This window comes from Flavobacterium lacustre, assembly GCF_027474525.2.
Taxonomy (GTDB): domain Bacteria; phylum Bacteroidota; class Bacteroidia; order Flavobacteriales; family Flavobacteriaceae; genus Flavobacterium; species Flavobacterium lacustre.
Window position 1 is genome coordinate 3,401,718 of sequence record NZ_CP114882.2, and the last position, 50,426, is coordinate 3,452,143.

Genomic DNA, 50,426 nt, shown 5'->3' on the forward strand with positions numbered 1-50,426 from the left:
AAATTAATTTATCAAACTGTTTCACTCTGTCATTCATCCTGCCTACTGCAACAATAAATGGAGCTTCTTCGGGGATAAACTGCTCGCTTAATGCTTTTATTTTCTCTATTTCAAACGGATTATAAATCGTGCTAATCGGTATCGAAAGTTGCTGTTTCAGTCGCTTTTCGATGGCTTTACTAACGGTAACCAATTGATGTCTGCCATAAATAAGCGTTGCAATTGCTTTGTTTTTTGGAATATAAAAATCAGTAATACCGCTATGAATCGTATAAATTGCTGGTCTGTCATACACACCGTGGGCAATCAATAATTCGTTTTGTGTATTTACCCGGTATCTGAAATCAATAATACAATCAAATTTATGTTTTCTGAAATAGTTTCTCAGTACATACAGCCTTTTCAACTTATCATAAATCGAATTCGCTTTTAATTTGCCCAAGTTCAACAATACGCCGGAATACGGATAAGTAATGTCATCGATAAAAATAATATTATGAACCGAAAACCCTTTGCTTTCAAAAAAAACAGATAAAACAGCCTGCACCTTTTCGGCACCGCCGCCCGCCAAGCAGTCACCCACTAAAGCTATCTTACGCGTTCTTTTTGTTTCAGTCATTTAATTAATTTACTATTTTAGCTTCAAATATAAACACTTCTCTGCATAAATGAATTACAATCCATTAGTTTCAATCATTTGTCTGTGTTACAACCACGAAAAATTTGTACCACTAGCCTTGCAATCCGTCATTGATCAAACCTATCCCAATATTGAGCTGATTATTGTTGATGATTGCAGTAATGATGGCTCAAGTACTGCCATTAAAGAGTGGTTGCGCCAGCATCCTGAAATTGTGTTTATCGAAAATACCACTAATAAAGGCAACACCAAATCGTTTAATGCTGCTTTTGCTGTATCAAAAGGAGATTATATTATCGATTTGGCCGCCGATGATATCCTAAATACAAATGCAGTCGAATTGCAACTCGAAGCCTTTAGAACCAGTATTTATGACAATTTAGGTATTGTTTACGGAAACGTAGAATTGATTTTTGAAGACGATACACATTTTAAATATTTTTTTGAGGTGGACCAAAACAACAAAAGAATAAAAGCGCAACCCACCGGAGATATTTATTTGGGGTTATTGAGTTTGCAAAACAATGTTTGCTCCGTATCGGCCATGGTCAAAAGAACCGTTCATGAGGCATTAAACGGGTATGATGAAAATTTGTGTTATGAAGATTTTGATTTTTGGATTAGAGCCTCCCGCGAGTTTACATTTGATTTTATAGATGAAGTCCTGATGAAAAAGCGGGAATTGCGAAACTCCTTAAGCGCACAACGTTTTAAAAGATTCAACTCAAAAACCCGAAAATACAATCGGTCCACGTACCAGATTGTGACCAAGACATTACAATTAATCACCACCAAAGCCGAAAATAAAGCAATATTGAAAATGGTTCATTTTGAAATGGAAATTGCCATCAGAACCCTGGATCCTATCTTATTATTAAAGTATATTGTCATTGAAGCCAAAATTCAGAAAGAACTCCTATTTTTTAGATTTTCATAAGAATTTTAATGTCCCGTACTAATCCTTTTCCTTTAAAACCAAGCGAAAGATATTTTCCTGAAAGAATTTTAAATGTAGTTTAAATCATATATATTTACTTTCTAAATATTAAAACAGAGTTCGTTTAGCGGTTTTAAATGGACTTATTTTGGTCAGATTTCACTAATGTAACCCCCAAATAAATGAAATATGAGAAATTACAACTACTATCTTTTTTTAATCAGTTTGTTACTAACTTCTACTATTACCAATGCCCAAACCATTAAAGATCCAGATGAATTTTTGATTCCAAAAGGAATAGACAGTTTACCCAAAATATTTCTTTTGGGCACTTTTCATTTTGAGTATCCTAACCTTGACGCCAATAAAGTTGATAAATCAAAACAGATTGATATTTTGTCCGAACAAAAGCAAAAAGAGCTACAAAAGCTATTGGATTATGTTGCTTTGTTTAAACCTACAAAAATTTGTATCGAAGCGCCTGAAAGATGGAAGGCAATGGATAAGTACCGAAAATATAAAAAAGGAGAAAAAGAATTAGGGAGAGACGAAATACAGCAAATTGCCTTTAGACTATTAGACCGATTTAAACTAGACACTCTTTATGCTGTTGATGCAAGTACCATTGCGGATGACTTAACAGAAACGAAAGATTCTCTCGTTATCAGGCCCTACATTGACGAAATATTTAAAGATTACACCTTCAAAGCCAATCCTAATTATAAAAAATGGGTGGAGTACGAAACAGAGATGAACACTAAAATTGCACTGTTTGACTATTTTAAGTACTTTAATTCACAAAAGCGATTTTTAAGGGATTACGGATACTATTTATTAGGGGATTTCAAAAACGGAAAATACAACGGAGCAGACGCATTAGCGACCTATTGGTATGATCGAAATTTGAGAATCTTCAGAAACATTCAACGGTTGACCACTTCACCAAAAGATAGAATTTTAGTCTTATTTGGTGCGGGACACATATCTGTTTTAGACCAGCTCTTAAAATGCTCCCCAGAATATGATTATATAAAATTTGATGCGCTAAAAAATAAAAAAATCAACTAACAAAATGGCTTCGTTAGCTTCTGAAATAAACGAAATCAAAACCACAATTATTAAAAATACAGCTTCTTTTATGGAACATAAAACCAAATCAATCCGTCCGTTTATTGGATCTAAAAACTTTACTATTTCCCGAAATTTCTACCATGACTTAGGTTTTGAAGAAGTGATTTTAGGACCTAATTTTTCTTATTTTAAAACCGATGCCATTGGGTTTTATTTGCAAGACGCTTATGTCAAAGACTGGATTGATAATACAATGCTTTTTTTAGAAGTCGAAGACGTTAATCGGTATTGGGAGGAACTGATTGCTCTGGGATTATCCGATAAATATGAAACTATAAAATTAGTTCCCGTTCGAGAAATGGACTGGGGAAAAGAATGTTTCATTCATGATCCTTCAGGGATTTTGTGGCACATTGGAGAGTTTTACAAATAGCGATTTGTACTTTTCCTTTGGATAAAAAATAAAAAAATCTTCAAAATAACGTCTTGAATTGCAAACACAATTAAAAGTTATCTTGAAGATTTTTTTTTTACCCGGATTAGGATTCCGTTCTTTTTATAAGAAATTCACCAATCCAAAACCTACTATAATGGCCGTCCAAACGGCTATAAGTCCCGGAATCATAAAACTATGGTTCAAAATCCAGGAACCGGCTTTTGTAGTTCCGGAGCGGTCAAAATTAATCGCTGCCAAATCACTTGGATAAAAACAAAAGAAGAAATACGCATAAGAAGCCGGAGTCCCATCACCATAAGGGAGATGTAGAGGACTTTTTTGAAATTAATATTCATTGTTTTCATTTTTAAAATCGGATTTGATATTGCAGCAGGATTTGGTTGTAATCGTATTGAGTACTATTAGCAACATTGGTATTGTAATCAACGAACAGCCCCACTAAAGAAAGTTTTCCGGCATAGTCTTCGCCCAAAATATAACTGGCCATTGGTGTATACATTCTTAGCGGATTTCCATCTTTAACTAAATTTTCAAGGTATTCGTAACGGAAAGAAAACTCTAAACCGGTTCTTTTTTGGGTATCAATTATTTTTCTAATCATTGGAATTACATAAACCCCTTGCATTTCGTAATTGTTAAGATCCTTGCTAATCAATTTTGAAGCCGAATAAGCCGTCAAATTTGAACCGCGTTTGTATTCTGTATCTATGGCGAAATACCAATTAGGACTTAATTTTTTTTCAAATTGTATGTCTGCACCATAGGCCGAAGAGGACTGCCCATCAAAACGGGAAAACCCGGCATTGGTACCTAAATTCAAATGTTTAGTAAGTTTGTATTCCAGTCTAAACATGTGATTTTTGGCGTTATTATTATCACCCAGTTGGTTTTTTCCGTTTCCGTTTACAAAACTGTAATAGTATTTTAATGGTATTTTTTTATCGGATAACGAACCAAAAACCGCCGCTCCTATCTGAAAACTTTGCCAACCGTTATTTCCAAAAAGTGTGTATTGATTAGACCAGTTAAATGATTTCAGAATATCGGCTGGATACAAATCTTCTAAACCAAAATATGGGCGAAATTGTCCCACTTGAACGGTAAAATAAGAATTGAATTTGTATTTTAAATTAGCCAATTCTAAAACACGGGTTTGAGGATTATTTTTAAAATCAGCCAGATTCACCAGAATTTGCGCAGTCATTTTACTAATATCAAATTTAGCTTGTAAACGGGCATATCTTAAATAAAAACCATTGCTGGAACCACTTGCGTCAGTTGTATGATTCCCGTTGATGTCCACATTTGAAGACAGGGTGTTCGCATAATCTCCAACCAATAACATGGCGTAGGATACTTTTTTGTTCAGAAAATCGACTTTCTTGTCTTCTTGTCTAGGTGCTTCTTTTTGAGGGACGAGGGGAATTGGATTCTCTGCTTTTTTTAGGGAATCTACAACCGCACTCTGGCTGTAGCAAAGAGAAGTAAAGAGTGCCATAGGAATAAGCAGGCTCTTCTTGATTACATAAAACATACTATTAGTGTTTGATTAAAACGATTAATAGCAATGAAAACATTTTTTAAATTGTATAGCTAAAGAAAGACAGGGGCATATGAATTAAAAAAATGACAGCCATTTCTATAAAGGTTTCATTATTAATTATAGCGCGAAATTAGAGCATCAATCCACTTTATAACATGATATAAATCATGAAGAGAAAATTTGTGTACTAACCATATTTGTATTAGCAAAAGAGCACTCATTTTCAAGTGAATGCGGGAACTTGCGGGATTTAAACTTTGAAAATAATTTTATCCTATATTTGACATTATTAAGCAGGATATCATCACACTTATTTTTAGGATATCAAACACAACCTTAACCAACAGCATGCTAACATTTAACAAAAACTACTTTGGCTTTGCCGTACTTATTTTTTGCATTGAAGTTTTGATTGCACTGTTTGTCAAAGATCAGTTTGTCAGACCTTATCTTGGTGATGTTTTGGTTGTAATGCTCATGTATTGCTTTTTTAAATCCTTTATCAAATTGCCTGTCCTGACTGTTGCAATACTGGTATTGGTAATTGCTTTTGGTGTAGAATTTCTTCAATTTTTGAATGTTGTACAAATGCTGCATTTAGAACAATCCAAAATAGTCCGAACCGTTTTAGGAACTTCTTTCTCCTGGATTGATTTACTCACCTATTGTATCGGAATTGCCATTGTGCTACTTGTCGAAAAGTATGGCCTAAAAAAGAATAAAACTAAAGTGTATTGAGTCAAAATTTAAAATAAACTCTTCCTGAAATAAATACTCAAAACCAGTAAATAAACAAAATAAGTCAGTGCATGTGCCATAACTACACCTTGTATTCCTATGGTTTTAATTAAAAAAATACTCGAAAAATAAGTTATTGAAAGTGAAAACAACTCGGTGATAATAAAAGCTGTCGTCAGCTTTTTGGCAAAAAATTGATAGCCTAAAATCCAAGAAGCCATTTTTAACAAATCCCCTACTAACTGCCAAAAAAATAAAGTCGTAACCGGAAGAAATGCAGGTGTAAAAAGGATTTTAACAATTAGAAAACGAGAACAATACACGATCAATAAACCAATGACAACAAAAGGAAAAATGGTTTTGTAATAACTCCAAAACACTTTTTTGGTGTCTTGATTCGTATTTGCAACAGCGAGTTTGGGCAAAAAATAAAGGGTCAAAATAGAAGATATAAACAGCAAATAATACGATGATATTCGGGTTATGGCCTCCCAATATCCTGCTTCCTGAATACCAATACCGGCAATTAGATTTTTTCGGATAGAAAGAAAAACAAGCGACCCGGCAATCCCGGAAACTAATGCCATCAAAAAATAATGGGATAAGTTCTTTATAATCGAAAAATCAAAAAAGTGAAATCGGATAAAATGCAGTATTGGAAACGCAGTATTGATGTAATAAAAAGAGACCAAAAACAACAATGCCGGAGTGCAAATAATTGCCAGCAACGCTCCTATTGTCTGATACTGATATATAAACAAAACCGAGACCAAAAGACCTATACAATTCCCAATTATCGTGATGTAGATTACATTTTTAAAGCGTCCTAATCCATTTAAAATGGAAACTAAAATAATGGAAACCGAATACCATGGCAAAGCAAAAGCAAAAGCTTTAAAAACAAAATTATAAGCATATGAGGCTCCAAAAATAACTTCATTCCAATAATCGGACAAGAAAAACAAAAAGCAGCTCAACACTATTGAAATTATTGAAACGGAAATAAAAACAGTAGAAACATATTTTTTTAATTCAGTTTCTTTTTCTTTGACTTCAGCAATATATTTCACAATTCCGTTTTGAAAACCTAAAGTGGCTATTGTTTCAAAAGAACCTACAAAATTTCTGAAATTCCCAACCAATGCCAAGCCACTTGGGCCTATAAAAATGGCAATGACTTTGGACGTAATTAATCCTATACCCAGCTTTAAAACGACACTCAAACTATTGAGAGACGTAATTTTGAACAAGTGGGTTTGCATTATTTTTTTTAGGAAATTCAAATTAATATTGATTTAAAATTTCAATAATAAAACGAACCTCATCCGTTGTCAATACCGGACTTATAGGTAAACTCAAGACTTCATTATGTATTTTTTCGGTAATTGGATAAGACAAATGATTCCAATGTGAAAAGGCTTTTTGCTGATGTGGCGGAACCGGATAATGCAGCACCGTTTGAATGTTATTTTCTTGCAAATAATCCTGTAAATGAGTCCTGTTTTGAGTTCGAATCACAAAAACATGAAAAACATGATTAGCAGAAAAATCCCAATTGGGCAAAGTAATTTTGTCATTATGTATTTCGGATATATAACGCTTGGCAATGGCTCTTCGCTTTTCATTTTCGATATCTAAATAGGGTAATTTTACATTCAAAAAAGCTGCTTGCAACTCATCTAATCTAGAATTCACACCGATATAATCACTAAAATATTTGGTTTCCGAACCGTAATTGCGCATGGATTGAATGATTTTGGCTAATTCAGCATCATTTGTAGTTACTGCGCCCCCATCTCCCAGCGCCCCAAGATTTTTCCCGGGATAAAAACTAAAAGCCGCAGCATCCGATAGATTTCCGGCTTTTCCGCTCTGTAAATCATCCCCGGAAACAGCGCCATGAGCCTGCGCCGCATCTTCAATCACCAAAAGATTGTTTTGATTTGCAAGAGTTCTTATTGCCTCCATTTCTGCCAATTGTCCGTAGAGATGAACGGCCAGAATCGCACTGGTTTTTGGTGTTATTTTTTCTGGAATTAAATCGGGGTTGATGTTGTACGTTTCCAACTTTGGCTCGACCAAAACCGGCACTAAATCTGCTTGTAAAATAGCGAGAATACTGGCAATATAAGTATTGGCAGGAACAATCACTTCATCGCCTTTTTGCAGTTTTCCGAGTTCGATATATCCTTTAAAAATCAAAGTTATAGCATCCAGCCCATTTCCAGTTCCGATGCAATATTTAGTGCCGCAATAAGTGGCAAAATCAGCTTCAAATTTTTGGACTTCACTTCCCAGAATATACCAGCCATTGCCTAAAACTACTTTCAATTGTTGTTGAAAAGCAGCTTCATACGGTTCATTTATTTTCTTTATATCAAGGAATTTTATCATATCAAAACAGTCTCAAATGCCTTATAATTAATCGTTTTTACTTCATAAAAATCATGAACTACAGTACTGGCGCCAAAACTTTCTTTCCAATAGGACAATCCTTCATTCAATTTTTTGCCTTGGGCTTCATTTGAAATTCCAAAGTCAAAAAAGGGTTTCTTAGCGAAAATTTCTTTGATCAAAAAAGAATACAGAAAATCTAAACTTCCCAGATTTTCTGCTCCTTCAAATTTAGAAATGTATTGGCAATGTGCTACATTTTCACTTTCGAAAATGGTAGTCCCCGCTACAATTTTATCGTTAAAATACACATTAAATTGTCTGATATTTTCTGGAAAAAGAGTTTTTAATTTTGTGATTTCTATCAAAGAATGAACGGGTTTTGCGTTGTGTTTCAAGTCTAAATTCGGAATTAATATTTCATTCCAAAACGGTTCAAAATCAGTCTCTTCTTTAATGATTAAACCATTATTAATTCCTTTTTGAATGCCTCTTTTTCGGATTTTAGAAATAGGATTTTCCTTTGACAAATCGATAACCGACAAACTGTCTCTTCGCACTAATTGGGCTTCCGCCAAAAACAAAGCGTATTCCATTTCCTGCGCCGGTTTGGTATGATAAATAAATGGAATTGTTTTTAGATGCAGCTTTTCTATCGCATTCCTTTTCAAAAAAAACAAAACCGATTGAAATACAGCCAAAACATCACTCAATTTAGTCTGCTCTTTATAAACAAGTCCGCCATACGTCAAACCCTGATGCGAAAAAATAGTATCTTCTGCTCTATTTGCCGGTAAAATGGCAACTAATTTTTCATTTTCAAAAACCATCAAAGAATAATCCTCAAATCGCTCTTTATGGTACTCCATAAAATCCCGATGAAACAAGAACGTAGCATTTTTGGCTCGACCAATAAAGGCATTCCATTGCTTATAATTGCTTTTGTGGTATTGTTTGACCGAGAGATTTTTCACTATAAAAATTTAGACTTCGTGAAAGTAAGCATTTTTTATTTATGTTCTAAAGTTGGCAAATACCATTTGAACTTCACCGCCATCAAGCGACCCGAAATAATAACCAATGAAGTAATTAAGTATAAAATGTCGTTTTCTAAATTCATTTCCTTTAAAAAGAAAAAAACAATTCCGCCAAAAATACAAACCGTGGCATAAATCTCTTTTCTGAAAATAACCGGGATTTCGGTACACAATATGTCTCGGATAACACCGCCAAAACAGGCTGTCATTGTTCCCAAAGCGATACAAATAACAGGATGTAAACCAATATTTATACCTTTTTCTAACCCTATCAAAGTGAAAACACCTAAACCAATAGTGTCAAATAAAAACAAAGAAGTACGAAGACGATCAAACTTTTTGCGGAAAACAATCGCTAATATAAATCCGATAATAATGACATATACATATTTCAAATCCAGCATCCATCCCACAGGTGTGCGCCCAATCATAATATCGCGTAAAGTTCCGCCTCCCACTGCAGTGACAAATGCAATGATAAATATGCCAAAAGCATCGAGCTTTTTATGCATGGCCGTTAATGCTCCCGACATCGCAAAAGCCATCGTTCCGATAATATCTAATAGATGAAACATATTTTTCTTTTTTCAGTATTGTAATAAAGAATGTAATTGATTTTTTTACCGCAAGAGAAGTTATTTTTTATTTTAATCTCGCAAAAACAATACTCGCAAAATGGACTATCATTATTTTTTGAAATCTAACTTTTACATATTCTGCGTATAAAAATTATAATCTTTTAGAATTGTATTGACAAAATCAGAGTCATTTCCGGATTGATTTTGTATTCCTGTAACCGATTCAATTTTTCGACGTAATTTCAAGAGGGTTTCTGAATCTCCTTTGGCTTTAGCCAGTACAAAAGTATCTTTGATAATTCGCATATCGTTATCGGATAATTTGATGACCAACGGATAAACGGGCACGTATTCATCGCCAATTTCCTCCAAAATTGTGTTGTTTATCGTAATCGAATTTTTTAAAGTAATCACAGCGGTTCCTGCTGTCATATCACCTAAGCGTTGGTTTTTGGCACTTGAAATTATGGCAACCAAAGCTACAATACCATTTAGGATACTGATATCAATTATTCTAAAAAACCAACGTATCAGATAATCACCAAAACTGGCTTGATATCCATCTATTTTTACAACTTTTATTTTGCGCAGCTTTTTTCCAATGGTTTGTCCTTCAAAAATACTTTCTAACGTAATCGAATAAATCATAACCGGGAAATAAAACACCAGAATTGTCGCCATTACTGACCATTGGTCCATCGTGTCGAAACTTTTGTTCATACCTAACCAATAGAAAAAAACACCGTAAACCACTAAACAATATGCGATTTTGATTACCCAATCAATTAAATAAGCCACAATACGTTCCCCTACCGAAGCGGCTGTAAAATTTATATTGACATTTTGGGTTGTATGAATAGATAATTCTGACATATTTTATACATTAGCCATTAATGAGAGAGATTGCGTTTATAAAACAAAATAAAGAAAAATGGCTTGAATTTGAACAGGCTATTTTTGGTAAAGCTAAAAAAAATCCTGATGAAATGGCTCATTTGTACATTCAATTAGTGAATGACTTGTCCTATGCCCAAACCTATTATCCTAAAAGCAAAACGGTTATCTATCTAAATTATTTAGCCTCACAGATTTACCAAAAAATATACAAAACCAAAAGAACCGAAAAAAACAGAATCCTTTATTTCTTCACTACCGAAGTGCCATTGCTGGTCTATGATTACAAACGGTATTTAATCTACGCGTTTGTTTTGTTTTTTGCCACTGTTGCCATGGGAGTAGTTTCGGCTAGATACGATGAAAATTTTGTGCGGTTAATTCTGGGCGATAGTTATGTCAATATGACTTTAGAAAACATCAAAAAAGGAAATCCGGTGGCGGTTTACAAATCAGGCAGCAATTGGGGTAGCTTTATCGGTATTACTTTAAACAATTTATATGTGGGCGCACGATGCTATTTATATGGCATTTTTGGCGGGATTGGCACTTTTTACATCTTCTTGCAAAACTCGTTAATGCTGGGTTCTTTTCAATATTTTTTCTACCAACAAGGAGTTTTCTGGAAAAGTGTTCGTGGCATTTGGATTCATGGTTCTATGGAAATTTTTGCTATAGTTATAGAATCAACTGCCGGATTTATTCTTGGCGCTTCAATTCTTTTTCCCAAAACCTATTCGAGAATAAATTCCTTTAAAATTGGATTCAAGAACAGTTTCAAAATCTTTTTGAGCACTATTCCGTTTACAATTGCAGCGGGTTTTCTCGAAGGATTTATCACCCGATACTCTATAGAAATGGAAAACTGGTTCAGCAGTTTTATCATCTTATTGACACTTGCCCTGATTTCCTTTTACTATTTGATTTATCCATTTATTGTTCACAAAAAAACACTTCCTGCCTAATGTTTATACTATTCAAAAAACGGGGATTTAGCGAATACATCTCCGATACGATTACTTTTTTCAAAACTTTTGGAAAACATTATTTCAAGAATTACTTCATCATTAATGGTGGTTTTTTATTGATTTTAATGGTTTTGGTCTATTTCATTTTCAAAGTATATTGGGAAGTTGTTTTCTCTGCCATAGGCAATCCGAATTCAAATTATCTCGAAAATTATTTCTCTAATAATGCCGTATTATTTATTGGTTCCTTACTCCTGTTTGTCATTCTCGCAGTGATTTTATCGCTATTGAATTTTGCTTTTCCTGTTCTTTACATTCAACTAATCGAAAAAAATAACGGAAGCGATTTTACCACAGCCGACCTGATTATGAGCCTGAAAGAAAATTTTAGTCGGTTATTGAAATTTTTTCTGGGACTCGTTTTCATCATCTTACCCTTAATGATGGTTGTATTTGTACTGCTGATTTTGATGGTTTTTATCCTTATTGGTATTCCTTTATTTTTTATAGTTGGCCCGGCTTTTTTAGCCTGGATTATGTTAAGTTTTCATGATTATTTAATCCAAAAAACTGGCTTTTTCGAATCCCTTAAAAATGGTTTTGGGTTGGTTAAACAACAGTTTTGGACTATTATAGGAACAACTTTTATAATGGCGGCTTTGGTTCAAATAATACAAGGAATTATAACTTTAGTTCCATATTTCATAGGAATATTTTTGGTTTATACCAATGGAAATCCATCCACAACAACGGCTTCTCAAACCGAATATTTGTCGACAATGGGAGTTTTAATGACTGTAGTCATGGCGCTATCCATTGTACTGAGTTATTTTTTCAACAATTTTATCCTCATCAATCAAGGAATTATCTATTACAGTTTGAGAGAAGAAAATGAAAACAACACTCCCAAAAGTCAAATTGATTTAATCGGTACCAAAAGTGAATAGACTGCTTCTTATATTGTTCTTTTTATTTTGTTCCAATGTTGGAGCAATGGATACTTTGGCTGTAGCCAAAAAAGAAAAAGCACCCTTCACCCAAGACCATATTCAACTGGATTCCAGCAGGATGGAAATCCGAACTTTTGCTAAAAATTTCAAGAAAAAATACACAGATGACGCTTTCAAATATGAATTTAAAACACCCGAAAAAAATGCCTGGGATCGTTTCAAAGAATGGTTAGCGGCGTTTTTTAAAAATTTATTCCATTTTAGCAGTAATGCAACTGCGCTGGGTTTTGTTGGTGCTTTATTGAAAATACTTGCGGTTCTGATTCTTATTTTTGTCGTTTACCTGATTACAAATGCCTTGCTGAATAAAGAAGGACAATGGATTTTCGGCAGAAATTCTGATAAAAAAAGAATTGACCACAGCGAAATCGAGAAAAATCTCCATCGTATTGATTTCGAAAAACTAATCCAGGGCACTTTGGAAACCGGAGAAATGCGATTGAGTATTCGGTACTATTACCTTTGGTTACTCAAAAGTATGGCCGAAAAAAACTGGATTGTCTGGGATATCGAAAAAACCAATTCCGATTATCTTTATGAATTAAAAAATCAGTCTCAAAAAGACGAATTTGCCTATTTATCGTACTTGTACAACTACATTTGGTATGGAGAATTTGATCTGGACGAAGGCACTTTTGCAAAAGCGAAAACGGCATTCGAGAAAACCATAAAATCGATCGGTAATGAATAGAACGCTAAAAATATACATCGCCTTTTTGGTGCTGCTTCTTGCGGGTATTATTGCCATTGACAGCAACCGTCCAAAACCTGTTGACTGGACTACAACCTACGCTATAAAAGACAAAATCCCTTATGGAATGTATGTTTTTAATGCGGAAATTGGCTCTTTATTGAAAAACCAAAAAATCGAACAAATTAAAGTTACGCTTTATGAATTTTTAGAATCAAAATACAATTACGATACTTTGGTTGCTGATTATAAAATAAAAGGAACCATCCTGAATATCTCTGAAAATTCAACCCTTGACACCGAATCCCTAAAGGAAATCTGTTATTTCGTAAGTCGTGGAAATGCCGCTTTTATCAGTTCGAAAACTATTCCGAAAGTATTATTAGACACTTTAAAACTAAAAATAAAATCCGAATACAATCCTTCGGACACGACGTTTAATTGGTTAGCCAATACCAAATGGAAACCCGAAAAATATAAAATTACAGAAGGCCTCGGAAACACTTATTTTTCTAAAACAGATACTTTAAAAACCACCGTTTTAGGCTTTCAAAGTGGAGATAGCAGTCGCGTAAATTTTATAAAAGTAAAATACAATAACGGCGAATTCTTCTTGCATTTACAACCTGCCGCTTTTACCAATTTTCATTTATTGAAAGCAAATCACCATGAATATGCCGAGAAAGTATTGTCTTATATTCCAAAAGGAACTGTTTTTTGGTACATCAAAGACCAGAACGGTGAAGTGATTTCAGATTCACCGATGCGTTATATTTTGAGTCAACCGGCGCTGAAATGGGCTTGGTATATTTTCCTGACGGGAATGTTTCTTTTTATTATTTTTAATGCCAAACGCAAACAACGTATCGTTCCCATTATAAAACCGTTGACCAATACAACCATAGATTTCACGAAAACCATTGGAAATTTATACTATCAGGAAGGCGATCACGATACAATAATTGATAAAAAAATCATTTATTTCCTGGAGAAAATCAGAAATGACTATTTGATTGACACCACTCAACTTAATGATGATTTTATAAAAAAAATACATCATAAATCCGGCAAAGATTTAGTGGTAATAAAAAGAGCCGTTCTGTTGATTACAAATCATCGAAGAAGTCCGTACAACAGCATTGAAGAAGATTTAATACAAATTAATAATGCGATTGAAGAAGTTGTCAGTTAACTTACAGCAAAAAAAATAGAGAAAGACTAATAAAAAAGAACACTACATAACATGGAAGATATAAATACTCCGGCAACACCAAACGAAAACGTAAATTTTGAATCCAGAATCAATCTTGCGCCACTTTTAGAAAGCATTACCATTATAAAACAAGAACTGGGTTCAGTGATTGTCGGGCAGAGCAAAATGATCGATCAATTATTAGTTGCAATCCTTTCAAACGGACATGTTTTACTCGAAGGCGTTCCTGGAGTTGCAAAAACTATTACGGCAAAATTACTGGCAAAAACCTTAAATATTGGGTTCAGCAGAATTCAATTTACACCGGATTTGATGCCTTCAGATATTTTAGGAACTTCGATTTTTGATTTAAAAAAGTCTGAATTTGAATTCAAAAAAGGACCTGTTTTTTCGAATCTGATTTTGATTGACGAAATTAATCGGGCACCAGCAAAAACCCAAGCGGCACTTTTTGAAGTGATGGAAGAACGCCAAATTACTATTGACGGAAGCGCTTATATTCTGGAAACTCCTTTTTTAGTAATTGCCACACAAAACCCAATTGAGCAAGAAGGAACCTACCGTTTGCCCGAAGCACAATTAGATCGTTTTTTGTTCAAAATCGCTATTGATTATCCTAAACTAGACGAAGAAATTACCATTATTCAAAGAGAACATGTATTGCAAAGTCAAGGAAAACTGGAAAACATTAAAACGGTTCTTTCTGCAATCGAAATCAAAAACTATCAGGCATTGGTGAAACAAATTTTGGTCGAACAAAATCTGTTAGAATACATTGCAAAAATAGTCGTAAACACCCGAGAAAATGCCTTTTTATATTTGGGCGCTTCGCCTCGAGCTTCGATTGCCATTTTGAATGCGGCCAAAGGTTTTGCTGCCATTCGCGGACGCGATTTTGTAACTCCCGAAGATATAAAAGATGCTGCAATTCCTGTTTTGCAACATCGCGTTATTGTTACGCCAGAACGTGAAATGGAAGGAATTACCAGCACCGAAATCATCAAACAAATATTAGAAACAGTAGAAATTCCAAGATAAAAAACGGTATTGGCAATCAAGTTGTCACTACATGAATTGTTCCTGCAATCATGAAATTAATAAAAAAAATATACATCAACAATTTCTTTTTCTATGCGCTTTTGGGCATTACAGGACTATTTGTATGTGCCTTTATTTTTCCGGCTTTATACAATGCCGTTTGGTATATTGTTTTGATTTTAAGCACTTTTTTGCTACTGGATATCCTGATTTTATTTTTTGCCAAAAACGGTATTGAAGCCAACAGAACCACACCCGAAAAACTGTCCAACGGAGATGAAAATTCCATACACATTCGCATCAAAAACTATTATACGTTTCCGGTTTCGGTGAAAATAATCGATGAAATTCCGTTTCAATTTCAGGTGCGAAATTTTGAAATCAAGCGCCAATTGAAAGCATCCTCACAAGACGAAATCAGTTATGAATTGAGACCAACGGAACGCGGAGAATATTCGTTTGGAAATTTAAATATCTATGTTTCTTCTCCGTTACGAATGATTTCCAGACGATTTACTTTCGATAAAGATCAAATGGTTCCTACTTATCCGTCGTATATTCAGTTGCGAAAATATGATTTAATTGCTTTTTCGAATACCTTATTTCAATACGGAATCAAGAAAATTCGTCGCATTGGTCACACTATGGAATTTGAACAAATCAAAGAATATGTTCCGGGTGACGACATTAGAACCTTAAACTGGAAAGCCACTGCGAAGAAAAATTCGTTGATGGTTAATCAATTTCAGGACGAAAAATCACAATCCGTTTATATGGTTATCGATAAAGGCCGTGTGATGAAAATGCCTTTTAATGGATTGAGTTTATTGGATTATGCCATTAATGCCACTTTGGTTTTATCGAATGTGATTTTGAAAAAACAAGACAAAGCTGGAATGTTTGCTTTTTCGAAAAAGGTAGAAAATCGCGTTTTTGCAGAAAAAAGAGCCTCTCAAATGCAAAAAATTCTGGAAAACTTATACAACATCAAAACTGATTTTTTCGAAAGTGATTACAGTCGTTTGTATGTAGACATTAAGAAAAACATCAACCAAAGGAGTTTAATTATTCTCTATACCAATTTTGAAACCACGGAAGGTTTACACCGCCAATTGCCTTATTTAAAAGGCATTGCCAAAAACCATTTATTGGTAGTTGTGTTCTTTAATAATACTGAATTGAATGAAATTATAATCAAAAAAACGGAAACCGTTCAAGAAGTGTATGACAAAGTAATCGCCGAAAAGTTTGCTTTCGAAAAACGGTTAATCGTCAATGAACTGAAAAAATATGGTATTTATTCCGTTCTTACCCAACCCGAAAATTTGACTTTGGATACCATAAATAAATATTTAGAGATTAAAGCACGAGGGATTCTATAGATTTCAGGTTCTAGATTTAGCGAGCAAATTGGAGATTTTAGATTAAAAACTCAGTATCTTTACGCCTTAGAACTTTAGCACTTTTTCCATTGAAACAAATCACTTCCGTACAAAATCCATTTATTAAATCATTGGTGTTATTGCAGGAAAAAGCAAAAGCACGCAAACAATCCGGCACTTTTCTGATTGAAGGACAACGTGAAATTTCAATTGCCATCAAAGGAGGTTACGAAATGGAAACCCTTTTGTTTTTACCTGAAATTTGCTCCGAAACCGAAGCCAGAAAAATAGCTAAAAATGCTGATTTGATTGAAATCAACAAAGATGTTTATCAAAAACTGGCGTATCGGGATACTACCGAAGGAATTTTGGCTGTAGCCAAAACTAAATCACTTCAATTATCGGATTTACAATTATCAGAAAACCCATTGATTTTAGTTGCCGAAGCTCCGGAAAAACCCGGAAACATAGGCGCTTTACTCCGAACTGCAGACGCTGCCCATCTGGACGCTGTAATTATTGCCAATCCAAAAAGTGATTTATACAACCCCAATATTGTGCGTTCGAGCGTAGGTTGTTTGTTTACCAATCAAATTGCTACGGGAACGACTTCGGAAATTATTGCTTTTTTGAAAGAAAGAAAAATCAATTTTTATTGTGCCACTTTACAAAACTCCACTTCGTATCATACGCAAGATTATTCGACTCCAACTGCTTTGGTTGTAGGAACAGAAGCCACTGGTTTAACAGAAGAATGGCGCAAAGAAGCCACACAAAACATCATTATTCCGATGCAGGGTGAAATTGACTCTATGAACGTTTCGGTTGCAGCAGCGATTCTGATTTTTGAGGCAAAAAGACAAAGAGGATTTTAAGATTACAGATTTAGAAAATGAAACTATAAATAATTATGAAAAATAAATTATTCGTTACAATCGCGTTACTTTCAACCGCATTTTCATTTGCACAAATGGATGCTGCTACTATTGATGCCTTAGTGGAACGTACTTTAAAAACTTTTGACGTACCGGGAATTGCGGTGGCAGTTGTAAAAGACGGCAAAGTCATTCATGCCAAAGGATATGGAGTAAAATCGATATTGACAAATGAAAAAGTAGATGGAAACACTCTTTTTGGAATTGCATCCAACAGTAAGGCTTTCACGGCTGCGGCATTGGCGATGTTGGTTGACGAAGGGAAAGTAAAATGGGATGATAAAGTCATTCAATACCTTCCCAATTTTAAAATGTATAATGACTATGTAACGAATGAATTTACGATTCGGGATTTATTGACCCACCGCAGTGGATTAGGACTTGGCGCTGGCGATTTAATGATTTGGCCTGACGGAAGCGATTTTACAGCGCAGGATATTGTACAAAACCTACAGTATTTGAAACCCGTTTCGGCTTTTAGAACGAAATACGATTATGATAATTTATTGTATATCGTTGCCGGAGAAGTCATTCGTGTGGCCAGTGGCAAAAGCTGGTGCGATTTTATTGAAGAGCGCATCATGAAACCCTTAGAAATGAACAATAGTATTGCCTCTTTTTTACGATTAAAAGACACCACAAATACGATTGCTCCCCACGTTCCTGTTGACGGAAAACTAAAAGTAATCAAACGCTACCAAAATCATCTTTTTGATGGCGCCGCAGGAATTTATTCCAGTGTAAATGACTTGAGCAAATGGGCGATTATGCAAATGAACAAAGGAAAATATGGCTCCGAAAACAAATCCTTATTCTCTGAAAAAGAGCACAATGAAATGTGGCAGATGCAAACTATTATTCCTGCAAATACAAAAGCACCTTATTTTACACATTTTAGCGGTTACGGATTGGGTTGGTTTTTGAGCGATGTAAAAGGATACAAACAAGTGGGTCATACTGGAGGTTTAGAAGGAATTGTAACTCAAGTTACCTTAATTCCTGAACTGCAATTGGGGATTATTGTATTGACAAATCAACAAGCCGGAGCAGCATTCAGCGCAATTACCAATACGATAAAAGACAGTTATTTAGGCGTTGCATCCGAGGATTACGTGACCGTTTACAGTAATCGAATAAAAGCAAGTGAAGCAACAGCAGATCAGGTTACCGATGATGTTTGGGCAGCTGTCGCAAAAAATAAAAAAGAAAAATTCAAGATAGATTTTAATACATTCTCGGGAAGTTATACTGACAATTGGTTTGGCGATATTATTCTTTCGGAGAAAAAAGGGAAATTGTACTTTGCTTCTAAACGTTCGCCTCAACTTTCGGGAGAAGTTTTCTTTTACAAAGAGAATAATTTTGTCGTAAAATGGAATAATGCTTATTTTCATGCCGATGCTCATTTGTTTTTTGAATGTGACGCAACCGGAAAAGCTATTGGTTTAAAAATGCAACCCATTTCAGAATTGACAGACTTCAGTTATGATTTTCAGGATTTAGACTTCAAAAGAACAGAAAAATAACAGCTTCTGTTTATTTGACGTTTTTTATACTACTTCCAGCAAAATCGAAGTGTCCGAAATAAAATCTAACCCATTTTTACTTGTATATTCCCTAACTTATAGTTATTTTTAGGAATTGAACCCTGCTGATATGATAGAAATAGATTTAGAAAAAGAAAATAAAGCAATTGCTCAAGAGTACAAAGAGTTACTTCGTATTAGCTACCAAACCTTAACTGAAGAGGATAAAAAACTGATTCGCAAGGCTTTTGACGTTTCGGTTGATGCGCACAAAGACCAAAGAAGAAAATCTGGTGAGGCTTATATTTTCCATCCCATAGCTGTAGCAAAAATTGTAGCTTCCGAAATTGGTTTGGGAGCCACCTCGATTGCTGCTGCATTATTGCACGATGTAGTAGAAGATACTCCGATGACTGTCCAGGATATTGAACGCATGTTTAATCCAAAAGTGGCACAATTAGTCGAAGGATTGACCAAAATATCTATGGTTCAAAAGGATTTAAATGCCTCGATACAAGCCGAGAATTTTCGTAAAATGATTTTGACGCTTAATGATGATGTTCGGGTAATCCTTATAAAACTGGCGGATCGTTTGCACAATATGCAAACCATGGATTCGATGCAGGAGGACAAGCAAACTAAAATTGCCTCAGAAACCTTATATATTTATGCACCATTAGCGCATCGATTGGGATTATACAATATCAAAACAAAACTGGAAGATTTAGGGTTGAAATATACTGAACCAACCATTTATAATGATATTGTAAGCAAAATCAAAGAGACTAAGGAAGAACAAGATGCCTATATCAAAGATATTTCTGATGTACTCAAAACAGCATTAGATGATGAAGGAATTGAATACATTATAAAAGGTCGTCCAAAATCGATCTATTCTATTCGCAGAAAAATGTTGGCACAAAATGTAAGCTTTGACGAAGTGTATGATAAATTCGCTTTGCGTATTGTATACAAATCAAATCCGCATGACGAAAAATTTCTGGCCTGGAAAATATATTCTATTGTAACTGACCACTACAGACCGAGCCCAAGTCGTTTACGCGACTGGATTTCATCACCAAAATCTACCGGTTACGAAGCCTTACACATCACAGTTATGGGGCCAAAAGGCCGTTGGGTTGAAGTGCAAGTACGAAGTGAACGTATGGATGAAATTGCCGAAAAAGGATACGCTGCGCATTACAAATATAAAAATGGTGCTACCGAAGAAAGTGGTTTAGATGTATGGCTGAATTTATTAAAAGAAGCGCTAGAAAATTCTGAAACCAATGCGGTCGATTTTGTGGAAGATTTCAAAATGAATTTATATTCAAAAGAAATCTTTGTATTTACACCAAAAGGAGAAATAAAATCATTACCCAAAGGAGCTACTTCGCTCGATTTTGCCTTTAGCATTCACTCCGAAATAGGAATTCGTACCCGAGGAACCCGTGTAAACGGAAAATTAGTTCCTTTGAATCATGAACTAAAAAGTGGAGATCAAATAGAAGTAATCACATCACAAAATCAGAAACCCACAGTGAACTGGCTTGATTATGTAACGACTTCGAGAGCAAAAACAAAAATAAAAAACGTTCTGAACGAAAACACCAAGAAAATTGGTGAAGAAGGAAAAGAATTGTTGACCCGAAAATTGAAACACTTAAAAATAACCATGAACGAATCGGTTATAAATGAGTTAGTCAACTTTTTCAAACTAAAAACCAGTTTAGATTTATTTTACAGAGTGGGAATTGGTGCGATAGAAAACCAACAATTAAAAGACTATGCCGCACAAAAAAGCAATACGTTTATTAATTTTTTCAAAAACAAAATAAAACGTTCTGCGAGCACCACTGCCGATGATGACATTCACAAACCAATTATAAGCAGTAATTATGACATGCTTGTTTTTGGAAAGGAACATGACAAACTGGATTACAAATTATCACCCTGTTGCAACCCAATTCCCGGAGATGATGTTTTTGGTTTTGTAACCATCAACGAAGGTATTAAGGTTCATAAAAAAGATTGTCCGAACGCTATAGGAATGCAATCAAACTATGCGTACCGAATTATGACTGCCAAATGGATTGACTCTTCACAAGAAGAATTTAAAGCCATAATCAACATTACAGGAATGGATGTTTTGGGACTCACAAATCAGTTGACCAAAGTGATTTCAAACAATATGAATGTAAATATTCAAAGTATTTCTTTGAGCACTGATGCCGGAATTTTTCATGGTCAAGTGGTTGTAATTGTACAAAATAACACGATTTTGAAAAAAATGATTAACAACATCAAAAAAATAGACGGTATCGATAAAGTAACACGCGTTTATAAAACCTAAAAAATGTTTAAAGTTTAAAATTTAAGCCTGTTCAAGTTAAAAAGTTTAAACCTTAAACTTTAAACTTTAAACTAAAAAATTTATCTTTGCCAGATATGACACTCATCTCTACAGACAATAACAAAAACCAAGAAATTGTAAAAAATGTTTTTACAATGTATCTTGAAAAAAAAGGTCATCGTAAAACTCCGGAACGCTACGCTATTCTTCAGGAAATTTATGATAGTGAAGAACATTTTGATATAGAAAATCTTTACATCAAAATGAAAAACAAAAACTACCGTGTCAGTAGGGCCACATTATATAATACCATTGAATTATTATTAGATTGCGCTTTAGTTCGAAAGCACCAATTTGGACAAAATCAAGCACATTATGAAAAATCGTATTTCGACAAGCAACACGATCACATCATAATGACCGATACCGGTGAAGTAATTGAGTTTTGCGATCCCAGAATTCAAAGCATCAAAAAAACAATCGAAGAAATATTCGATATTGAAATTACAAACCACTCATTATATCTGTACGGAAACAAAAGAAAATCAGATATATAATATAATAAAATCAATACTGACAGCTAACGCTTGTCTCATCAATAAACAACTAACTACAAATAATAAACAGAATGACCGTAGATTTATTACTAGGATTACAATGGGGAGATGAAGGAAAAGGAAAAATCGTTGATGTACTTACCTCTAAATACGATATTATTGCTCGTTTTCAAGGTGGACCAAATGCTGGACACACTTTAGAATTTGACGGAATAAAACACGTTTTAAGAACGATTCCTTCCGGGATATTTCACAAAACTGCTATTAACATTATTGGTAATGGTGTTGTAATAGATCCTGTTGTTTTTCAAAAAGAAATTGAAGGTCTGGAGAAATTTAATATTGATATCAAAAATAAATTAATCATTTCCAGAAAAGCGCATTTAATTTTACCAACCCACCGTTTACTTGATGCAGCTTCTGAAGCATCAAAAGGGAAAGCTAAAATTGGTTCTACCCTAAAAGGAATTGGCCCAACTTACATGGATAAAACCGGAAGAAACGGAATTCGTGTTGGAGATATTGAATTAGAAGATTTTAAAGATCGTTACAGAGCTTTGGCAGATAAACATGAAGCGATGATAGCCTTTTATAATGTTGCCATTGAATACAATCTTGAAGAATTAGAAAATGAATTTTTCGCAGCAATTGAAGAACTAAAAAAATTAGATTTCATTGATAGTGAAGAATATTTACACCAAGCTCAAAAAGCTCAAAAATCAATTTTATGTGAAGGAGCACAAGGTTCTTTATTAGATGTTGATTTTGGAACTTATCCTTTTGTAACTTCTTCAAATACTACTGCTGCAGGTGCCTGTACAGGATTAGGAATTGCTCCTAACAAAATCAAAGAAGTGTTTGGTATTTTCAAAGCATATGTAACTCGTGTAGGAAGTGGTCCGTTCCCAACAGAACTTTTTGATGAAGATGGTGCTACAATGGCAAGAGTTGGAAACGAATTCGGTTCTGTAACAGGAAGACAAAGACGTTGTGGATGGTTAGATTTAGTCGCTTTAAAATATGCCGTTCAGGTAAATGGAGTTACGCAGTTAATGATGATGAAAGGAGATGTTCTTTCAGGATTTGAAACTTTGAAAGTATGTACAGAATACATGTATAAAGGAGAGAAAATTTCTCATTTCCCATACAATATCGAACCAGAAAATGTAACACCAATTTATCAAGATTTCAAAGGATGGCAAGCTGATTTAACCGGCATGACTACCTATGATGAGTTACCAATTGAATTGAAAGAATATATCGAATTTATCGAAGCCGAAGTTGAAGTGCCTATCAAAATTGTCTCTGTAGGTCCAGACAGAAAGCAAACTATTTTAAAATAAAAATTCTAAACGCTCTGATAATTCAGAGCGTTTTTTTTATATCTATTATGAAAAAAATCATTCTATTTATATTCCTATTAGCTTTCCAAATTTTTATATCGTGCTCAAAATCTGAAAACGTTAATAATCCAATTTCCCAAGTTGGTTATACAATTTCGGGAACTAATATTTTAAATACTGGAAAACCAATTCAATTAATTGGAGCTAATGCTTTTCATTCATTTGGAGCAAGTAGCGCTAACAATGATGATATGAAATCATGGAATTTAGATATTACTAGAGAATTTATTGGGAATATAAAAGAAAATCCTATAACCGGCGACCCAATTCAGGACTCAAATGGTAGTTGGTTACATTCATTACAAAAAATAGTTGATGGTAATAGATTAAATAATCGGATTACAATCCTCTGTGCTTTTGGTTGGAATGGTACTTCGGAAACTTTATTTACAGGAAAAATGCCAGCAAAAACTACTTGGTTTACTGACTATAAAACTAGATTGCAAAGTTGGGCAAATCAATTTAAAAATCAATCGGATGTTTGGATAGAAGTTTGGAATGAGCCCTATAGATATGATCGAACGGATGAATACACCGATGCAATTTGGATGAATGACATGAACGAAATGACTGCAATAATTCGAAATACTGGAAATAAAAATATTATTCTAATTCCTTGTGCAGAGCAAGGGCAAGATGAAAGTGTATTGATAAATAAAGGAAGTTCCTTTTTATCCAACAAAACCAACATTTTGTTTGACATTCATGCTTACGAAAAATGGCTTTTAGATAGTAATACTTCCATCTCTAGCCGATTAGATAATTTACAAACTCATAATTTACCAGTAATTTTTGGAGAAACTGCTCCAATAAATTCAGGTGCTCTTATGAATCCAGAATATTTGTTAAACGAGCTCTATAATCGCGGCAAATCCATTTGCGCGTGGACTTGGAAATATGATGAAAATGACAAAGATGCATTGTTAACTTTGGCTGGATTACCAAACAACACCAACAATAATAATTGGGGAACAACATTTAGAAACCTTAGTTCAAAAGCGCGAAATCCATAATTCAATTCGATGAAAAATCCAAAAATAAAAATACAAAAAACCGAATTACTTTCTGATAACTGGTACGTTTTAAACAAAGTAACTTTTGATTATCAAAAAAAAGATACTTCTTTGATTACCCAAAAAAGAGAAGTGTATGATAGAGGAAATGGAGCCGCCATTTTGCTTTACAATTCCACACAAAAAACCGTGATTTTAACCCGACAGTTTCGTTTACCAACCTACCTTAATGGAAATAAAACCGGAATGATGATTGAAGTTTGTGCCGGTTTATTAGATCAAGACCATCCGGAACAATGCATTATCCGAGAAACCGAAGAAGAAACTGGATACCGACTTTCATCCGTTCGAAAAGTGTTTGAATCTTATATGTCACCTGGTGCTGTAACGGAGATTTTATATTTCTTTGTAGGAGAATATAATGCCAGCATGAAAGTTAGTGAAGGTGGCGGAGTTGAACACGAACAAGAAAACATAGATGTTTTAGAATATACTTTTGAAGAAGCCTATGCTATGATCGCATCGGGACAAATAAAAGACGCTAAAACAATTATGCTATTGCAATATGCCAAAATTAACGCATTGGTTTAATTTAAAGCAACTTATTCTTTGATTGTTTTCTTTTTCAAATTAGGTAAAAAGAAAGCAATAATCCCAATCAAAGGCAAATAAGCACAAAGATAATAGACATAAGTAATACTGGTATGATCGGCTAGATTACCCAACAAAGCTGATCCTAATCCACCCATTCCAAAAGCAAATCCATAAAAAAGTCCGGAAACCATACCCAGTTTTTTAGGCAATAATTCTTGAGCATACACTAATATTGCAGGGAAAGCCGATGAAATAATTACTCCAATTACAACTGATAAAATCCCTGTCCAAAATAAATCTACAAAGGGCAATAATAAAGTAAAAGGTGCTGCTCCCAATACTGAAAACCAAATCACATATTTTCGTCCAAATTTATCGCCCAAAGGCCCCCCAATTAATGTTCCCACAGCACAAGCCGCCAAAAACAACACCAAATGAAATTGTGCTTCCTGAACCGATAAATGGAATTTTTCTATTAGATAAAAAGTAAAATAACTGGACATACTGGCCATGTAAAAAAACTTTGAAAATATCAAAACCAATAATATAGCTACTGAAATAACTATTTTGGTTTGGCTCAGATTAGGCAAATCAATAACTGCTTTCTTGGTCGCTCTTAAACTTAAATGATTTTGGTACCAAAGCGCAATTCTGCTTAAAACCAACAAGCCAATTATGGCCACCAACACAAACCAAATAATGTAATATTGCGTGTTAGGAACTACAATCAAAGCAACTAATAACGGCCCAATAGCAGTTCCGGCATTTCCTCCTAATTGAAAAATAGATTGCGCCAAACCACGCTTTCCTCCGGATGCCAAAAAGGAAATTCTGGAAGCTTCGGGATGAAAAATAGAAGAACCTATTCCGACCAAAACTACCGAAACAATAATCATGGAAAAATTGGATGCGTATGACAACAGTACAATCCCCGATAAAGTAAAAAGCATTCCGAAGATTTGAGAAAAAGGCTTTGGTTTTTTATCTGTGTACAACCCCACAACCGGTTGCAAAATAGAAGCTGCCAATTGATAAGCCAAAGTGATTAATCCGATTTGGGTAAAGGTTAGATTAAAATTTTCCTTTAAAATTGGGTACGAAGCAGGAATTACTGCTTGCAATAAATCATTCAATAAATGGGCAAATGCAATTGAAAATAATATTGGATAAACTGTTTTTTGAACTATAATTGTTGACTCTGAAGAAGTGGCAGCACTGGAAGAACTCATGTTTAAAATCTAATTAAAAAATTGAGCTTACTTAAAAATGACTTTTAAATAAACTGTACTATAAAATACCAAAATAATAAGGTGACAAATGAGATTGGTATTCCAAAACCAATCATCATACTGCTCAATCTGGGTTTTAACCCATGGGAAGAAGCTAGTATACAAGCTGTAATCATTGGTGCCATAGCGGATTCCATTATGGCAACCTGAATGCTTTTTGTATGCTGCTGCAAAAGTACGACATATAACAAGTAGAACATGGCGGGAGTTATCACTAATTTATACAAAAGCCCCAATCCTAAAAATTTCCAATGCTGACTTTTTCTGTCAAAACGTAATTGCAAACCAACAGAAAGCATTGCCAAAGGAGTCATGGTACTTCCTATTTTTTGTAAAACAAACTCAACATATTCATGAAAATCAAAACCCAGAATATTCATCACACAAGCCAAAATAAAAGTAATAAAAGGTGGGAATAAAAGTATCTTTTTCGCAATATGAAATCCGTTTGGACTTCCGGAAGAAAATAACGTCGCGACCAAAATCCCTAAAGTAGAAAGAACAACAAAAGAACCTGGCTGATCCACTAAGATTGCCGTTTTCATCCCTTCTTCTCCATATAACGCTTGAATTATGGGAAATCCTAAAAAAGAAGTATTTCCTAAACCTGCAGTTATAATCAGACATCCTATAAGCTTTTTCGACCATCCAAACTTTTTTCCTAAAAGGCTAAACAGCAAGTACGAAACGATAAAACCAATCCAAGCCACACTAATGGGAAAGAGCAAATCGTTGCTCCATTTTATTTTCGGAATGTAATATAAAGCTAATGCAGGAAGGCAGATATAAATAACAATCCTATTTAAAATCTTGTACGTGTTTTTAGGGAATCGTTTTACATTTTGCAATACAATTCCGAGTAGTAAAAAAACAAAGATTAAAACGAAGTTAAACATAAGGCTTCAAAGATATTGACTAATTTATTGATTTCACAACATATAAATACAAAAAGCCCTTTTATTTAAATAATTCCCCAATTAACACCTATTACTTTCATTAAAAAATCAATTTAACTAATTCTTCTTCAAAAAATAAATTAATTCACATTTAAGCGTTAATTTTACTAAAATGATTTTAGGCTTTGGAAAACAAAAATAAAAAACAGTCATCCCTTTTCGAGAAAGCTGGTATAGCACCTCCAAAAATTATCAGTTCAAATGTTGTAAATCAAATTCAACAATTCCGAAAAATTCAACCGTCATCACAGGAATTGATTGATGGAATTTTAGCCGGAAATATTGCTACTTTAAGTCGGGCAATAACTTTAGTGGAAAGTACAAATACAAGTCATTTGGCGAAAGCCAACGAAGTAATAAATTCTTGTTTACCACATGCTAATAAATCAGTTCGAATAGGAATTACAGGTGTTCCCGGTGTTGGAAAAAGTACTTTTATTGAAGCTTTCGGCAAATATTTGACTGGCTTAGGAAAGAAAGTTGCCGTTCTGGCCGTAGATCCAAGCAGTACGATTTCTCACGGAAGTATTTTGGGTGATAAAACGAGAATGGAAGAATTGGTTAAAGACAAAAATGCCTATATCCGACCTTCGGCTTCGGGCGAAACATTGGGCGGTGTGGCCCGAAAAACACGAGAAACTATCACACTCTGCGAGGCTTGTGGTTTTGATACCATCATCATAGAAACTGTTGGTGTTGGCCAAAGCGAAACTGCTGTACACAGTATGGTCGATTTTTTTTTACTGCTAAAAATAGCGGGTGCCGGGGATGAATTACAAGGCATCAAACGCGGTATTATGGAAATGGCCGATGCGATAGTCATCAACAAAGCCGATGGCGATAATATTAAAAAAGCCAATCTAGCAAAAGTAGAGTTCAACAGGGCATTGCATTTATTTCCTGCCAAAAAATCAGGTTGGACACCAACAACGGCAACTTGCAGTGCAATTACACATGAAGGAATTCCGGAGGTTTGGGATACTATTCAGCTGTTTTTGGAACGGACTAAATCCAATCAGTATTTTTTTGAAAAAAGAAAAGAGCAAAACCAATATTGGATGTTAGAAACCATCAATGAACAATTAAAATCGGATTTTTATAACCAAATTGAAATTCAAAAGGCATTAGATACAACCAAAAAAGCGGTGCAAAATGATGAAATATCACCCTTTGCAGCCGCTCAACAATTATTAAATCTTTATCGGGATTCTAAAAAACAAATCTAAAATACTACTGGATTACTCTTCGTAGCGACCAATTTCACGATCATAAAACTCATTCGCAAGCACTATTAATCCTTCCATTTCAGCATTCAATTCCGCTTCGTCAAGATCTTCGGCTTCTTCCATGAATTCTACTTCATCGTCTTTTAGATTGATAATAAATCTTGGATAATCAAGGTGAATAATGAAAATATCATCTGGAAAATCAGTATTGTCGCCTAGTAAAAATTTTGGTAGTTCCATAATTAGTGTTTAATCTGTTATTTAAAATTGGGTTATTCGATTCACCGAATAACGGTATAAATCTATTTATCAGAAAGAATAACGGGTGCATTTCCTTTACCATTCATAAAAATAATTTTGGTATTTGGAGATGCTGCTAATTCTTTTTGCGCTTTTATTTGTTCGTACTGCAATTGTTTATCTGATAATCCGGTAGAAATAATTCTTTGATAATCAGCAATACCTTGTGCTTCCACTCTTTTACGTTCTGCTTCCTGTTTTTCTTTTTGCAAAATAAAAGTCATTTTTTGAGCATCTTGTTCGGCATTAATTTTACTTTCAATTGATGCTTTTACCGAAGTTGGAAGATTGATATTTCGAATTAATAATTGCTCCAAAACTAAGCCTCTGGATTTAAAATCAGTTTCAATAGTTTTAAAAATACGTTGCTGAAATTCATTTCTTTTGGTCGAATATAAAGCGACTGCATCATAATAAACAGCGTTATCACGAATACGGGTTCGGGTTATGGGACGCACAATCTTATCAGAATAGTCAACACCAATTTGCTTGAAAATAATTGGAGCATCTTGGGGAGAAACACGATACAGAACCGTTAAATCAATCACGACTTCAAGCCCGTCATTCGATAAAACGCGTATGGCATCATCGCCGCCTTGAGCACCTTCGTCATGAATCGCAGACATCGTATAATTTTGCGTCTGAACATCAAAAACAGTTATATCCAAAAGTGGGTTTATCATATGCAATCCACTTTCCAGAATTTCGGGTTCCACATTTCCGTAAAGGGATTTAACACCTACTTTACCTGCATCAATTTGCTTTACCATGGCCGAAAAAAGTCCCAAAACAATGATCAAAACACCAATAATTTTAAGAATACCGGAGAATTTAGAAAACTGATTTACATTGTTTTTCAAAGAGAAACTTACAATCAATAAAATTATTCCAAGAATAATAAATACAATCATTTTTTTTTATTTAGTTGGTTAGTTATTATGCCCGTTAGACGACAAAACGATACCGAAGTTACACATTCTAACCGATTTCAGAAGCATTATTTTCTTTAGCTAATTTACCCGTTAATCGCGCAAAGCGAATATACAAAAATAAAGCCGCAGCTGATAATCCCGCGAGAAGTCCTATCCAGATTCCTACTGCCTGTAATGATGTATATTTTCCTAAATAATAAGAAATAGGAAAACCGATTACCCAATACGCCACAAAAGTAATGTACATGGGAATTTTCACGTCTTGTAATCCCCGTAATGCGCCTAAAACTACAACTTGAATTCCATCCGAAATTTGGAAAACAGCAGCGACCAAAAGCAGTTTCGCCGTTATTATGATAATTTCCTGATTGTCTAATACTTGTGTTGAATCACTCATATTCAAAAACAAATGAGGCAAATAATTATGAAAAACTACGAAAATGATTCCGAAAAAAGTTTCTAAAATAATTGCCAATAAAAATATTGACCGAGCAACAACAATTAAGTTTTTATAGTCATTCATGCCTTTGCTGTGACTCACCCGAATCATCGCCGTAACACTTAGTCCCATTGCAACCATAAAAGTCGATGATGCCAGCGTAAGCGCAATCTGATTGGCTGCCTGGCTGTTTTTTCCCAAAGAACCCGAAAGCCAAATTGCAGCGGTAAACAAAGTGACTTCAAACAACATTTGCATCGCCGATGGTAAACCCAAATTGATAATTTTTTTCAGAATTGATTTTCGAATTTCCTTGAAACTGAAATTTTTAAAATACCGTTTGAAAGCTTCATTTTTTCGCAACAGCAAATCCATAAAAACCACCATCATAATCCTGGAAATAACTGTTCCTAATGCAGCACCAAGAATACCCAGTTTTGGAAAAACCCAAACACCGTATATCAATACATAATTAAAAAAGATATGAACCACATTTGCCATAAAAATAGCATACATCGAATATTTAGTTTTGGCTAATCCATCTGCAAATTGTTTATATCCCTGATACATAATCACCGGAATCAAAGAGAAAGCAACCCAGTCAATATATGGTGCGGCCATGTCAGCAACGGCTTTGGGCTGATGCATCATATACATAATTTGTTTTGATAAAACCGTAAGAATAAACAAGACAACCCCCAGAACAGTGCACAAAAGCAAGCCATGATGAAAGGTAGAACGAATTTTTTTATCATCTTTTTCCGCATCCGCTTCAGCAACCAAAGGTGTAATTGCTGTCGAAAATCCAATTCCTAAAGACAATGCGATAAAAATAAAACTATTACCTAACGAAACCGCTGCCAACTCAGTAGAGCCAAGGTTTCCCACCATAAAATTATCAACAATTCCTATCAAAGTATGACCCAGCATTCCTAGAATTACAGGATAAGCTAATTTTATATTGTATGAAAACTCTTTGGTATATTGAACTAAATTCACTTTATTATTTTTTAGTTGGCAAAGGTAATTAGAAGGAATTGATTCTGTCTATAGATTTCGAATAATAAGTCCCATTTATCAATAAAGAGTCGTAATTATATAACAAAACCAACTAATTCTATAACAACTCCTCACTTTTGCGGTCCTACTTTTGTAGTGTTAAACAATTAAAATTATATAACCCCAAAAATTAAGATTATGAAAAGTACAGCAACAATTAAAATACTATTGGTATTAGCGATATCCCTATTTTACACTAATAGTAGTTCAGCACAAGAAAAAAACACTACCGAATACGATCAGGGATTTCGTTTAGGCGTTGGTTTAAACGCAGGATACGCGCTTAATGATCCGTATAAATTAACTTTAGGAGCCGATGCCAGATTACAATATGATTTGACCAAAAGATATTCCTTAACGTTAACAACCGGATTTTCGAACTTATTTGTGAGTCAATCGGATGGAGCAGATTTAGGATTCATTCCCGCTAAAGTAGGTCTTAAAGCTTTCGTATGGAATGACGAATTTTATGTAATGGGTGAAGCAGGAGCCGCTTTTGCTGTCACCAATAACTACAACCAAACGTCTCTACTTTTAGCGCCAAGTATTGGTTATGCTACAAAATACATCGATGTTTCGTTGCGATATGAGCACTATTCTGACTTCCAAAAATTGAATAATAATAGAACAACAGGAAAAGGTGTAGGACAATTAGGCGTTCGTTTAGCTTATGGTTTCCAACTGTAAAACAAAATCATATTCCTAAAAATGCGCTGTAATTCAGCGCATTTTTTTTGTGAAATAAAATCTGGTTTTCCGCTTATGAATCTCACAAATTACCGCATTTATATCAAAGGAATGCTGTATTTTTGAAGAGCTAAATCCAGCTGTACGTTACAATCTTTTTCAATAAATTATTTTTTTCAACGTCCCGTCAGGAGCTTCCTTTGGTCGCTCTGCCAGAACAAGAAAAAATATAATTTCTTTTCAAAAGGATTTTCACTTCCATCTGGGCTAAGACATTCATTTTCAAAACAGCATTTCAATGGAAAAATTCACACTCGAATTACTATTTCACATCATCGGAATTGGTTCCGCATCCGGTTTAATTTACAAAGACAACACTTTATTTATAATTGGCGACAACAGCGGATTTCTCTATGAATACGCATTTGACGCCAAAGATTTAAAGCGTCATCCAATACTTCAAAACCCATTGGAAAACACACCCAAAAAAAACAAAGCCGATTTTGAAGCGATTACCTATTTCGATAATCGATTTTATATTTTCGGTTCCGGTTCTACTGAAAACCGAAATAAAATGATTGAAGTCAATTCCGAAAATAAAGAAAATACCACAACAACCGATTTGACCGATTTGTATTCCGTAATGCAAAGTTTTGGCGAAATAAAACCCGAAGATTTCAATATTGAAGGAGCAATTTACAATGGCGAAACTTGGTTTTTATTCAATCGAGGCAACGGAAAATCAAATAAAAATGTCGTTTTCACCATTACAGGAAAAAATCTGACCAATGAATTTAATATCCTTTCGAACGCCTACAAACTTCCCAAAATCAAAGGAGTTCGTTGCAGTTTCACCGATGCCATTTTGGTAGAAAACAAAATTTATTTTTTGGCCACAGCCGAAGATACCGAATCAACATATGCTGACGGCGAAGTTTTGGGAAGTCTAATTGGCAGCATTGACATCGAAACTATGAAAATAGATTTCACCAAAAAAATTAGCAGCACCCACAAATTCGAAGGCTTAACCGTATTCAAAAACACCAATCAAACCATCGAATTACTGCTCTGCGAAGACAAAGATTCTGATGTTTTAGAAACTGCTATTTATAAATTAACTTTAGATAAAAACTTTAAAAATTAAAAAAATGATCGACTTAAAAAATAAAAATGCCCTCATCACCGGAGCAGGAAAAGGAATAGGAAAGGCGGTTGCCATTGCTTTGGCAAAAGAAGGTGTAAATGTAATTTTGGTAGCACGAACACAGGAAGAAATAGACAGTGTAGCTGCAAAAGCGCGTTCTTTGAGAGTAAAAGCACTTGCCATCACCGCTGATGTTGCGGATATCAATTCCGTAAACGCTGCTGTTGCAAAAGCATTGGCTGAATTTGGAACTATTGATATTTTAATCAATAATGCCGGAATTGCTGCTTTTGGAAAATTTTTAGAATTAGAGCCAACGGATTGGGAACGCATCATACAAGTAAATTTAATGGGCGTTTATTATGTAACCCGCGCCGTTTTACCCAATATGATGGAACGACAAACGGGTGATATCATCAATATTTCTTCAACTGCGGGATTAAACGGAAATGCTTTAACGAGTGCCTACAGCGCTTCAAAATTCGCGCTTTTAGGTTTGACTGATTCTTTGATGCAAGAAATGCGCAAACACAACATTCGAGTTACTGCTTTAACACCAAGTACTGTAGCTACTGACATGGCCAAAGAATTAAAATTAACTGACGGGAATCCTGAAAAAGTAATGCAATCTGAAGATATTGCGGAACTAATCATCGCACAACTCAAATTAAACCGACGCGTTTTTATCAAAAACAGTAGTATTTGGTCAACTAATCCATAGAACTGTCAAAAGTCTTAAAGTCGAATGACCGTCAGATAATAAAAAACCATTAAGAGATTAAGTTTCATTAAGTTTTACCTTAATTTTCTTAATCTCTTAATGGTTTTTCAAGTGTTTATCAATTGATTTAAGCTAGAGCCGAAATAAAATCCATTCGTACACTCCCGTCTTCATCAATTTTTGTCAAATTGATTTCACGCAACGTATTCACTAACTCCGGATTCCAAGGTGTTTTTACTTTCACATAATTTTCGGTAAAACCGTGAATGTATCCTTCTTTATTTTCACTTTCAAACAAAACAGTTCTGTTGGAACCCAATTGACTTTCATAAAAAGCACGACGCTTTTTAACGGATAAACCACGTAACATTTTGCTCCTTTTGGCCCGTACATTGGCAGGAACAACTCCTTCCATATCGGCAGCTTCTGTATTATCCCTTTCGGAATAGGTAAAAACATGCAAATAAGAAATATTCATTTCGTTCAAAAAATGATACGTTTCCAGGAAATGTTCATCGGTTTCACCAGGAAAACCAACAATCACATCCACACCAATACACGCATGTGGCATTACTTCACGAATTTTATTTACTCTTTCGGTATATACTTCACGTTGGTAACGTCGTTTCATTAATTTCAAAATGTCATTGCTTCCGGATTGCAACGGAATATGAAAATGCGGTACAAAAGTTCGACTTTTAGATACAAATTCTATCGTTTCATTTTTCAATAAATTGGGTTCTATAGAGGATATTCGCAATCTTTCGATGCCTTCAACTGTATCTAAAGCCTGAACCAATTCTAAGAAAGTATGCTCGTGTTTTTTATTTCCAAATTCCCCTTTTCCGTAATCTCCGATATTTACACCCGTCAGAACAATTTCTTTGATGTTTTGTTTAGAGATATCGTAGGCATTTTTCAATACATTTTCTAACTCATCACTTCTAGAAATTCCTCGAGCTAATGGAATGGTACAATATGTACATTTATAATCACAACCGTCTTGCACTTTCAGGAATGCGCGGGTTCGGTCGCCAATAGAGTAACTGCCTACATAAAAATCGGCTTCGGCAATTTCGCAGGAATGTACTTCACCGAAATCATTCTTGGACAAATCATTGATATAATCTGCCAATTTAAATTTTTCGGTTGCGCCAAGCACTAAATCCACTCCATCTACATTCGCCAGTTCTTCGGGTTTCAATTGGGCGTAACAGCCCACCGCCGCAACAAAAGCTTTGTCATTCAACTTCATTGCTTTACGCACCACTTGTTTGAATTGTTTATCGGCATTTTCAGTTACCGAACACGTATTAATCACATACATATCGGCTACTTCCTCAAAATCCACTCGATCAAAACCTTCGTCTTGTAAATTTCGGGCAATGGTCGATGTTTCCGAAAAGTTCAGTTTACAGCCCAAGGTATAAAAGGCCACTTTTTTTCTGTTTTCCATAAGATAACTCAATTAATGAAATCGTTGTCAATAAATTGAGTGCGCAAATTTACGAACTAAATCTATAAATTTTTCGATAACACCTATTTTATTAAAAAAACAAAATCCGATACTTCCTCTTTTTACAAGACAAAATATCGGATACTAAATTATTATTTTTGATTTAAAATCTAATTCAAAATAAATCGTCTCACCACCTCGGCTACACCATGATTGTTATTGGATGCAACGATAACATCGGCTTTGTCTCTCAATTCTGGATCTACATTATCTACCCAAACCCCTAATCCTGCGTATTCAATCATCGTCAAATCATTTCCTGCATTTCCTACAGCAATGATTTCACTTTGAAGAATATTCAATTTTTCGGCCAAAAATTTGATGCTGGCTCCTTTGTCAATACCGTTTTGAGCTACTTCCAGAAAGAATGGTTTTGACATGCATACACTAAGATGTGGCATGGCTAATTTCAAATCTTTTTCAACTTCTTTGAGGTAACTTGGTTCTTCTAATAAAATACATTTTATCGCTGCAGATTTAACGGCATCTTTAAAATTAAGTACTTTATTATGTTCTAAACCGGTAATTGTTCGCTCCACTTCAATGTACTCAGAATCGGTTTCACTCACAATTTTACCATCAACATAGGTAATAATATGGGTCTTACTTTTCAAACTGTAATCATACAATTCGTGAATTTGTTGCTGACTTAAAGTCTGCTCAAAAATGATTTTATCTTCTTTTAAATCCGTAATTACAGCTCCGTTATACGATATCATAAAGGAATTATCCAATTGTAATTCTTTTGCATAAGCAGTCATTGCAGGTGTTGGTCGACCCGAAGCCAAAACGACATAAACGCCTAACTCTTGCGCCTTAAATAACATTGTTGCATTCTCGTTTGAAATAGTATGATCGTCAGTTAACAACGTATCATCCATATCTAAAACTAACATTTTGTATTTCATATCACTCTGATTTTGAATCTAAATACTCAATCTAAATTCTTCAATTACGGGATTTGCTTTAGCGAAATCAACCTCTTGAATAAACAATTCAACAGCCAAATCTGAATTCCCAAAACCGGCTAATCTAGCTGATTGTATATTGTTTTTTATTACTGTATTTACTCCCGCCGCTTCAATTTTTTCCTGTAAAGCAGTAGCTAATATTTCGCTTCCCGAAAACACTTTCATCAATCCCATCTGTATAATTTTATATTAATTTTCTTCTTGTTCGTTCTCTTCCAGCTCTTCAAAATCATCATCTTCTTCCCTTTCCGAATTTTCCTCTTCTTCTAGATCTTCTTCATCTTGGTCTTCTTCATCAAAATCGAAAACATAAGGTTCAAGCAACATTTTATCGGCTAAAATCTCAATTCTTTCCGTAAACTGTTCCGAGAAAATAATACGTTGTGTTTTCGCAATGCTGTTTGAAATTCGCATGATTTTAGTTTCATGACGCAATTTCAAAATTGGGTCGGCATCATCAAGAATAAACATTTTCAAACGGTTTACGTTGTAACCGGCTGTGGTAAACATTTCGCTTAATTTATTTGGAGTACCAATCAAAACATCAATTCCGGTAGAAATATAGTTTTTATCGTATTCCATATCACCTTTATCATGCACACCATAAACACGCAAATCGGTATATTTTCCGAACTTTTCAAAAAGTTCTTCCATTGCCAAAACTTTGGCTTTGTCTTCAACGATAATCAAAGCACGAGGGGATTCTTCCCCTTCACGAACTAATTGCTGAATTACATTGATGACAATTGTTGTTGATTTTCCGGTTCCGTTTTGACCAATAATGATACAATCTGCCCCACTTTTTAGGGTCGAAAAAGTTTCTTGTTGCATCGCATTGGCTTCGGTTAAACCATTTTCAATCAAAGCCTCTTGTAACTTTTCGTTTATTTTTTTTAGTTTCATCTATTTTAGATTGAAAGAGTTAACTATTTTAAAATTGAAAGAGTTCCTTCCTATTTTTAAATTATTCCTCTTTAAATTATTTAATTATTTTGATGCGAATAATTTCACGTCATTTTCAGAAATTTCGGTTCCGCCAAGGATAATCAAACGTTCCACCACATTTCGAAGTTCCCGAATATTTCCTGTCCAATCGTATTCCTGCAATAATTTTATGGCTTCAGGAGAAAAATGTTTCATAGCATTTCCTTGTTCAGAAGCAATTTTTTCGGCAAAATGTTGAATTAAACTCGGAATATCATCCCTTCTGTCATTCAAAGCAGGAACTTTAATCAGGATTACGGCTAAACGATGGTATAAATCTTCCCGGAAACGACCTTCGGCAATTTCAGTTTTCAAATCTTTATTAGTTGCGGCAACAACTCGAACATCAACTTTAATGTCTTTATCCGCGCCTACTCTGGTAATCATGCTTTCTTGTAAAGCCCGTAATACTTTGGCTTGAGCCGAAAGACTCATATCACCTATTTCATCCAAAAAAATGGTTCCTTTATCTGCAGCTTCAAACTTACCGGCGCGATCTTTTACTGCCGATGTAAAAGCTCCTTTTACGTGACCAAACAACTCACTTTCTATCAATTCAGAAGGAATAGCAGCACAATTCACTTCAATTAACGGAAAATTAGCTCTTTCGCTTTTTTCATGCAATTGATGGGCCACCAGTTCTTTTCCGGTTCCGTTTGGGCCTGTAATCAAAACTCTGGCTTCGGTTTGGGCCACCTTGTCAATCATCAATTTGATGTGATTGATAGCATCGCTGTCGCCAATCATTTCGTAATTTTTGCTGACTTTTTTCTTCAGGATTTTATTCTCAACTACGAGTTGTTTTTTGTCTAATGCATTTCGAACGGTATTCAACAGTCGGTTCAAATCGGGTGGTTTTGAAATATAATCAAATGCACCCAAACGCATTGTATTTATTGCTGTTTCCATATCTCCGTGACCGGAAATCATGACCATCGGAATCTCTGGTTTTATTTTTTTTACGGCTTCTAATACTTCAACACCGTCCATTTTGGGCATTTTGATGTCGCACAATACTAAATCGTAGTCGTTATTCTTGATTTTTTCAAGTCCAATTATGCCGTCTTCAGCATCTTCAACTTGATACGTATCGCTTTCTTCCGTAAGTATTTTGGTTAACACTCTTCGGATAGCAGCTTCGTCTTCTATGATTAATATTTTACTCATTTGTATTTTGGGGTTAATCGTTTAATATTTTAACCATTTATATAATTCTTTCCAAGTTGGTTTTTTACCATACATCAAGATTCCAACCCGGTATATTTTTGAAGCAAACCAAACAACCAAAAAGAAGGTTGCAAATAAAATAATTACCGAAATAACAATTTGCCACCAAGGTACGCCAAAAGGAATTCGCATCAACATAACAATAGGCGATGTCAACGGAATCATAGAAAAAACAGTTGCAATTGTACCATGAGGATCATTAATCACGGTAAAAAAACCGATATAAACGCCCAGAATTAATGGCATAATTATAGGCAATAAAAATTGTTGCGAATCTGTTTCGTTATCAACTGCAGCTCCAATTGCAGCATAAAATGAACTGTATAAAAAATATCCTCCAATGAAATAGATAACAAAACTGATTAACAGAGTTGCTATGGGTAAATTCCATAATTCCTTAATATACATTTGGGCAGTCGATGCAAATTCTTGTTGAGCTGCATGCATCATTTCTGGTGGGACTTTTGCCGTTGGTCCTACATTTACACCAAAGAACAACGAAGCCGAAAACATTAGAACTAAGCCGATGACAGTCCAAATAAAGAATTGTAGAATCCCCGCTAATGAAGTCCCTATTATTTTCCCCATCATCAACTGAAATGGTTTTACCGAGGAAATAATAATTTCAACAATACGATTGGTTTTTTCTTCTATTACACTTCGCATCACCATGTTTCCGTAAATGATAATAAACATCATAATAAGATATCCAAAAGCTCCACCAATACCTATTTTTATTTCGTTAAGACCTCTCAAACTTTCTTCTCCGGATGCTTTAGATAAATTAATCGACACATTTGCTTCGGCATTTTTGATTACCGTTATATCTAATTTGGCCGCTTGATAATTAATTGCCGTTAATTTTTTTGCAATTACATCCTGAACATCTTCAACAAAAGAAATACTTGGACTGTCATTAGAAATAAATTGTATTTTATTTTCTAAGTCTTTCGGGCTATCTAATTTTGGAATGTATAACAGGCCCTCATAGCTTTCATTTGTAATACTGTCTTTCAAAAATTTTATATCTATCAGGGATAAATCGAGGTATTTATATTCACCATTTTTTGTATTTTTCGACGTAAATTCTTTTACAAAAATCCCTGTTTCATCATGAATTCCTATTCGTTTCGTTTCCGCTTTCATAGCACTCAAATAGCCTACAAAAGCAGCTATACCAACAAAAAGCAACGGACTCAAAAAAGTCATTACGATGAAGGATTTGTTGCGTACTTTGGCAATAAATTCTCTTTTTATAATTAATGATATAATGCTCATTTATTCTGATTTTAGTTTTTTAGACTTCTTACATTTCAGGTTTCAAATAATCCGAAATCTAAAAAGAAGAACAGTCTATTTTGTTACTGTTTGGATAAAAATATCATTTACACTTGGAATTTTTTCTACAAAATGAGTGACTTGACCTCGTTGTGTAAGAATATTCAATAACCCATTTGGTGTCGAATTCCCTAATTGAATTTCGAGTTTCAATTCGTTATTCAAAGATTTAAAATTGGCTTGACCCACCGTATATTTTTGTGTAAGATCAAACATCAAGCCTTCTACATGATCCGACAAAATACCCACCTCAAAACTGTTAGTTTTAAACTGTCGCTTTACATCATCTAATTTCCCTTCAATCAACTTATTCGATTGATGAATTAACGCGATATGATCACACAATTCTTCGACACTTTCCATTCGGTGCGTGGAGAAAATGATTGTTGAACCCTGCTCTTTCAGCGCTAAAATCTCATCTTTAATAAGATTTGCATTTACAGGATCAAAACCCGAAAAAGGTTCATCAAAAATCAATAATTTAGGTTTATGCAGCACACAAACCACAAACTGAATTTTCTGAGCCATTCCTTTTGAAAGTTCCTCAATTTTCTTGTTCCACCATCCTTGTATTTCTAATCTGTCGAACCAATAATCCAATTGTATTTTGGCTTCTGTTTTAGAAAGTCCTTTCATTTGTGCCAAATACAAACATTGCTCCCCTACTTTCATCGATTTGTATAATCCGCGTTCTTCCGGAAGATAGCCAATGTATTGTACGTGTTTGGGTTGCAATTTTTCTCCATCCAAAATAATTTCTCCACTATCCGGTAATGTAATTTGGTTTATAATTCGAATAAGAGATGTTTTTCCGGCACCGTTAGGCCCTAAAAGCCCATAAATACTCCCTTTAGGAACGGTTAAAGAAACTTCGTTAAGCGCAACGAAATCACCATATTGCTTCACTACTTTATTGACTTCGAGAATGGTACTCATACTGAATTTTTAATTGGTGTAAAAGTAAATAATTAGGTCCAAAACAGGTATAATTGTTTACATAAAAACCCCATCCTTGATTTGACAAGAATGGGGATTATATTGAATGAGACGCGATAAATCATGTCCCTGTTGTTTTTTATTAAGAGAACATATCTTTTACTTTTTCGAAAAAGGACTTGTCTGACTTCTCTGGATTTGGAATGAAATTTTCATCCGTCAGGTTTTTTTCAAAAAACTGTTTTTGTTCTTTATTTAATGTTTTTGGAGTCCAAACATTTACATGAACCAGTAAATCTCCGTTTCCGTATCCATTAATACTTGGAATACCTTTTCCTTTCAAGCGAAGAATTTTACCGGATTGAATGCCTTCTTCCAATTTGATTCTCACTTTTCCGTTGATAGCTTCAATATCTTTTGAAATTCCTAAAACCGCTTCCGAAAAACTCACATATAAATCGTAATGTAAATTCTCTCCTTCACGTTTCAAAAACTCATGTTCAATCTCTTCAATAGCAACAATTAAATCTCCAGGAATACTATTTCCCGGGGCATCATTTCCTTTATTGGAAACCTTCAATTGCATGCCGTCAACCACTCCTGCAGGTATTTTTATTGAAACCGTTTCGTCCTCAAGAATCATTCCTTGTGAATCTGCATCGGCTGGTTTTTTATCCAAAATCTGACCTGAACCATTACAAGTAGGACAGGTTGAAGCAGATTGCATTCTTCCCAAAATAGTATTTGTCACACGCATCACTTGTCCTTGACCGTTACAGGTAGAACAGGTTTTATAGATTACACCAGGAGCTTGAACTTTACGTTTTACTTTGACTTTTTTCTCCACGCCATTGGCAATTTCTTCCAATGTCAATTTTACTTTTATACGAAGATTACTTCCTTTTGCACGACGGGCTCTTCCTCCGCCTCCGCCACTAAAACCTCCGAAACCGCTTCCGAAAATATCACCAAACTGACTAAAAATATCATCCATATTCATACCGCCATGACCACCGCCAAAACCTCCAGAACCATCAAAAGCTTGATGTCCGTATTGATCGTATTTGGCTTTTTTCTGAGGATCACTTAATACTTCATAGGCTTCAGCAGCCAATTTGAATTTTTCTTCTGCCTCTTTGTCGCCTGGATTTTTGTCAGGATGAAATTGTATAGCGCTTTTTCGGTATGCTTTTTTTATTTCAGCAGCATCTGCACTTCTTGAAATGCCTAATATTTCGTAAAAATCTTTCTTCATTTTTATTTTTTTATGCAATACAGACACAATTTATTGTGTCTTTGTCCCATTAATAAGATACGATTTACGTGTCTCTATTGACCTATAACAACTTTAGGAAAACGGATAATTTTATCGCCTAATTTATATCCTTTTTCAAGAACATCAACGATTTTCCCTTTCATTTTATCTGAAGGTGCAGGAATTTGAGTAATTGCCTCAGCAAAATCAGCATCAAAACTGTCTCCGGCTTTAACCTCAACTTGCTCTAATCCTTTTGAAACTAAAGTAGATTTTAGTTTTTCGTGGATAAGTTCTACCCCTTTCAAAAGCAATTCATCTTCACTTTTGCTGATTTCAATCATGGCTCTGTCAAAATCATCTAAAACAGGAAGCATAGCAAGCAACACTTCTTGATTAGCGGTTTTAAACAACTCTATACGTTCTTTTGTAGTTCTTCTTTTGTAATTTTCAAACTCAGCAAATAGTCTTAGAAATTTATCTTTTTCTTTTGCTAAATCTTGTGTTAGTTGCTCTTCAACACTTAATTCCTCAATAATGATTTGTTCGCCATTTGCATTTTTTTCCAATGTTGCATCATCTATTTCTTGATCGATTTCTGTATTTTCAGTAGTCATAGTACTCTTGGTTTTAAAAAAATTCTTAAAGTTCATTTTTTATTCTTTTTTTGGATTGCAAAAGTACTGCCAAATCTCGTAAAATGTCAAATTGTCACCTTTTGAAACCATACTTTTTTAATTTAACAGCTTTAAATACTTTAGAAAAATCGATTGGCATCAAAAAAAATTTAATATAATTTTAAGACTATTTCGATTTAGTTTGGATAAGTTTGTACTCGTACTTTACTCAAGTATGCTATTTATATAACCCCTATGAAATTAAGGTCCGTCTAAATAATTATTAATTCAACATTACCTTATATTAAAAAAAGCTTCGTTTAATCAACGAAGCTTTTTTTTATGCGTTTAAATCAAGGCCTTTTTTAAACCTTCAAAATCAAGCGAAACTTGTTCTCCGGTACTTAAATTCTTCAACGAAAAAGTATTCGAAACCATTTCCTGATCGCCAACAATAACTGCAAACGGAATATTTCTATTATCAGCATGTTGAAATTGTTTGGCCATCTTAGCGTTATCCGGATATAATTCTACTTTCGCTCCTGAATTTCTTAGTTCTTTTATGGCTTTCATGGCATAAAAAGCTTCTTTTTCACCGTAATTAATGAACAAGGCTTTTGAGGTTGCCGTAACCGTGTCCGGAAATAAATTCAATTCTTCGACAACCAAATAAATTCGGTCCAATCCGAAAGAAATCCCAACACCACTCATGTTTTTTAAACCAAAAATCCCGGTCAAATCATCATATCTTCCACCACCGCCGATAGAACCCATCGAAACTGATTTTGGCGGAGCCACTTCAAAAATAGCACCTGTATAATAATTAAGTCCTCTGGCCAAAGTTACATCCAAATCTAAAATCGCAGTTGACAATCCCAGTGCTGTAACGTTGTCACAAATGAAACGCAATTCCTCCACTCCTTTCAGCCCTTCTTGCGATTCAGCAAGCAAAACCGAAAGTTGGTTTATTTTTTCAGATATTGTTCCAGTAAAACTAAAAAGCGGTTGCACTTTGATAATAGCTTCCTCTGAAATTCCTTTTTCAATCATTTCTTTTTTAACGCCGTCTTCCCCAATTTTATCCAGCTTATCTAGCGCTACGGTGAAATCAATCAACTTATCGGAAGCGCCAATGACTTCGGCAATTCCGGATAATATTTTTCGGTTATTGATTTTTACCGTTACTCCTTCTAAACCCAAAGCAGTAAAAACAGTATCATATAATTGTACCAACTCCACTTCCTGCCACAATGATTTAGAACCAACCACATCTGCATCACATTGAAAAAATTCTCTAAAACGGCCTTTTTGCGGGCGATCGGCACGCCAAACCGGCTGAATTTGGTATCTTTTGAAAGGAAATTCAATATCATTTTGATGTTGCACCACATAACGGGCAAACGGCACAGTGAGGTCATAACGCAACGCTTTCTCGGAAATACTTGACGTTAATTTGGTACTGTCTTTATTCTCTAAATGTGTAGTATTGGCTTTAGCCAAATAATCCCCGGAATTCAATATCTTAAAAATCAAACGATCACCTTCTTCGCCGTATTTCCCCATTAAGGTTTCGGAATTTTCAAAAGAGGGTGTTTCTATCGGTTGAAAACCAAATTTTTCAAAATTACTTTTTATGATTTGAATAATATATTGACGTTTTGCCACCTCTGTTGGTGAGAAATCTCTTGTTCCTTTTGGAATACTTGGTTTTGATGCCATTGTTACTTTACGAATTATGAATTATGGATTACAATTTTTTGAAATTGTAATTCTGTGCAAATATCTTATTTTTAAAATTATTCTGTTAAAAAAATAGTGTCTTTTATTTACAGCGTCCTTAGCCCAGATAGAAATGGAAAGCCCGGACTGAAAAAGACTAATTTTTCTTGCCCAGAAAGAGCGACCAAGGGAAGCTCCTTTCGGGGCGTAGAAAAATAGTTTTTTGAGGGAGGACTTGTAATGGAAAGCTGGAAATAGCTCCTGAAAAAATAATTATTCTTTTAGGAAAACAAACTTGTAACAAAAATTGTATTTTCGTGTCAAATAGCCACTATGTTTAAATTATTTAAAGAAAATATCCGAATTGCTTTTGGTTCTATCCGAACACAATTGCTGCGAACTATACTTACTGTATTGATTATTGCTATTGGAATCACGGCTTTGGTGGGAATTCTTACTGTTGTTTCGGCTCTGGAAAACACTATTTCAACAGATTTTGCTTCGATGGGCGCAAATACGTTCAACATTAATCAATACGAAAATACGACGCGAAACCGTGGTCGTGATGAACGCGAAATTATCAATCCTATTATTTCTTATCCGGAAGCGGTTGCGTTCAAAAACAAATTTAATTATCCTTTTACGGAAACTTCTCTTTCGTTTACAGCCACTTCCTCGGCAGAAGTAAAATATGAATCGACAAAAACCGACCCCGAAATTAGCATTGTTGGTGTTGACGAACATTTTATAACTAATTCTGGTTTGGAAACGAGTTTAGGACGAAATTTTACCAATTTTGATATCGACAACAACACTTATGTTTGTATTGTAGGTTCTGATTTTGAAAAAGGATTGCTAAAAGACATCAATCCTATTGACAAGACCATTTCGATTCGAGGTGCGAAATTTAAAGTTATCGGAGTGCTGAAAGAGAAAGGCTCAACCTTTGGCAACAGCCAAGATTTAAGGGTTTTAATTCCGATACAAGTGGCGCGTTCTTTGTTTACGGCACCCAATATCAATTATACGATGAGTGTTATGGTCAGCAAAAAAGAATTGCTGGATCAGGCTATTGATAATGCGACCAGCACGATGCGAAGAGTTCGAAAATTGAGTCCAATTCGGGATAATAATTTTGGAGTGGTGCGAAGCGATGATCTTATTAACCGAATTTTGGGGATTACAAAATACTTGGGTTGGGCTTCATGGATTATCAGTATTATAACAATTCTGGGGTCTTCGATTGCTTTAATGAATATCATGATTGTTTCGGTAACGGAACGTACTCGCGAGATTGGAGTTCGTAAAGCGTTGGGCGCCAAAAGAACAACTATTGCTTTTCAGTTTTTTATTGAAACCTTACTTATTGGCCAATTTGGCGGTTTGGTGGGAATTGTTTTAGGGATTCTGATTGGTTTTGGAATTTCAACAGCTATGAATTTTGTGTTTGTAATTCCGTGGGGCGCTATTTTAGCCGCCTTTGCAACTAGTTTTTCAGTAGCTATTGTTTCCGGATTATATCCTGCTTTAAAAGCCTCAAAACTTGACCCGATTGAAGCGTTGCGTTATGAGTAATGTAAATTCATTTGATACTTTATACCATTTAATAAAAAACGTCTTGATTGCTCAAGACGTTTTTTATGGCTTATTTTCTAAAGTTTTTTTGTTTCCAATCTAAACCTGTTAGCTGAAACTGGCTTTGGTCATTCTGTCGTTCCCGTAAATATCTTTTCTTAATTCGACCGTTTTGAAGTTCATTTTTTCGAGCAAATCAACCATTTCTTTACCTAAATACTGATTGATTTCAAAATACAATTGTCCGTTTGGCAAAAGATTTTTCTGTGCCAATTGGGCTATTTTTTTATAAAAAACTAAAGCATCATTATCGGCAACAAAAAGCGCTAAATGTGGTTCGTTTTCTAAAACATTTTTCTTGATTTCCTCTTTTTCTAAATTTCGAACATACGGAGGATTCGAAATAATGATATCAAACTGCTGGAGCAAATCTACGGTTTCCAGAATATTTTGATGGATAAAAGTAACATTCACCAAATTATTTGCTGCGTTTATTTTGGCTGTAGCCAAAGCATCTTCAGAAACATCTAATGCAAAAACAGTTGCATCGGGAAGATTTTTCGCCAATGAAATAGCGATACAACCACTTCCGGTTCCAATATCCAAAATTTTTACTTTTTGACTTTCGACTTTCGGTTTTTGACTTTCTAAAATCCATTCGACTAATTCCTCCGTTTCCGGCCTTGGAATCAAAACAGCAGCATTGACTTCGAAATCCAGCCCATAAAAACTAGTTTTCCCTAATAGATATTGTATCGGAATTTCATGTTTTAATTGTTTCAAAATCGCATTCCAAACTCCTATTTCTTCTTCCGAAAAAACCAAATCAGGATGCAAAGCCAAATCAATTCTTTTTAATTGCTGTTTTTCTTCGAGTATTAAATAGAAAAAACTCTCCGCTTCTCCGGCATCATAAATTGGAGTAAGTTCTTGGATAAATTGCGTTCTGTATTCTTTTATGTTCATTTTATTGATTTTCCGATTCTATATATTAATGCAATTCTTTCAACATCCAAACCGGACAGCTAGTGTGACCTGTACTTCCCATCGAAGCACAAATATATTCAAATCCCGATTTTGTATATAATTTTTGAGCGGCATGCATAAAAGGCATCGTTTCAAGATAACATTTTTCAAAACCAAAATCTTTCGCACTTTGCAAACAAGTAGCCATCATTTGAGTTCCTATTCCCAAACCACGTGTTTCCGGCAAAAAATACATTTTTTGCAATTCACAAATTGTTTCTGCTTCATTTTCTAATGGAGCAATTCCGGCTGAACCTACAATCTTTCCGTCACTTTCAACAACATAATAAACCGATTTAGGTTTGTTATATTCCTCAAACATTAAATCTAAATACGGGTCTTCGTAAGCAGTTCCTACTTTTGGAATATTCAATTCGTCAAAAACAGCACGTATCAATTGTGCTACCGCTGCATTGTCTTTTTTTTCTATTTTTCTGATAACCCAATTCTTCATTTTTTCAGCAACTAATTAAGAGTACAAAAATAGCCATTGTTTATTGTTCTTTTCTAAAGTTTTAAAACTAAATCTTAAACTCAAAAATTAGTACTTTTGTAAAGTGAAACTACATGAAAAATACATAAAACGCTGCATTGAACTAGCCAAAAATGGCTTAGGAACCACGTATCCCAACCCAATGGTAGGAAGTGTGATTGTTTATGAAGACCAAATAATCGGGGAAGGCTGGCACAAAAAAGCGGGTGAACCCCATGCCGAAGTTAATGCCATAAACGCTGTAAAGGACAAGTCTTTATTGAAAAAAGCGACTATTTACGTGAGTTTAGAACCCTGCAGTCATTTTGGAAAAACGCCTCCTTGTTGCGATTTGATTATCAAAAATAAAATTCCTAATGTAGTTGTAGGAACTGTAGATCCTAATATAAAAGTCGCAGGAAACGGTATCAAAAAACTAATCGAAGCCGGCGCAACGGTCTCAGTTGGCGTACTTGAATCGGAGTGTTACGAATTGAATAAGCGCTTTTTTACTTTTCACGAAAAGAAAAGACCTTATATTATTCTAAAATGGGCCGAAACCAAAGATGGTTTTATCGCTCCCCATCCTATTCTTCGGGAAACGGAAAATGACAAGGAGAAAAAACCGTTTTGGATAACCAATACATATTCCAGACAATTAGTCCATAAATGGCGAACCGAAGAACCAGCCATTCTTGTGGGAACCCAGACAGCAGTTGATGATAATCCGAAACTTGATGCACGCGATTGGTTTGGAAACAATCCCGTGCGATTAGTCATTGACCAGAATAATCGCATTCCGAAAGACCATAATCTATTTAACAATCAAGTTAAAACTATACTATTTTCAAAATCGAAAACAACTGTTGAAAAAGAAAACACTATCTTTGAAGTGATTGATTTTGAACTCAATATAGCCGAACAAATTACAACTGTATTATACCAACACCAAATTCAATCCGTAATTATAGAAGGCGGAAGACAAACTTTGCAGACTTTTATTGATGCTAATTTGTGGGATGAAGCGCGAATATTTATTGGAACTGCTTCTTTTAAAGAAGGAACAAAAGCACCAATAATTACCCGAAAAAACATTGAAAAACACGCTGTTTACACCGATGAATTACTAATACTGAGAAACCATGATTAATGCTATCATTTTTGATTTTGGAGATGTATTTATCAATTTAGATAAAAAAGCTACTATGGATGGCCTGCAAAAACTAGGCTTATCGGAATGGAATAGTGATTTAGACCAATTGAATCAACAGTTTGAAATGGGACAGATCACACCGGAAAATTTTATTTCGGGATTTCAAGAACACATGCCTAAAGCTTCTGCCGAAGAAATTCTGGCTGCCTGGAATGCCATACTTTTAGACTTTCCTTTGTACCGATTAGAATTTTTGCAAATGCTTTCTAAGAAATACCGGTTATTCCTTTTGAGTAATACGGATTCCATTCATATTGAAACTTTCGAACAAAAAAGTGGCGCTTCCTTTTACAGTCATTTTTATCAATGTTTTGAAAAAGTCTATTTTTCATTTGAAATCGGGATGAGAAAACCCAATCCCGAAATTTATAATTATGTGTTAAACAAACATGATTTATCGGCAAAAAGAACTTTATTTATCGATGACAAAAAAGAAAATACTGATGCTGCAAAAGCTTTGGGAATTCAGGTTTGGAATTTACAGGTAGGCCAAGAAGATGTTGTTGACTTATTTGAAAAAAAAATAATTTAAAAAAATCAAAGACAATGGCAACCCCATTTTGAAATTGGAATTGATTTTTGAACTTGATGTTGATATTGCCATTGCACAATGAAAGACACTTATAATACTATTGCATTTCCATCCGAAGAAACCCTTTTTAAAGAAAAAAACAGTAAATTCTTTGGCTATGCCTTCCCTATTGAATCCGAAGATGAAGTAAAACCCATCACAGACCACTTACGAAAACAGCACCCGAATGCCTGTCATTACTGCTATGCGTATCAATTAGGCGCCGACTCAATAACTTACAGAGCAAATGATGACGGTGAACCAAGCAATACAGCAGGAATGCCAATATACGGTCAAATTCAATCTTTTGGAGTAACAAATATTTTATTAGTTGTTGTTCGGATTTTTGGTGGTGTAAAGTTAGGAGTCGGCGGATTGATTTCTGCTTACAGATTGAGTGCGCAACTCACACTTGAAACCTGTACAATAATTGAAAAAACAATCGATGTTCATTATACCATCTCTTTTGATTATAAAAATATGAATAAAGTGATGCGTGTTATTAAAGAAAAAAAACTTGAAATTGTCGTACAAGAAATGGAAATAAACCAAGATTCGGGGTTACCAATTGGTAAAATTGAAATCAAAACCCGAAAAAAAAATGCCGAAACAATATTCGACATTTTTAATTCAATGTTTGAAATCGATATAAAACGACTCTAATTAAGCTTCAAAATTGCTTCTTTTACAATTTATTCCATCGTTTTTAACAATTCTAAAATATAATCAGGAGGCGCTGTTGGACGACCCGTTTTTAGAGACACAAAAACCAAAATAAATTGGGCAGTTGTTAATAACTCTTTTGATTCGTTATAAATAGCACAATCAAATTCTATCTTCACTGACGACTGACTTTTGAAAACAGTATGAACGGTGAGCAGCTCATCATATCGTGCTGATTTTTTGTAATTTATATTCATGGAAACAATTGGTAGCGCAATACCGCTTTCCTCCATACTTTTATACGAAATCCCTTTGTTTCTAAGCCATTCCACTCGTCCTATCTCAAAATAAGGAATGTAATTTCCATGGTAAACTACGCCCATTTGATCGGTTTCGGAATAGCGAACACGAACTTCTATTTGATGATCTTTCATTATTTATTTATTAAAAAAATTAAAATTTTAAAACCTCCTTACAACAATATTTTATAAAATTATTGCCCAATTTATTTTTTTTTACAGAAATTTGTTCACATATTTGTTACCCCGAAAAATATTAAAAAATAAGTCCCTTTTTTTTAAAAAAACTAGTACCGAATAAAATAATTTAACCGAATAT

The 50,426-nt window shown here is 34.6% G+C and carries 50 protein-coding genes and 1 pseudogene (1 of these 51 only partly in view); 25 read left to right on the top strand and 26 right to left on the bottom strand.

Annotated features, from left to right (window positions below):
- Positions 1-619 carry the 5' portion of a glycosyltransferase gene (locus tag O6P34_RS14675; RefSeq protein ID WP_269685267.1) on the bottom strand. 479 nt of this gene lie to the left of the window's left edge, so only the first 619 of its 1,098 coding nucleotides appear in the window; its start codon is at positions 617-619; its stop codon lies off the left edge, out of view.
- Positions 620-668: 49 nt separating this feature from the next.
- Between O6P34_RS14675 and O6P34_RS14680 the strand changes: the two genes are divergently transcribed.
- The 3 genes from O6P34_RS14680 (at position 669) to O6P34_RS14690 (ending at position 3,081) form a co-directional block, all read left to right on the top strand.
- Complete coding sequence (locus O6P34_RS14680; RefSeq protein WP_269685268.1) at positions 669-1,577, top strand: glycosyltransferase family 2 protein; 909 nt, start codon at positions 669-671, stop codon at positions 1,575-1,577.
- A gap of 189 nt (positions 1,578-1,766) precedes the next feature.
- A complete protein-coding gene (locus O6P34_RS14685; RefSeq protein WP_269685269.1) occupies positions 1,767-2,645 on the top strand; it encodes a DUF5694 domain-containing protein in 879 nt (292 codons plus the stop codon).
- A gap of 4 nt (positions 2,646-2,649) precedes the next feature.
- Positions 2,650-3,081 carry a VOC family protein gene (locus tag O6P34_RS14690; RefSeq protein WP_432419578.1) on the top strand — a complete coding sequence of 144 codons (432 nt, stop codon included), beginning with the start codon at positions 2,650-2,652 and terminating at the stop codon, positions 3,079-3,081.
- Positions 3,082-3,204: 123 nt separating this feature from the next.
- On the opposite strand, the pseudogene O6P34_RS14695 reads toward O6P34_RS14690, so the two are convergent.
- Both O6P34_RS14695 and O6P34_RS14700 read right to left on the bottom strand, forming a co-directional pair.
- A pseudogene (locus tag O6P34_RS14695) lies at positions 3,205-3,378 on the bottom strand (anaerobic C4-dicarboxylate transporter family protein); the annotation flags it as partial.
- Between the two features lie 73 nt (positions 3,379-3,451).
- Positions 3,452-4,639 carry a porin gene (locus tag O6P34_RS14700; RefSeq protein ID WP_269685271.1) on the bottom strand — a complete coding sequence of 396 codons (1,188 nt, stop codon included), beginning with the start codon at positions 4,637-4,639 and terminating at the stop codon, positions 3,452-3,454.
- A gap of 357 nt (positions 4,640-4,996) precedes the next feature.
- Here O6P34_RS14700 and O6P34_RS14705 point away from each other — a divergent pair, with 357 nt between their 5' ends.
- Positions 4,997-5,386, top strand: a complete 390-nt coding sequence (locus tag O6P34_RS14705) for a ribosomal maturation YjgA family protein (protein WP_269685272.1) — start codon at positions 4,997-4,999, stop codon at positions 5,384-5,386.
- An 8-nt stretch (positions 5,387-5,394) separates the two neighbouring features.
- Here the strand turns inward: O6P34_RS14705 and O6P34_RS14710 are convergent, their stop codons facing one another.
- The 5 genes from O6P34_RS14710 to O6P34_RS14730 form a co-directional block, all read right to left on the bottom strand.
- On the bottom strand, positions 5,395-6,669 hold the full coding sequence (locus O6P34_RS14710) for an O-antigen translocase (RefSeq protein WP_269685273.1): 1,275 nt from the start codon (positions 6,667-6,669) through the stop codon (positions 5,395-5,397).
- A gap of 1 nt (position 6,670) precedes the next feature.
- A complete protein-coding gene (locus O6P34_RS14715) occupies positions 6,671-7,780 on the bottom strand; it encodes a DegT/DnrJ/EryC1/StrS family aminotransferase (protein WP_269685274.1) in 1,110 nt (369 codons plus the stop codon).
- Positions 7,777-8,754, bottom strand: a complete 978-nt coding sequence (locus O6P34_RS14720; protein WP_269685275.1) for a GNAT family N-acetyltransferase — start codon at positions 8,752-8,754, stop codon at positions 7,777-7,779. Before O6P34_RS14720 ends, O6P34_RS14715 begins: the two co-directional genes overlap by 4 nt.
- Before the next feature lie 35 nt (positions 8,755-8,789).
- Entirely contained in the window at positions 8,790-9,392 is a 603-nt protein-coding gene (locus O6P34_RS14725; RefSeq protein ID WP_269685276.1) for a trimeric intracellular cation channel family protein, read from the bottom strand.
- Positions 9,393-9,524: 132 nt separating this feature from the next.
- Positions 9,525-10,268, bottom strand: coding sequence for an RDD family protein (locus O6P34_RS14730; RefSeq protein ID WP_269685277.1), 744 nt, complete (start codon positions 10,266-10,268; stop codon positions 9,525-9,527).
- 20 nt (positions 10,269-10,288) lie between these two features.
- On the opposite strand from O6P34_RS14730, the gene O6P34_RS14735 reads away from it, so the two are divergent.
- The 13 genes from O6P34_RS14735 (at position 10,289) to nudK (ending at position 24,969) form a co-directional block, all read left to right on the top strand.
- Positions 10,289-11,254: a stage II sporulation protein M gene (locus tag O6P34_RS14735; protein ID WP_269685278.1), complete on the top strand. Its 966-nt coding sequence runs from the start codon at positions 10,289-10,291 to the stop codon at positions 11,252-11,254.
- A complete protein-coding gene (locus tag O6P34_RS14740; RefSeq protein WP_269685279.1) occupies positions 11,254-12,204 on the top strand; it encodes a hypothetical protein in 951 nt (316 codons plus the stop codon). Before O6P34_RS14735 ends, O6P34_RS14740 begins: the two co-directional genes overlap by 1 nt.
- Complete coding sequence (locus O6P34_RS14745; protein WP_269685280.1) at positions 12,197-12,958, top strand: DUF4129 domain-containing protein; 762 nt, start codon at positions 12,197-12,199, stop codon at positions 12,956-12,958. Before O6P34_RS14740 ends, O6P34_RS14745 begins: the two co-directional genes overlap by 8 nt.
- Positions 12,951-14,150 (top strand): DUF4350 domain-containing protein, encoded by a 1,200-nt coding sequence (locus O6P34_RS14750; RefSeq protein WP_269685281.1) that lies wholly within the window; start codon positions 12,951-12,953, stop codon positions 14,148-14,150. The genes O6P34_RS14745 and O6P34_RS14750 overlap by 8 nt, the downstream gene beginning before the upstream one ends.
- A gap of 51 nt (positions 14,151-14,201) precedes the next feature.
- On the top strand, positions 14,202-15,209 hold the full coding sequence (locus O6P34_RS14755) for an AAA family ATPase (RefSeq protein ID WP_269685282.1): 1,008 nt from the start codon (positions 14,202-14,204) through the stop codon (positions 15,207-15,209).
- A 50-nt stretch (positions 15,210-15,259) separates the two neighbouring features.
- Positions 15,260-16,591: a DUF58 domain-containing protein gene (locus tag O6P34_RS14760; protein WP_269685283.1), complete on the top strand. Its 1,332-nt coding sequence runs from the start codon at positions 15,260-15,262 to the stop codon at positions 16,589-16,591.
- An 89-nt stretch (positions 16,592-16,680) separates the two neighbouring features.
- Positions 16,681-17,466: a TrmH family RNA methyltransferase gene (locus tag O6P34_RS14765; RefSeq protein ID WP_269685284.1), complete on the top strand. Its 786-nt coding sequence runs from the start codon at positions 16,681-16,683 to the stop codon at positions 17,464-17,466.
- Positions 17,467-17,501: 35 nt separating this feature from the next.
- A complete protein-coding gene (locus tag O6P34_RS14770) occupies positions 17,502-19,052 on the top strand; it encodes a serine hydrolase (RefSeq protein WP_269685285.1) in 1,551 nt (516 codons plus the stop codon).
- Positions 19,053-19,182: 130 nt separating this feature from the next.
- Positions 19,183-21,405: a RelA/SpoT family protein gene (locus O6P34_RS14775; RefSeq protein WP_269685286.1), complete on the top strand. Its 2,223-nt coding sequence runs from the start codon at positions 19,183-19,185 to the stop codon at positions 21,403-21,405.
- A 95-nt stretch (positions 21,406-21,500) separates the two neighbouring features.
- Positions 21,501-21,962, top strand: coding sequence for a Fur family transcriptional regulator (locus O6P34_RS14780; protein ID WP_269685287.1), 462 nt, complete (start codon positions 21,501-21,503; stop codon positions 21,960-21,962).
- A gap of 71 nt (positions 21,963-22,033) precedes the next feature.
- A complete protein-coding gene (locus O6P34_RS14785; RefSeq protein ID WP_269685288.1) occupies positions 22,034-23,305 on the top strand; it encodes an adenylosuccinate synthase in 1,272 nt (423 codons plus the stop codon).
- 47 nt (positions 23,306-23,352) lie between these two features.
- On the top strand, positions 23,353-24,378 hold the full coding sequence (locus O6P34_RS14790; protein ID WP_269685289.1) for a cellulase family glycosylhydrolase: 1,026 nt from the start codon (positions 23,353-23,355) through the stop codon (positions 24,376-24,378).
- 9 nt (positions 24,379-24,387) lie between these two features.
- Positions 24,388-24,969, top strand: coding sequence for a GDP-mannose pyrophosphatase NudK (gene nudK, locus O6P34_RS14795; protein WP_269685290.1), 582 nt, complete (start codon positions 24,388-24,390; stop codon positions 24,967-24,969).
- Between the two features lie 11 nt (positions 24,970-24,980).
- Here the strand turns inward: nudK and O6P34_RS14800 are convergent, their stop codons facing one another.
- Entirely contained in the window at positions 24,981-26,201 is a 1,221-nt protein-coding gene (locus O6P34_RS14800; protein ID WP_269685291.1) for an MFS transporter, read from the bottom strand.
- Between the two features lie 44 nt (positions 26,202-26,245).
- On the bottom strand, positions 26,246-27,157 hold the full coding sequence (locus O6P34_RS14805) for an AEC family transporter (protein WP_269685292.1): 912 nt from the start codon (positions 27,155-27,157) through the stop codon (positions 26,246-26,248).
- A 185-nt stretch (positions 27,158-27,342) separates the two neighbouring features.
- Here O6P34_RS14805 and meaB point away from each other — a divergent pair, with 185 nt between their 5' ends.
- Positions 27,343-28,443 (top strand): methylmalonyl Co-A mutase-associated GTPase MeaB, encoded by a 1,101-nt coding sequence (gene meaB, locus O6P34_RS14810; RefSeq protein ID WP_269685293.1) that lies wholly within the window; start codon positions 27,343-27,345, stop codon positions 28,441-28,443.
- A gap of 12 nt (positions 28,444-28,455) precedes the next feature.
- Here the strand turns inward: meaB and O6P34_RS14815 are convergent, their stop codons facing one another.
- The 3 genes from O6P34_RS14815 to O6P34_RS14825 form a co-directional block, all read right to left on the bottom strand.
- Entirely contained in the window at positions 28,456-28,683 is a 228-nt protein-coding gene (locus tag O6P34_RS14815) for a DUF8828 family protein (RefSeq protein ID WP_269685294.1), read from the bottom strand.
- A gap of 62 nt (positions 28,684-28,745) precedes the next feature.
- Complete coding sequence (locus O6P34_RS14820) at positions 28,746-29,654, bottom strand: prohibitin family protein (RefSeq protein WP_269685295.1); 909 nt, start codon at positions 29,652-29,654, stop codon at positions 28,746-28,748.
- A gap of 67 nt (positions 29,655-29,721) precedes the next feature.
- Positions 29,722-31,113, bottom strand: a complete 1,392-nt coding sequence (locus O6P34_RS14825; RefSeq protein WP_269685296.1) for an MATE family efflux transporter — start codon at positions 31,111-31,113, stop codon at positions 29,722-29,724.
- Between the two features lie 198 nt (positions 31,114-31,311).
- Here O6P34_RS14825 and O6P34_RS14830 point away from each other — a divergent pair, with 198 nt between their 5' ends.
- The 3 genes from O6P34_RS14830 to O6P34_RS14840 all read left to right on the top strand — a co-directional run bounded on the left by O6P34_RS14830 (position 31,312) and on the right by O6P34_RS14840 (position 33,725).
- Positions 31,312-31,860 carry a hypothetical protein gene (locus tag O6P34_RS14830; RefSeq protein ID WP_269685297.1) on the top strand — a complete coding sequence of 183 codons (549 nt, stop codon included), beginning with the start codon at positions 31,312-31,314 and terminating at the stop codon, positions 31,858-31,860.
- Between the two features lie 298 nt (positions 31,861-32,158).
- Positions 32,159-33,004, top strand: coding sequence for a DUF6929 family protein (locus O6P34_RS14835; RefSeq protein ID WP_269685298.1), 846 nt, complete (start codon positions 32,159-32,161; stop codon positions 33,002-33,004).
- Positions 33,005-33,008: 4 nt separating this feature from the next.
- Positions 33,009-33,725: a 3-ketoacyl-ACP reductase gene (locus O6P34_RS14840; RefSeq protein WP_269685299.1), complete on the top strand. Its 717-nt coding sequence runs from the start codon at positions 33,009-33,011 to the stop codon at positions 33,723-33,725.
- Positions 33,726-33,852: 127 nt separating this feature from the next.
- On the opposite strand, the gene mtaB is transcribed toward O6P34_RS14840, so the two are convergent.
- The 10 genes from mtaB to hisS form a co-directional block, all read right to left on the bottom strand.
- The gene (mtaB, locus tag O6P34_RS14845; RefSeq protein ID WP_269685300.1) at positions 33,853-35,181 is read right to left on the bottom strand and encodes a tRNA (N(6)-L-threonylcarbamoyladenosine(37)-C(2))-methylthiotransferase MtaB; all 1,329 of its coding nucleotides are present in this window, start codon (positions 35,179-35,181) and stop codon (positions 33,853-33,855) included.
- 170 nt (positions 35,182-35,351) lie between these two features.
- Positions 35,352-36,149 carry a Cof-type HAD-IIB family hydrolase gene (locus tag O6P34_RS14850; RefSeq protein ID WP_269685301.1) on the bottom strand — a complete coding sequence of 266 codons (798 nt, stop codon included), beginning with the start codon at positions 36,147-36,149 and terminating at the stop codon, positions 35,352-35,354.
- 18 nt (positions 36,150-36,167) lie between these two features.
- Complete coding sequence (locus O6P34_RS14855) at positions 36,168-36,386, bottom strand: putative signal transducing protein (protein ID WP_269685302.1); 219 nt, start codon at positions 36,384-36,386, stop codon at positions 36,168-36,170.
- Positions 36,387-36,401: 15 nt separating this feature from the next.
- Positions 36,402-37,115, bottom strand: coding sequence for a DEAD/DEAH box helicase (locus O6P34_RS14860; RefSeq protein ID WP_269685303.1), 714 nt, complete (start codon positions 37,113-37,115; stop codon positions 36,402-36,404).
- A gap of 84 nt (positions 37,116-37,199) precedes the next feature.
- Entirely contained in the window at positions 37,200-38,363 is a 1,164-nt protein-coding gene (locus tag O6P34_RS14865) for a sigma-54-dependent transcriptional regulator (protein WP_269685304.1), read from the bottom strand.
- A gap of 21 nt (positions 38,364-38,384) precedes the next feature.
- Positions 38,385-39,701, bottom strand: coding sequence for an ABC transporter permease (locus O6P34_RS14870; protein WP_269685305.1), 1,317 nt, complete (start codon positions 39,699-39,701; stop codon positions 38,385-38,387).
- Between the two features lie 75 nt (positions 39,702-39,776).
- A complete protein-coding gene (locus O6P34_RS14875; RefSeq protein WP_269685306.1) occupies positions 39,777-40,697 on the bottom strand; it encodes an ABC transporter ATP-binding protein in 921 nt (306 codons plus the stop codon).
- 142 nt (positions 40,698-40,839) lie between these two features.
- Positions 40,840-41,952 (bottom strand): molecular chaperone DnaJ, encoded by a 1,113-nt coding sequence (gene dnaJ, locus O6P34_RS14880; protein WP_269685307.1) that lies wholly within the window; start codon positions 41,950-41,952, stop codon positions 40,840-40,842.
- 74 nt (positions 41,953-42,026) lie between these two features.
- Entirely contained in the window at positions 42,027-42,605 is a 579-nt protein-coding gene (locus O6P34_RS14885; protein ID WP_269685308.1) for a nucleotide exchange factor GrpE, read from the bottom strand.
- 312 nt (positions 42,606-42,917) lie between these two features.
- Positions 42,918-44,288, bottom strand: coding sequence for a histidine--tRNA ligase (gene hisS / locus O6P34_RS14890; RefSeq protein WP_269685309.1), 1,371 nt, complete (start codon positions 44,286-44,288; stop codon positions 42,918-42,920).
- Positions 44,289-44,621: 333 nt separating this feature from the next.
- Between hisS and O6P34_RS14895 the strand changes: the two genes are divergently transcribed.
- Positions 44,622-45,863 (top strand): ABC transporter permease, encoded by a 1,242-nt coding sequence (locus O6P34_RS14895; protein ID WP_269685310.1) that lies wholly within the window; start codon positions 44,622-44,624, stop codon positions 45,861-45,863.
- Between the two features lie 108 nt (positions 45,864-45,971).
- Here O6P34_RS14895 and prmC read toward each other — a convergent pair whose 3' ends face one another.
- Both prmC and O6P34_RS14905 read right to left on the bottom strand, forming a co-directional pair.
- Entirely contained in the window at positions 45,972-46,829 is an 858-nt protein-coding gene (gene prmC, locus O6P34_RS14900; protein WP_269685311.1) for a peptide chain release factor N(5)-glutamine methyltransferase, read from the bottom strand.
- Between the two features lie 25 nt (positions 46,830-46,854).
- Entirely contained in the window at positions 46,855-47,343 is a 489-nt protein-coding gene (locus O6P34_RS14905) for a GNAT family N-acetyltransferase (RefSeq protein WP_269685312.1), read from the bottom strand.
- Between the two features lie 103 nt (positions 47,344-47,446).
- Here O6P34_RS14905 and ribD point away from each other — a divergent pair, with 103 nt between their 5' ends.
- From ribD to O6P34_RS14920, 3 genes are all read left to right on the top strand, one after another.
- Positions 47,447-48,511, top strand: coding sequence for a bifunctional diaminohydroxyphosphoribosylaminopyrimidine deaminase/5-amino-6-(5-phosphoribosylamino)uracil reductase RibD (ribD, locus tag O6P34_RS14910; RefSeq protein WP_269685313.1), 1,065 nt, complete (start codon positions 47,447-47,449; stop codon positions 48,509-48,511).
- A complete protein-coding gene (locus O6P34_RS14915) occupies positions 48,504-49,106 on the top strand; it encodes an HAD family hydrolase (RefSeq protein ID WP_269685314.1) in 603 nt (200 codons plus the stop codon). Before ribD ends, O6P34_RS14915 begins: the two co-directional genes overlap by 8 nt.
- Positions 49,107-49,184: 78 nt before the next feature.
- Positions 49,185-49,808, top strand: coding sequence for an IMPACT family protein (locus tag O6P34_RS14920; RefSeq protein WP_269685315.1), 624 nt, complete (start codon positions 49,185-49,187; stop codon positions 49,806-49,808).
- A gap of 29 nt (positions 49,809-49,837) precedes the next feature.
- Here the strand turns inward: O6P34_RS14920 and O6P34_RS14925 are convergent, their stop codons facing one another.
- Complete coding sequence (locus O6P34_RS14925) at positions 49,838-50,242, bottom strand: acyl-CoA thioesterase (RefSeq protein WP_269685316.1); 405 nt, start codon at positions 50,240-50,242, stop codon at positions 49,838-49,840.
- Positions 50,243-50,426: the final 184 nt, after the last annotated feature.

What these genes read in the sequence shown, in the direction of transcription:
- O6P34_RS14680 (WP_269685268.1), top strand. Translation starts at nt 669, where the DNA reads ATGAATTACAATCCATTAGTTTCAATCATTTGTCTGTGTTACAACCAC.
- O6P34_RS14685 (WP_269685269.1), top strand. Translation starts at nt 1,767, where the DNA reads ATGAGAAATTACAACTACTATCTTTTTTTAATCAGTTTGTTACTAACT.
- O6P34_RS14690 (WP_432419578.1), top strand. Translation starts at nt 2,650, where the DNA reads ATGGCTTCGTTAGCTTCTGAAATAAACGAAATCAAAACCACAATTATT.
- O6P34_RS14700 (WP_269685271.1), bottom strand. Translation starts at nt 4,639, where the DNA reads ATGTTTTATGTAATCAAGAAGAGCCTGCTTATTCCTATGGCACTCTTT.
- O6P34_RS14705 (WP_269685272.1), top strand. Translation starts at nt 4,997, where the DNA reads ATGCTAACATTTAACAAAAACTACTTTGGCTTTGCCGTACTTATTTTT.
- O6P34_RS14715 (WP_269685274.1), bottom strand. Translation starts at nt 7,780, where the DNA reads ATGATAAAATTCCTTGATATAAAGAAAATAAATGAACCGTATGAAGCT.
- O6P34_RS14725 (WP_269685276.1), bottom strand. Translation starts at nt 9,392, where the DNA reads ATGTTTCATCTATTAGATATTATCGGAACGATGGCTTTTGCGATGTCG.
- O6P34_RS14730 (WP_269685277.1), bottom strand. Translation starts at nt 10,268, where the DNA reads ATGTCAGAATTATCTATTCATACAACCCAAAATGTCAATATAAATTTT.
- O6P34_RS14735 (WP_269685278.1), top strand. Translation starts at nt 10,289, where the DNA reads ATGAGAGAGATTGCGTTTATAAAACAAAATAAAGAAAAATGGCTTGAA.
- O6P34_RS14740 (WP_269685279.1), top strand. Translation starts at nt 11,254, where the DNA reads ATGTTTATACTATTCAAAAAACGGGGATTTAGCGAATACATCTCCGAT.
- O6P34_RS14750 (WP_269685281.1), top strand. Translation starts at nt 12,951, where the DNA reads ATGAATAGAACGCTAAAAATATACATCGCCTTTTTGGTGCTGCTTCTT.
- O6P34_RS14755 (WP_269685282.1), top strand. Translation starts at nt 14,202, where the DNA reads ATGGAAGATATAAATACTCCGGCAACACCAAACGAAAACGTAAATTTT.
- O6P34_RS14760 (WP_269685283.1), top strand. Translation starts at nt 15,260, where the DNA reads ATGAAATTAATAAAAAAAATATACATCAACAATTTCTTTTTCTATGCG.
- O6P34_RS14770 (WP_269685285.1), top strand. Translation starts at nt 17,502, where the DNA reads ATGAAAAATAAATTATTCGTTACAATCGCGTTACTTTCAACCGCATTT.
- O6P34_RS14775 (WP_269685286.1), top strand. Translation starts at nt 19,183, where the DNA reads ATGATAGAAATAGATTTAGAAAAAGAAAATAAAGCAATTGCTCAAGAG.
- O6P34_RS14780 (WP_269685287.1), top strand. Translation starts at nt 21,501, where the DNA reads ATGACACTCATCTCTACAGACAATAACAAAAACCAAGAAATTGTAAAA.
- O6P34_RS14785 (WP_269685288.1), top strand. Translation starts at nt 22,034, where the DNA reads ATGACCGTAGATTTATTACTAGGATTACAATGGGGAGATGAAGGAAAA.
- O6P34_RS14790 (WP_269685289.1), top strand. Translation starts at nt 23,353, where the DNA reads ATGAAAAAAATCATTCTATTTATATTCCTATTAGCTTTCCAAATTTTT.
- nudK (WP_269685290.1), top strand. Translation starts at nt 24,388, where the DNA reads ATGAAAAATCCAAAAATAAAAATACAAAAAACCGAATTACTTTCTGAT.
- O6P34_RS14800 (WP_269685291.1), bottom strand. Translation starts at nt 26,201, where the DNA reads ATGAGTTCTTCCAGTGCTGCCACTTCTTCAGAGTCAACAATTATAGTT.
- O6P34_RS14805 (WP_269685292.1), bottom strand. Translation starts at nt 27,157, where the DNA reads ATGTTTAACTTCGTTTTAATCTTTGTTTTTTTACTACTCGGAATTGTA.
- O6P34_RS14815 (WP_269685294.1), bottom strand. Translation starts at nt 28,683, where the DNA reads ATGGAACTACCAAAATTTTTACTAGGCGACAATACTGATTTTCCAGAT.
- O6P34_RS14820 (WP_269685295.1), bottom strand. Translation starts at nt 29,654, where the DNA reads ATGATTGTATTTATTATTCTTGGAATAATTTTATTGATTGTAAGTTTC.
- O6P34_RS14830 (WP_269685297.1), top strand. Translation starts at nt 31,312, where the DNA reads ATGAAAAGTACAGCAACAATTAAAATACTATTGGTATTAGCGATATCC.
- O6P34_RS14835 (WP_269685298.1), top strand. Translation starts at nt 32,159, where the DNA reads ATGGAAAAATTCACACTCGAATTACTATTTCACATCATCGGAATTGGT.
- O6P34_RS14840 (WP_269685299.1), top strand. Translation starts at nt 33,009, where the DNA reads ATGATCGACTTAAAAAATAAAAATGCCCTCATCACCGGAGCAGGAAAA.
- mtaB (WP_269685300.1), bottom strand. Translation starts at nt 35,181, where the DNA reads ATGGAAAACAGAAAAAAAGTGGCCTTTTATACCTTGGGCTGTAAACTG.
- O6P34_RS14850 (WP_269685301.1), bottom strand. Translation starts at nt 36,149, where the DNA reads ATGAAATACAAAATGTTAGTTTTAGATATGGATGATACGTTGTTAACT.
- O6P34_RS14855 (WP_269685302.1), bottom strand. Translation starts at nt 36,386, where the DNA reads ATGGGATTGATGAAAGTGTTTTCGGGAAGCGAAATATTAGCTACTGCT.
- O6P34_RS14860 (WP_269685303.1), bottom strand. Translation starts at nt 37,115, where the DNA reads ATGAAACTAAAAAAAATAAACGAAAAGTTACAAGAGGCTTTGATTGAA.
- O6P34_RS14865 (WP_269685304.1), bottom strand. Translation starts at nt 38,363, where the DNA reads ATGAGTAAAATATTAATCATAGAAGACGAAGCTGCTATCCGAAGAGTG.
- O6P34_RS14870 (WP_269685305.1), bottom strand. Translation starts at nt 39,701, where the DNA reads ATGAGCATTATATCATTAATTATAAAAAGAGAATTTATTGCCAAAGTA.
- O6P34_RS14875 (WP_269685306.1), bottom strand. Translation starts at nt 40,697, where the DNA reads ATGAGTACCATTCTCGAAGTCAATAAAGTAGTGAAGCAATATGGTGAT.
- dnaJ (WP_269685307.1), bottom strand. Translation starts at nt 41,952, where the DNA reads ATGAAGAAAGATTTTTACGAAATATTAGGCATTTCAAGAAGTGCAGAT.
- O6P34_RS14885 (WP_269685308.1), bottom strand. Translation starts at nt 42,605, where the DNA reads ATGAACTTTAAGAATTTTTTTAAAACCAAGAGTACTATGACTACTGAA.
- hisS (WP_269685309.1), bottom strand. Translation starts at nt 44,288, where the DNA reads ATGGCATCAAAACCAAGTATTCCAAAAGGAACAAGAGATTTCTCACCA.
- O6P34_RS14895 (WP_269685310.1), top strand. Translation starts at nt 44,622, where the DNA reads ATGTTTAAATTATTTAAAGAAAATATCCGAATTGCTTTTGGTTCTATC.
- prmC (WP_269685311.1), bottom strand. Translation starts at nt 46,829, where the DNA reads ATGAACATAAAAGAATACAGAACGCAATTTATCCAAGAACTTACTCCA.
- O6P34_RS14905 (WP_269685312.1), bottom strand. Translation starts at nt 47,343, where the DNA reads ATGAAGAATTGGGTTATCAGAAAAATAGAAAAAAAAGACAATGCAGCG.
- O6P34_RS14915 (WP_269685314.1), top strand. Translation starts at nt 48,504, where the DNA reads ATGATTAATGCTATCATTTTTGATTTTGGAGATGTATTTATCAATTTA.
- O6P34_RS14920 (WP_269685315.1), top strand. Translation starts at nt 49,185, where the DNA reads ATGAAAGACACTTATAATACTATTGCATTTCCATCCGAAGAAACCCTT.
- O6P34_RS14925 (WP_269685316.1), bottom strand. Translation starts at nt 50,242, where the DNA reads ATGAAAGATCATCAAATAGAAGTTCGTGTTCGCTATTCCGAAACCGAT.